This is a genomic window from Halopelagius fulvigenes (assembly GCF_042662625.1).
Classification (GTDB): domain Archaea; phylum Halobacteriota; class Halobacteria; order Halobacteriales; family Haloferacaceae; genus Halopelagius; species Halopelagius fulvigenes.
In genome coordinates this window covers 57,672-115,342 of record NZ_JBHSXH010000011.1, presented here as the reverse complement: position 1 = coordinate 115,342, position 57,671 = coordinate 57,672, and the positions used below count along the sequence as shown (strand labels likewise).

The 57,671-nt window shown below is 60.3% G+C and carries 48 protein-coding genes and 5 pseudogenes (2 of these 53 cut by a window edge); 26 read left to right on the top strand and 27 right to left on the bottom strand.

Annotated features, from left to right (window positions below; genetic code table 11):
• Together ACFQEV_RS08470 and ACFQEV_RS08465 are read left to right on the top strand one after the other, a co-directional pair.
• A protein-coding gene (locus tag ACFQEV_RS08470; protein ID WP_379694817.1) for a cytochrome P450 crosses the window boundary here: on the top strand, positions 1-943 show its 3' portion. 389 nt of this gene lie to the left of the window's left edge; only the last 943 of its 1,332 coding nucleotides appear in the window; the start codon falls outside the window, past its left edge; the stop codon is at positions 941-943.
• A gap of 366 nt (positions 944-1,309) precedes the next feature.
• Positions 1,310-2,572 carry a dicarboxylate/amino acid:cation symporter gene (locus ACFQEV_RS08465; RefSeq protein WP_379694814.1) on the top strand — a complete coding sequence of 421 codons (1,263 nt, stop codon included), beginning with the start codon at positions 1,310-1,312 and terminating at the stop codon, positions 2,570-2,572.
• Positions 2,573-2,677: 105 nt separating this feature from the next.
• Here ACFQEV_RS08465 and fer read toward each other — a convergent pair whose 3' ends face one another.
• Positions 2,678-3,367, bottom strand: a complete 690-nt coding sequence (fer, locus tag ACFQEV_RS08460) for a ferredoxin Fer (RefSeq protein WP_379694811.1) — start codon at positions 3,365-3,367, stop codon at positions 2,678-2,680.
• A gap of 391 nt (positions 3,368-3,758) precedes the next feature.
• On the opposite strand from fer, the gene ACFQEV_RS08455 reads away from it, so the two are divergent.
• On the top strand, positions 3,759-4,040 hold the full coding sequence (locus ACFQEV_RS08455; RefSeq protein WP_379694808.1) for a hypothetical protein: 282 nt from the start codon (positions 3,759-3,761) through the stop codon (positions 4,038-4,040).
• Positions 4,041-4,894: 854 nt separating this feature from the next.
• Here the strand turns inward: ACFQEV_RS08455 and ACFQEV_RS08450 are convergent.
• The 5 genes from ACFQEV_RS08450 to ACFQEV_RS08430 all read right to left on the bottom strand — a co-directional run bounded on the left by ACFQEV_RS08450 (position 4,895) and on the right by ACFQEV_RS08430 (position 10,118).
• Positions 4,895-5,296: a DUF7475 family protein gene (locus ACFQEV_RS08450; RefSeq protein ID WP_379694805.1), complete on the bottom strand. Its 402-nt coding sequence runs from the start codon at positions 5,294-5,296 to the stop codon at positions 4,895-4,897.
• 414 nt (positions 5,297-5,710) lie between these two features.
• The gene (locus ACFQEV_RS08445) at positions 5,711-6,004 is read right to left on the bottom strand and encodes an IclR family transcriptional regulator domain-containing protein (RefSeq protein ID WP_379695233.1); all 294 of its coding nucleotides are present in this window, start codon (positions 6,002-6,004) and stop codon (positions 5,711-5,713) included.
• Positions 5,997-6,503, bottom strand: coding sequence for an IclR family transcriptional regulator (locus ACFQEV_RS08440; RefSeq protein ID WP_379694802.1), 507 nt, complete (start codon positions 6,501-6,503; stop codon positions 5,997-5,999). Before ACFQEV_RS08440 ends, ACFQEV_RS08445 begins: the two co-directional genes overlap by 8 nt.
• 847 nt (positions 6,504-7,350) lie before the next feature.
• Positions 7,351-9,591 (bottom strand): LUD domain-containing protein, encoded by a 2,241-nt coding sequence (locus tag ACFQEV_RS08435; RefSeq protein WP_379694800.1) that lies wholly within the window; start codon positions 9,589-9,591, stop codon positions 7,351-7,353.
• 2 nt (positions 9,592-9,593) lie between these two features.
• A complete protein-coding gene (locus ACFQEV_RS08430; protein ID WP_379694798.1) occupies positions 9,594-10,118 on the bottom strand; it encodes an LUD domain-containing protein in 525 nt (174 codons plus the stop codon).
• A 187-nt stretch (positions 10,119-10,305) separates the two neighbouring features.
• Between ACFQEV_RS08430 and rhcE the strand changes: the two genes are divergently transcribed.
• The 8 genes and pseudogenes from rhcE (at position 10,306) to ACFQEV_RS08390 (ending at position 18,953) form a co-directional block, all read left to right on the top strand.
• Positions 10,306-11,340, top strand: a complete 1,035-nt coding sequence (rhcE, locus tag ACFQEV_RS08425; protein WP_379694795.1) for a 2-keto-3-deoxy-L-rhamnonate dehydrogenase — start codon at positions 10,306-10,308, stop codon at positions 11,338-11,340.
• 125 nt (positions 11,341-11,465) lie between these two features.
• A pseudogene (locus ACFQEV_RS08420) lies at positions 11,466-11,627 on the top strand (L-rhamnonate dehydratase); the annotation flags it as partial.
• Positions 11,628-11,834: 207 nt separating this feature from the next.
• Positions 11,835-15,104 carry an alpha-L-rhamnosidase gene (locus ACFQEV_RS08415; RefSeq protein WP_379694793.1) on the top strand — a complete coding sequence of 1,090 codons (3,270 nt, stop codon included), beginning with the start codon at positions 11,835-11,837 and terminating at the stop codon, positions 15,102-15,104.
• Positions 15,105-15,397: 293 nt separating this feature from the next.
• Positions 15,398-16,156, top strand: coding sequence for an IclR family transcriptional regulator (locus ACFQEV_RS08410; protein ID WP_379694791.1), 759 nt, complete (start codon positions 15,398-15,400; stop codon positions 16,154-16,156).
• Between the two features lie 49 nt (positions 16,157-16,205).
• The gene (gene rhcF, locus ACFQEV_RS08405; RefSeq protein WP_379694789.1) at positions 16,206-17,054 is read left to right on the top strand and encodes a 2,4-diketo-3-deoxy-L-rhamnonate hydrolase; all 849 of its coding nucleotides are present in this window, start codon (positions 16,206-16,208) and stop codon (positions 17,052-17,054) included.
• A gap of 63 nt (positions 17,055-17,117) precedes the next feature.
• On the top strand, positions 17,118-17,915 hold the full coding sequence (rhcB, locus tag ACFQEV_RS08400; RefSeq protein ID WP_379694787.1) for an L-rhamnose 1-dehydrogenase: 798 nt from the start codon (positions 17,118-17,120) through the stop codon (positions 17,913-17,915).
• Positions 17,916-18,063: 148 nt separating this feature from the next.
• Positions 18,064-18,486 carry a fumarylacetoacetate hydrolase family protein gene (locus tag ACFQEV_RS08395; protein WP_379694785.1) on the top strand — a complete coding sequence of 141 codons (423 nt, stop codon included), beginning with the start codon at positions 18,064-18,066 and terminating at the stop codon, positions 18,484-18,486.
• Positions 18,487-18,632: 146 nt separating this feature from the next.
• Positions 18,633-18,953 carry a transcriptional regulator FilR1 domain-containing protein gene (locus ACFQEV_RS08390; protein ID WP_465261206.1) on the top strand — a complete coding sequence of 107 codons (321 nt, stop codon included), beginning with the start codon at positions 18,633-18,635 and terminating at the stop codon, positions 18,951-18,953.
• Between the two features lie 242 nt (positions 18,954-19,195).
• Here ACFQEV_RS08390 and ACFQEV_RS08385 read toward each other — a convergent pair whose 3' ends face one another.
• Complete coding sequence (locus ACFQEV_RS08385; protein WP_379694781.1) at positions 19,196-20,368, bottom strand: inorganic phosphate transporter; 1,173 nt, start codon at positions 20,366-20,368, stop codon at positions 19,196-19,198.
• Positions 20,369-20,542: 174 nt separating this feature from the next.
• Here ACFQEV_RS08385 and ACFQEV_RS08380 point away from each other — a divergent pair, with 174 nt between their 5' ends.
• Positions 20,543-21,070 (top strand): GrpB family protein, encoded by a 528-nt coding sequence (locus ACFQEV_RS08380; RefSeq protein WP_379694779.1) that lies wholly within the window; start codon positions 20,543-20,545, stop codon positions 21,068-21,070.
• Positions 21,071-21,099: 29 nt separating this feature from the next.
• Positions 21,100-21,552 carry a DUF5518 domain-containing protein gene (locus tag ACFQEV_RS08375; RefSeq protein WP_379694777.1) on the top strand — a complete coding sequence of 151 codons (453 nt, stop codon included), beginning with the start codon at positions 21,100-21,102 and terminating at the stop codon, positions 21,550-21,552.
• 90 nt (positions 21,553-21,642) lie between these two features.
• Here ACFQEV_RS08375 and ACFQEV_RS08370 read toward each other — a convergent pair whose 3' ends face one another.
• Together ACFQEV_RS08370 and ACFQEV_RS08365 are read right to left on the bottom strand one after the other, a co-directional pair.
• On the bottom strand, positions 21,643-22,425 hold the full coding sequence (locus ACFQEV_RS08370; RefSeq protein ID WP_379694775.1) for a DUF7847 domain-containing protein: 783 nt from the start codon (positions 22,423-22,425) through the stop codon (positions 21,643-21,645).
• Between the two features lie 296 nt (positions 22,426-22,721).
• Complete coding sequence (locus tag ACFQEV_RS08365; RefSeq protein WP_379694772.1) at positions 22,722-23,114, bottom strand: hypothetical protein; 393 nt, start codon at positions 23,112-23,114, stop codon at positions 22,722-22,724.
• Between the two features lie 622 nt (positions 23,115-23,736).
• Between ACFQEV_RS08365 and ACFQEV_RS19915 the strand changes: the two are divergent.
• Positions 23,737-23,868, top strand: a pseudogene (locus ACFQEV_RS19915) (DUF8069 family protein); the annotation flags it as partial.
• Positions 23,869-23,955: 87 nt separating this feature from the next.
• Here the strand turns inward: ACFQEV_RS19915 and ACFQEV_RS08360 are convergent.
• From ACFQEV_RS08360 to ACFQEV_RS08340, 5 genes are all read right to left on the bottom strand, one after another.
• A complete protein-coding gene (locus tag ACFQEV_RS08360) occupies positions 23,956-24,657 on the bottom strand; it encodes a maleate cis-trans isomerase family protein (protein ID WP_379694769.1) in 702 nt (233 codons plus the stop codon).
• A complete protein-coding gene (locus ACFQEV_RS08355) occupies positions 24,654-26,282 on the bottom strand; it encodes a hydantoinase B/oxoprolinase family protein (protein WP_379694766.1) in 1,629 nt (542 codons plus the stop codon). The genes ACFQEV_RS08360 and ACFQEV_RS08355 overlap by 4 nt, the downstream gene beginning before the upstream one ends.
• Positions 26,275-28,281 carry a hydantoinase/oxoprolinase family protein gene (locus ACFQEV_RS08350; RefSeq protein ID WP_379694764.1) on the bottom strand — a complete coding sequence of 669 codons (2,007 nt, stop codon included), beginning with the start codon at positions 28,279-28,281 and terminating at the stop codon, positions 26,275-26,277. The genes ACFQEV_RS08355 and ACFQEV_RS08350 overlap by 8 nt, the downstream gene beginning before the upstream one ends.
• On the bottom strand, positions 28,282-29,490 hold the full coding sequence (locus ACFQEV_RS08345; protein ID WP_379694760.1) for an Nramp family divalent metal transporter: 1,209 nt from the start codon (positions 29,488-29,490) through the stop codon (positions 28,282-28,284).
• Between the two features lie 169 nt (positions 29,491-29,659).
• Complete coding sequence (locus tag ACFQEV_RS08340) at positions 29,660-30,220, bottom strand: ribbon-helix-helix protein, CopG family (RefSeq protein ID WP_379694757.1); 561 nt, start codon at positions 30,218-30,220, stop codon at positions 29,660-29,662.
• Between the two features lie 247 nt (positions 30,221-30,467).
• On the opposite strand from ACFQEV_RS08340, the gene ACFQEV_RS08335 reads away from it, so the two are divergent.
• Together ACFQEV_RS08335 and ACFQEV_RS08330 are read left to right on the top strand one after the other, a co-directional pair.
• Positions 30,468-30,755, top strand: coding sequence for a DUF211 domain-containing protein (locus ACFQEV_RS08335; protein ID WP_379694755.1), 288 nt, complete (start codon positions 30,468-30,470; stop codon positions 30,753-30,755).
• Positions 30,755-31,342: a VIT1/CCC1 transporter family protein gene (locus ACFQEV_RS08330; RefSeq protein ID WP_379694752.1), complete on the top strand. Its 588-nt coding sequence runs from the start codon at positions 30,755-30,757 to the stop codon at positions 31,340-31,342. The genes ACFQEV_RS08335 and ACFQEV_RS08330 overlap by 1 nt, the downstream gene beginning before the upstream one ends.
• 195 nt (positions 31,343-31,537) lie before the next feature.
• Here ACFQEV_RS08330 and ACFQEV_RS08325 read toward each other — a convergent pair whose 3' ends face one another.
• The 3 genes from ACFQEV_RS08325 to ACFQEV_RS08315 all read right to left on the bottom strand — a co-directional run bounded on the left by ACFQEV_RS08325 (position 31,538) and on the right by ACFQEV_RS08315 (position 35,123).
• On the bottom strand, positions 31,538-32,887 hold the full coding sequence (locus tag ACFQEV_RS08325) for a sodium:calcium antiporter (protein ID WP_379694750.1): 1,350 nt from the start codon (positions 32,885-32,887) through the stop codon (positions 31,538-31,540).
• Positions 32,888-33,291: 404 nt separating this feature from the next.
• Positions 33,292-33,909: a glycerophosphodiester phosphodiesterase gene (locus tag ACFQEV_RS08320; RefSeq protein WP_379694748.1), complete on the bottom strand. Its 618-nt coding sequence runs from the start codon at positions 33,907-33,909 to the stop codon at positions 33,292-33,294.
• 128 nt (positions 33,910-34,037) lie between these two features.
• Complete coding sequence (locus tag ACFQEV_RS08315; RefSeq protein WP_379694745.1) at positions 34,038-35,123, bottom strand: PAS domain-containing sensor histidine kinase; 1,086 nt, start codon at positions 35,121-35,123, stop codon at positions 34,038-34,040.
• Between the two features lie 151 nt (positions 35,124-35,274).
• On the opposite strand from ACFQEV_RS08315, the pseudogene ACFQEV_RS19910 reads away from it, so the two are divergent.
• A pseudogene (locus tag ACFQEV_RS19910) lies at positions 35,275-35,403 on the top strand (primase-associated protein); the annotation flags it as partial.
• Positions 35,404-35,407: 4 nt separating this feature from the next.
• On the opposite strand, the gene ACFQEV_RS08310 reads toward ACFQEV_RS19910, so the two are convergent.
• Complete coding sequence (locus ACFQEV_RS08310; protein WP_379695231.1) at positions 35,408-35,623, bottom strand: helix-turn-helix domain-containing protein; 216 nt, start codon at positions 35,621-35,623, stop codon at positions 35,408-35,410.
• Positions 35,624-35,977: 354 nt separating this feature from the next.
• Entirely contained in the window at positions 35,978-36,634 is a 657-nt protein-coding gene (locus ACFQEV_RS08305; RefSeq protein ID WP_379694743.1) for a helix-turn-helix domain-containing protein, read from the bottom strand.
• A gap of 84 nt (positions 36,635-36,718) precedes the next feature.
• On the opposite strand from ACFQEV_RS08305, the gene ACFQEV_RS08300 reads away from it, so the two are divergent.
• Both ACFQEV_RS08300 and ACFQEV_RS08295 read left to right on the top strand, forming a co-directional pair.
• Positions 36,719-37,510 (top strand): SDR family oxidoreductase, encoded by a 792-nt coding sequence (locus ACFQEV_RS08300; protein ID WP_379694741.1) that lies wholly within the window; start codon positions 36,719-36,721, stop codon positions 37,508-37,510.
• A 267-nt stretch (positions 37,511-37,777) separates the two neighbouring features.
• Positions 37,778-38,104 carry a DUF7344 domain-containing protein gene (locus ACFQEV_RS08295; protein ID WP_379694739.1) on the top strand — a complete coding sequence of 109 codons (327 nt, stop codon included), beginning with the start codon at positions 37,778-37,780 and terminating at the stop codon, positions 38,102-38,104.
• A gap of 381 nt (positions 38,105-38,485) precedes the next feature.
• On the opposite strand, the gene ACFQEV_RS08290 is transcribed toward ACFQEV_RS08295, so the two are convergent.
• Both ACFQEV_RS08290 and ACFQEV_RS08285 read right to left on the bottom strand, forming a co-directional pair.
• A complete protein-coding gene (locus ACFQEV_RS08290; RefSeq protein WP_379694736.1) occupies positions 38,486-39,730 on the bottom strand; it encodes an inorganic phosphate transporter in 1,245 nt (414 codons plus the stop codon).
• A gap of 553 nt (positions 39,731-40,283) precedes the next feature.
• The gene (locus ACFQEV_RS08285; protein ID WP_379694734.1) at positions 40,284-40,790 is read right to left on the bottom strand and encodes a Cdc6/Cdc18 family protein; all 507 of its coding nucleotides are present in this window, start codon (positions 40,788-40,790) and stop codon (positions 40,284-40,286) included.
• Positions 40,791-40,843: 53 nt separating this feature from the next.
• Between ACFQEV_RS08285 and ACFQEV_RS08280 the strand changes: the two are divergent.
• Positions 40,844-40,978: pseudogene (locus ACFQEV_RS08280) on the top strand (helix-turn-helix domain-containing protein); the annotation flags it as partial.
• A gap of 586 nt (positions 40,979-41,564) precedes the next feature.
• On the opposite strand, the gene gfo6 reads toward ACFQEV_RS08280, so the two are convergent.
• Together gfo6 and ACFQEV_RS19905 are read right to left on the bottom strand one after the other, a co-directional pair.
• Entirely contained in the window at positions 41,565-42,635 is a 1,071-nt protein-coding gene (gene gfo6 / locus ACFQEV_RS08275) for a D-xylose 1-dehydrogenase Gfo6 (RefSeq protein WP_379694732.1), read from the bottom strand.
• A gap of 36 nt (positions 42,636-42,671) precedes the next feature.
• Positions 42,672-42,776 (bottom strand): annotated as a pseudogene (locus ACFQEV_RS19905) (DUF7995 family protein); the annotation flags it as partial.
• A 16-nt stretch (positions 42,777-42,792) separates the two neighbouring features.
• Here ACFQEV_RS19905 and ACFQEV_RS08270 point away from each other — a divergent pair.
• Together ACFQEV_RS08270 and ACFQEV_RS08265 are read left to right on the top strand one after the other, a co-directional pair.
• Entirely contained in the window at positions 42,793-42,870 is a 78-nt protein-coding gene (locus ACFQEV_RS08270; protein ID WP_379695229.1) for a hypothetical protein, read from the top strand.
• Between the two features lie 676 nt (positions 42,871-43,546).
• Positions 43,547-44,908, top strand: coding sequence for an arylsulfotransferase family protein (locus ACFQEV_RS08265; protein ID WP_379694729.1), 1,362 nt, complete (start codon positions 43,547-43,549; stop codon positions 44,906-44,908).
• Between the two features lie 751 nt (positions 44,909-45,659).
• Here ACFQEV_RS08265 and ACFQEV_RS08260 read toward each other — a convergent pair.
• The 3 genes from ACFQEV_RS08260 to ACFQEV_RS08250 all read right to left on the bottom strand — a co-directional run bounded on the left by ACFQEV_RS08260 (position 45,660) and on the right by ACFQEV_RS08250 (position 47,329).
• Positions 45,660-46,469, bottom strand: coding sequence for an aldo/keto reductase (locus ACFQEV_RS08260; RefSeq protein ID WP_379694726.1), 810 nt, complete (start codon positions 46,467-46,469; stop codon positions 45,660-45,662).
• A gap of 219 nt (positions 46,470-46,688) precedes the next feature.
• Complete coding sequence (locus ACFQEV_RS08255; protein ID WP_379694724.1) at positions 46,689-47,051, bottom strand: PIN domain-containing protein; 363 nt, start codon at positions 47,049-47,051, stop codon at positions 46,689-46,691.
• A 29-nt stretch (positions 47,052-47,080) separates the two neighbouring features.
• Positions 47,081-47,329 (bottom strand): hypothetical protein, encoded by a 249-nt coding sequence (locus ACFQEV_RS08250; RefSeq protein ID WP_379694722.1) that lies wholly within the window; start codon positions 47,327-47,329, stop codon positions 47,081-47,083.
• Between the two features lie 640 nt (positions 47,330-47,969).
• On the opposite strand from ACFQEV_RS08250, the gene ACFQEV_RS08245 reads away from it, so the two are divergent.
• The 4 genes from ACFQEV_RS08245 (at position 47,970) to ACFQEV_RS08230 (ending at position 56,896) form a co-directional block, all read left to right on the top strand.
• Positions 47,970-48,641 carry a CPBP family intramembrane glutamic endopeptidase gene (locus ACFQEV_RS08245; protein WP_379694719.1) on the top strand — a complete coding sequence of 224 codons (672 nt, stop codon included), beginning with the start codon at positions 47,970-47,972 and terminating at the stop codon, positions 48,639-48,641.
• A 382-nt stretch (positions 48,642-49,023) separates the two neighbouring features.
• Entirely contained in the window at positions 49,024-52,362 is a 3,339-nt protein-coding gene (locus ACFQEV_RS08240; protein WP_379695227.1) for a nitric-oxide reductase large subunit, read from the top strand.
• A 1,091-nt stretch (positions 52,363-53,453) separates the two neighbouring features.
• Complete coding sequence (locus ACFQEV_RS08235) at positions 53,454-55,793, top strand: DUF7827 domain-containing protein (RefSeq protein ID WP_379694716.1); 2,340 nt, start codon at positions 53,454-53,456, stop codon at positions 55,791-55,793.
• 755 nt (positions 55,794-56,548) lie between these two features.
• A complete protein-coding gene (locus ACFQEV_RS08230; RefSeq protein WP_379694713.1) occupies positions 56,549-56,896 on the top strand; it encodes a DUF7344 domain-containing protein in 348 nt (115 codons plus the stop codon).
• 29 nt (positions 56,897-56,925) lie between these two features.
• Here the strand turns inward: ACFQEV_RS08230 and ACFQEV_RS08225 are convergent, their stop codons facing one another.
• Positions 56,926-57,671 carry the 3' portion of a hemolysin family protein gene (locus ACFQEV_RS08225; protein ID WP_379694710.1) on the bottom strand. Its footprint extends 340 nt past the window's final position, so the window shows 746 of its 1,086 coding nt (coding positions 341-1,086); its start codon lies beyond the right edge, outside the window; its stop codon occupies positions 56,926-56,928.

The window sequence follows — 57,671 nt, the reverse complement described above, 5'->3', positions numbered from 1 at the left end:
GGACGGCGAGAGGCGACTGATCCACGACGACATGATGGAGTTGACGCTCCGAATCGTCGCGAAGGCGCTGTTCGGCGTGGACGTGGAGGACCGCTTCGAGGAGATAAGCGAGGCCATCGACACGTTCCTCCCCGCCACGTCGAGTCTGCCGAACATCCTCCTCCCGGAGGAGGTACCCCTCCCCTCGCGCCGGAAGATGCGCGAGGCGCGACAGACCCTCGACGACGTCGTCGCGGAGATTATCAGCGAACGCCGTGAGAACCCCGGGAACGACGTCGTCTCGATGCTGCTCTCGGCGGCCGACGAGGAGGGAAACACCCTCAGCGACGACCAGATTCACGACGAGATAATCACGCTCCTCACCGCCGGTCACGAGACGACGGCGGTTTCGCTGACGTACACCACCTACCTCCTCTCGCAGCACCCGAACGTGGAGCGACGACTCGTGGCGGAACTCGACGAGGTGCTGGACGGCCGGCCGCCGACGATGGCCGACGTCCCCGAGTTGACGTACACCGAACAGGTGGTCAAAGAGTCGATGCGCCTCTACCCGCCGGTTCCGAGAATCGTCCGCGAGGCGGTCGAACCCGACACCCTCGGCGGGTACGAGATTCCCGCCGGCGCGACGATTCAGATGAGTCAGTGGGTCGTCCACCGCGACTCCCGGTGGTACGACGACGCCCTCTCGTTCGAACCCGAACGCTGGACCGACGAGTTAGAGCGGTCGCTCCCCCGGTTGGCGTACTTCCCGTTCGCCGCGGGGCCGCGCCGGTGCATCGGCGACCGGTTCGCCATGCTCGAAGCGCGCCTCCTGCTCGCGACCATCTACCAGAACTACCACCTCGAACTGGTCTCGGACCGCAACCTCGAAGTGATACCGACGGTCACCTCGCGGCCCAAAGAGGAAGTCGTGATGGTCGCCCACGAACGCGACGACGACTGAACCGGATCGACGGCGGTTCGGTCGGCGGGTGCCGCCGTTGCCGCGGCGAGGCGGCGTTAAGAGGCGGTCTCAGTCGGTTTCCCCGCCGTCTGTCGGTGAGAGAACGTCGTCGATGATTACCCTGTCCGACTCGCTTTCGCGCAGTTGGAGGCAGCACTAACCGGAAACTGCGACCGACGAAAGCGGCCGAGACGGGTCGGCGGCGGATTCAGCGCGTGGATTGTGTGACTATCGGCGGTGAAGTGTCCGTTTTCGCCGTCCGTTCTCGCTTCGGCGTTCGCTCTTCGGACCCGCGTCGCGTCGTAGTCGGCTACAAATATGGCGAGAATGCGAGAGAGTTTGGGTATCTAGACGCTCCTGTCTCGCATGAGTTCTACAGTCGGGTCGCTGTGGCGACGGTATCGCTCCGTACCGCTGATATACCGTATCTCCGTCGCGTTCGTCCTCGGTTCCGCGGCCGGAATCGCGTTCGGCGAACGGATGACCGTCGTTCAACCGCTCGGCGACCTCTTCCTCCGGTTGCTCAACATGCTGGTGGTCCCGATAATCGTCTTCACGCTGCTTACCGGGATTCGCCAACTGTCTCCGGCGCGACTCGGACAAATTGGCGGCGCTACGGTCGGTCTCTACGCCGCGACGACTACCGTCGCGGGAATCATCGGCCTCGCCGTCGCGAACGTCCTCCAACCGGGGCGCGGCGTCGAGTTCGCCGGCGGTGCGGCCGAATCTCAGGCACCGCCCTCGCTCACGGAAGTCGTGTTGGGCATCGTCCCGAGCAATCCGGTGGCGGCCATGGCGGAGGGTAACCTCCTCGCGACGGTCTTCTTCGTCATCGTCTTCGGCATCGCGCTCACTTACGTGCGCGCTCAGCAGGCCGCGTACGCGGACCGCGTCGACTCGGTCTTCGAGGCGTTCGAAGTCGGCGCGGAGGCGATGTTCGTCGTCGTCCGCGGCGTACTCGAGTACGGCGTCGTCGGCGTGTTCGCGTTGATGGCCGCGGGAATCGGTAGCGAAGGTATCGGCGTGTTCTCGTCGCTCGGCGTACTCGTGGTGGCCGTCGCTATCGCAGTCGTCATCCACATCGCCTTCACGTACCTCTTCGTCCTCATGGGCCTCGTCGTGGGCGCGTCGCCCCTCGCGTTCCTCGCCGGTGCGAAAGACGCGATGGTGACGGCCTTCGCCACGCGTTCCTCGAGCGGAACGCTTCCGGTGACGATGACCAACGCCGAAGAGGACCTCCGCATCGGAGAGCGGGTCTACTCGTTCGCACTTCCGGTCGGAGCCACCGCGAACATGGACGGCGCGGCTATCCGACAGGCGATCACTGTCGTGTTCGCCGCGAACGTCGTGGGACAACCGCTCGCACTCTCCGAGCAAGTCCTCGTTCTGGCCGTCGCCGTACTCATCAGCATCGGAACCGCCGGCGTCCCCGGTGCGGGGATAGTCATGCTCACGGTCGTCCTCAATCAGGTCGGCCTTCCTCTCACGGTCGTGGGGTTCGTCGCCGGCGTTGACCCGATTCTCGGCCGCATCGCGACGATGAATAACGTCACCGGCGACTTGGCGGTCGCTACCGTCGTGGGGAAGTGGAACGACGCCGTCGACTTCGACGGCGGCGTCTGGACGTGACTCTCCGCCGACTCCGGAGTCCGGCGCGACGGTGTGGCACGAGTCGGACGGCGCGTTCGTCGGAGCGTGGACGGAGTGGGAGCCGTACGGTTCGCCGTCCCGCGGTCAGTCGTTGAGGTGCGCCCGCTCGAACCGGTCCGGCGGTAGTTTGAGTTCGTCGAGGTTCGGGAGGTGCTTGACGTTGTAGACGACTTTCATCTCGTCGGTGATGGGGGCGTTGAGACAGGAGAGCCTGATTCCGTCCGCTATCATCTCGGAGGGGAGGATGTTGCTCGAATCCATCTCCATCTCCCCTTCGATGACCGCGACGGCGCAGTTCGCGCACGCCCCGCCCCGGCAGGCGTACGGCCACGCGAACCCCTGGTCCTCGGCCGCCTCCAGGAGCGACTGGTTCGGTTCGACCGGTATCTCGCCGTAGTCCGCCGGGTCGAGTCCCGCGGCGGACGCCTTCTCGAACAGGTCGTCGTCGTCCAGTGCCCACCCGTGGTCGTCGAGGACTTCGTAGTTGAGGAACTCCACGCGCGACTCCTCCGGTTCGTCCTCGTCGTCCTCGTCTCCGCGTCCGTTCGCGTCTCCCCGCCGCGAGGGACGGTCGGCGCCCTCGCCGTCGTCCGCGCCGCCCTCGCCGTCGTATCCGTTCAGAATCTCCCTGTACGCCGCGTACACCGCCTGAAACTCCTCCGCCGACCCGCCGTGGTCGGGGTGGGATTCCTTCACCCGTCGCCTGTACGCTCGCTCGATTTCCGCGTCGTCCGCATCCGAATCGACTCCTAAAATCTCGAACGGGGACTCCACGCCTAGGGATGGGGCGATGAGAATCATAAATCCTCTCCCTGCCGCCTCGTCGCGGAAGTTTTGCGGGCCGCCGAGGTCGTTTCGGACCCCCCGTTCAGAGTGAAAACGACGCGGGAGGCGTCGGCGCAGTCGGACGACGACGCGAGACGGACGATACGCGTGAGACGGCCTGCATACCGTCTCTACCGACCGAACGGTCCGGCGGTTCTCCGCGTATTCGCGCCTCGCCGGTCGCGTTTTCACCCTGAACGAGGGGTGTCCCCGGTTCGACGCGCGCTCTGTTCGGACGTCCGACTCCACGGCGCGAACGGAGCCTCGGACGAACCCGGCCGAGCAGTCCGCTCGGTAGTCGGGTGTGGATATATGTCAGAAGGAATTCAACTATCTGCTAATGCAGTTAGTCGGCACCGTCGCGACGGTAATCGTTCTCGGCGTATCCGGATACAACGTGATAACCGCGTTCGGCAGTCGCACGTGGGTGAAGCTGGTGGTCCATATCCTGGGATTTCTCGGCACGTGCCTGATAGCCCTCGAATTTTTCGGGCTCCGAGTACCTCTCGGAGCGGACCCGGACAGCGGAATTCAGCTAATCGCCTTCCTGATGGCTCTGATACTGCTGACTAACTACCTGTTACGGCGATTCGTGCCGGACGTACTCTCTCGTTCCGAGTAGTTCCGGACGTGGTCGTGCCCTCCTCATGAACAGGCTTCCCACGCAAAATATTCACCAGTACGTCCGTCACGTCTCTCTCTGCGGTACGACTCTCGCCCGACGAGACTGTCGGCTATCGTCGTCGGAAAGCGGATAGAGGCAATCGGCTTCGATGGCGGCGTCGGGACCTGACGGTCCGATTTCGAACTCGGTCGCCGCGGAGTTCGACGAGAACGCGATTGGTTCGTTTCTCTTCGCTCCCGGGCGACGAACACGAGTTTCTGATCGTCCCTCGATCGAACGAACAGATATTATTGTATGCACCGGTTCGCCGGTGTCCGGTTCCGATCACAGAACGTCCGTCCGGAAGTGGTCTCGTCGAGACATATCTTGGACATATTACCATAAAATGTCGTTATAGGTGGATAATCGGCACTATAAAGGCGAAAAACTAATATTTGGTAGAATAAGGGTGGAATGCACGTATCTCGAAGAAGTATCCAAAAGTATCGTCCGTGTGTGGATAAATACCCGGCGTGGACTATCGATAAATCGAAATCTATGTTTGCGACCACTTCTCCGGTTCAGGGATAGTCCAATTACTTCTATCGATAGTGCTCTTCAGGTTCGGTGAATGCGCTCACTGCACCATCGCGCTGCTCCCCGACTACAGTTTCTCCGTCCCGGAGATCGGTCGGGCCGAGCCGTCGCCGACAGTTCGTGCGGATCGGGCGTGACCGCGGTCTAGGCTGCGATCCTCGTCGACTTTTCCGTCCAAGCCGTCGTCAATGTCGCCCGGTTCCGAAGCGGGAAGTGGCGGCTCGTCACCCGTCGCTCTGATGCCGATGCCACCGGCGGCGACTAACTCGTACTGTTTAGATCGTACTTGCCGATGGCTCGGCGGTCGTATAGAGGTACGTGGCGGCGAGTGCGACGATCGCTTCGGCGGATTTGGAGACGATCGCCATCGTGTTCGCCGGGCCGCCCATGACGAAGTACGCGACTATCTGAGCGACGGCGAGTAGCCCCATAAGGAGGTAGAACTCGCGGCGCCAGTAGCGAGTTACGTAGATCACTACGCCCGCGACGAAGCCGAGGGCGGCGAGGACGAACAAGATCGCCTGCGTGATGTCGAATGCGATTACGACCGGAACGAGCCACAGGTGAATCGCCGCCGAAACGAGCGCTGCAGCGATCATCACGTACGGTACGACTCCGGACGGAACTCCCCTGGTGAGAGAGGAACCACGGGAGGTGTTGGCTGCTGTCTCGGACATCGTCTGTAACAGAGGTGCTTAGGAAGATATGTTTTTCCACTTTCAGGTTCCCCTAACCTGTCGACTTCGTAAGGTATCGAAAAATCGTCCCCTGTAGCGTGGTGCAGTCACCAGACCGCAGGAAACGCGCTGACGGAGAGCTCATCGGATACCGAACCGATGGAGTATCGGACAAGTATCAGTACGGTTCGGAGTGTCCCCGTCGAGTTCGTCTCGGGAGAGTGACGATTCCCGTGTATCGTCGGTCGGCCGGTGTCCTGTGAGGGAACAGATCGTAAGGGTATATCTAACGACCGTCGATATCTTCCGAGAACACCATTACAACTGTAGCGCTGTAAGATCCGCTTTATCTTGAGCGGTATGGAGTGGAACTATGGTGAACGTGAAAGCGACGTACGATACCGATCGAAGTCGTCAGATATTCTCGAACGTGTCTTCGGGGAGAGGTGATCTCTGATTCAGTAACTGGCGGTAGGTGACACAGATATCATCAGCTGCCGCCTCTAGCTTCCGAACGAGCGTCTCACAATACTCCTCACGCCGAAGTTTACTGGTGGGGCCTCCGACCGAGATACTCCCCAACACGTCGTCGACGGAAAGGGGGCACGCGACAAATCCGACTCCGATGGCTTGTTCGTCCCAATCGACGGCGTATCCGTCGTCAGCAATCTGGTCGAGTTCCCGCCGAAGCGTCGCGGGGTCAGTTATCGTCTGCTCGGTTACTGCGCGAAGCGAGTCTCCGTCCAGTAACTGTACGGCGTTCCTCCGAGAACCCCGCCAGTATCACCTTTCCGGCGGCGTGGGTGTGAAGCGGAGTCCGAAAACCGCTGTACGGACTGGGACCGACCCGTCCCCGGTCGGTTTCCGCATGAAGAAGCACCCACTCCCCCTGTTCTTCGACACCGATCTGGACGAGCTCTCCGGTTTCTCTATAGAGGTCCACCGCGGAGCGAATTGAAGCGTAAAACAACCGACTGCGGTACTTCTTCCGATTGCCCAACTGGAGGAACCGATAGCCGACTTCGTACAGTCCCTCGTCCCGAGAGACGTATCCGACCTCCGCCAAGGACACGAGGTAATCGTGCGCCGTTGCCCGCGTGACCCCGAGTTCGGAAGCCACCTCGGACGGACGCGCCCCCTCCCGTTCGTCGAGAATTCGCAGCACTTCGAACGCACGCGATACCGTTTTGAGAGGTGGTGATCCCATGTATCGGACTCTCCGCAGACTCGTATAAATCGTCGGAAAACGACAAGCCCGCCCCCTGACGGTCCCCTGAGCGTGATGACCTCGTTCTCATCGACGTGATACGCACGTATTCGCTGCTCTCTCGGCGGAACTGTTCGGCGAGGGCGGACTCTCACCGGGTCGATTACAGTACTATGCTCGTAACGAATTCGCCCTCTGCCGCCTCCTCTGACTGCTCTCACCCCGTGTCCTGACCGCTCTGTCGGTTAGGTACGGGCGCATCCGTCGGAAAGCGAGTCACCGAGACGTGACCGAAAACGGACGTAGATGGAATCGCGCCCCTCTCCGGAGAACGGACAGTCCGACACCGCCGGACCTCTATCCGTCATTGTCGGAAACGCTTCCCGGAACGATTTCTTCGGACGACTGTCAGTTGTAGTCCTCCGCTCCGTGCGTGAGAGTCCGATGCCGAGTACGTTCTCTGCAGTATAGGGCTCGATCCGAGGCAGTTTACGCTTTACGCGGGTCGCCAAAGCTCCTTTCGACACATCCGTGCTCGGTATCGTCGGCAACGGTGCGACGTACGGGATTTCGTCCATCTCTCGGATTCGAACCGGTTTGCGAGGAGAATTCTGGTGAGATGCGCACGTTCGATATTATCGGATAGTTTTCGATAGCCCTCTTTTAACGGAGCAGATATCTGTCGGTGACTGCGGCGTTCTCTCCCTCCTCGACCGAACGTACGAAAACCGAGGAGAGACGATTCGCCATATCCTTCCGGTATAGTCGGAAGGAGAGTCGTCCGTCGGACTCCCTTCCGGGTATGTAACTGTCTACTCGGTCTCCGCGCCGTCTCCGACCGCCCGGATTACGGGATCGACTCCGCGAGCAACTCGACCGGATGACGCGGTCGTCGCTCCAACAGAGCGTCTATCTGCTCCAGACAGGAGGTACCGCTGGCGACGACCCGTCGGTCGGCGGCGTCGCCGGTTTGCAGTTGGCCTCTGAGTCGGTCGCCGACGTCTATGCTGAGCTCGTAGTAGTCGGATTTGTAGCCGAAACTCCCCGCCATCCCGCAGCACTCCACGTCCGAGGTGACTACGTCGTAGCCGCACTCGTTCAAGACGGCGACGGTGTACGTCTCCAGCCCGAGGGTCCGCTGTTGACAGTGGCTGTGGTAGGCGACACCCGCGCCGTCGCCCGCGGCGAGTGCGTCGGCGTCGGCACCGTTCTGCAGGAGGCCGTACACGTACTCCAGTACCTCGTAGCTGTTCTCCGAGAGCATCTCGAAGGTGTCGTCGGCGACGAGTCGTTCGTACTCCCGCGTGAACATGGCGTGGTCGCTCGGCTCGACGACGACCACGTCGTAGCCGTCCTTGACGTACGGCGCGAGCGTCTCGGTGACGCGTTCCGCGTGGTCGGCCGCGGTAGCGACCATCCCCTGCGAGTAGGGGGCGCGGCCGCTGGAGGCCACTGGCGGGACGGCCACCTCCACGCCGAGTGCTTCGAGGGCGCGGACGGCGGCTTTGCCGCGTTCGACCTGCACGTGGTTCGTGTACAGGTCCGGGTAGATGACGGCGCGTCGCTCCGGATTCGTCACGCGGGAGTCGCGTTCTGTCCGCACCCTCATCGCTCGCTCTGCCGAGGCGGCGCGGCCGCCTCGCTTCTCGAACCACTTGACCAGCGTCTCCCGTTCGAACGTCGGGAGGTCGCGCCGGGGGTCGATACCGAGTCCCTTCTCCATCGCCCACCGGGATGCGTCGGTGTCGGCGAGCCAGTTCGAGAGCGGTGCCGTCGCGCTGCCGACCTTCGCCACCGTCTCGAAGTTGCCGAAGAACCGTTTTTGCATATCGACACCACCGGGTTCCTCGTCCGGCGTCAACCCCTCGACCAACCAGTCGAACTCCTGTTCGTCCCCGCGGTTGATCCGGTCGCGGACGACCGTGTTTATCCACGGGATGTCTATCTTCACCGGGCAGGCGTTGACACACCGCGTACAGCCGGTACAGAGGTCGTTGAACTCCGCGGCGGTGTCGAGTCCCTCGATGCCGGCTTCCCACCCTGTGGCGATGCCGCCGGAGTACGTCTCGCCGCCGAAGGCGTGGCCGCCGACGCTCTGGAAGTTCGCACACGAGTTCGAACAGGCCGAACACCGGATACAGTACAGCGTCTCCTTCAACTGTTCGTCTTCGCGCATCTCCGTGCGCCCGTTGTCCACGAGGACGAGGTGGAAGTCGCGGTCGGCGTCGAACTCTGACAGCGGTGTGGTGTCGTCCTCGAAGTCGACGACCGGGGTATCCACCGGCGGCGTCAGAAGCGAGACGTACGAGGTGATGTCCTGTCCGGTCCCCGAGCGACCGATGAGTTCGACGAACGGATGGAGGTCTTCGACGGACGGAATCACCTTCTCGACGCCCGCGACGGTTATCTGCGTGTCCGTCGCGGCGACGGTCTTGCGCGCGTTACCCTCGCTGGTCACGAGCGCCATCGTTCCGGTGTCTGCCGCGAGGAAGTTCGCACCGGTGATGCCCACCTCGGCGTCCAGTATCTGCTCGCCGAGTTTCTCGCGCGCGAAGTACGTGAGGTCTGCCGCGGTCTCCAGCGGTTCTTCGGGGTCGAACGCCTCGTTGAACAGGTCGGCGATGGCCTCTCGGGACTTGTGAATGGCGGGCGCGACGATGTGGGAAGGGGCCTCGTCGGCGACCTGAAGCACCCACTCGCCGAGGTCGGTCTCCACCACGTCCACGCCGTCGGCTTCGAGCGCGTCGTTGACCTCTATCTCTTCGGTGGTCATCGACTTCGACTTCACGACGCGGTCGGCGTCCCGGTCGGAGACGACGGAGCGGATGTACTCGTTCGCGTCCGCGGCGTCGTCGGCGACGTACACCGTCCCGCCGTTCGCCTCGACGCTCTCGCGCAACTGATCGACGAGTCGGGGGAGGCGTTCGATGGCGTCCTCCTTGACGGCGCGGGCCTCGTCCTTCAGCGCTTCGTAGTCTTCGAGGTCGGCGACCGACCGGTACCGGCCCTCGTTGAACGCCCGCGTGTTCTCTGCCACCGCCGCGCCTTCGGTCCGCATGAGTCTGCGGATGTCGTCGGCCTTGGACATCGTCACTCGCCCTCCGTGAGAACGACGACGTGGACTTCCCGCGGCCCGTGCGCGCCCTTCACCAACGCGCCCATGTCTGCCGTCGCGCTCGGTCCGGTCGCGATAACGGCGCTTCCCTTCGTCCGACGGAACTCTGAACCGAGCGACCGAACCGCGGACTCCATGTCTCTCTCGACGTCGTTCTCCCTGACGACGGCCACGTGACGGTCCACGAACAGACTCACCAGTTCGCTCGCGCGGTCGGTGACCGAGAGGACGAGCGACCCGTAGTCGGCGATTCCGAGTGACGCGCCGGTCACGCCGGTCGTCGCCGCCCGGAGCGTCGCGGGCGTCGGGTCGACTTCGACGGACGTTCCGGACAGCGCGAGTTCGGGGTCGCCGAACGTCTCGTCGAGGGCGACGCCGACGGCGGGCGATTCGACGACTTCGTCGATGCGGCTCTGGAACTCCGCTTCGGTGACGCGAGTTACGGACACGTCCAACTCGTCCAGTACGGACTCGAACCGCGAGAGTGTGGATGACGACATCGGTGTGCGAACGCAAGCGCCACACCCCTATTTAGTTTCGGTTGGGGGCACTGTCCGGTGTTCTGGTCTCCGTCAGCGGCACGCTCGATTTCCCGTTCCTCGGACGCACCCCCGCGTACCCAAAATTATTAGCCTGCGTACCCGTATGGCTTTACTGAGTCGACCGATTCGACCATTCCCAGCAACTATGAAAGCAATCGTTCAGACGGGACCCCGCTCCGTAGAGACACAGGAGCGTCAAGCCCCCTCTCCAGACGCAGACGAAGTGCTCGTGAAAGTCCACACGGCCGGACTGTGCGGGAGCGACGCTCACGCGTACAAGTACGACGGTGGATACGAGTGGATTCCCATCCCCCGCATCATGGGCCACGAGTACTCCGGCGAAGTCGTCGAAGTCGGTTCCGACGCGGAAGGCTTCGAAGTCGGAGACAAAGTCGTCGAGGAACCGATTCACGACTGCGGCCACTGCTTCCAGTGTAAGAACGGACAGCCGAACGTCTGTCAGAACTTCTCTATCACCGGAATGCACCGGGACGGTGCCTACACCGAGTACGTCGCCGTCGCGCCCGAACACGTCCACGCCGTCCCCGAGAGCGTTCCGCTCAGACACGCGGCCATCACGGAACCGACGAGCATCGCGGCGCGTGCGGTCCTCACTCGGTCGAACACGACGCCGGGGGACAACGTTCTCGTCGAAGGCCCGGGCCCCATCGGCGTCCTCGTCGCCGCCGTTGCGGACTCGCTCGGCGCGAATATCGTCGTCTCCGGCCTCGAACAGGACACGAAGTACCGGCTCCCGCTCCTCGAAGATATGGGTATCGAGACGGTCAACGTCCGGTCCGACGCCGGCATCGACGACTACGTCGATTCGCTCACCGACGGCGTCGGGTTCGACGTAGTGTTCGACGCAACGGGGCACCACACCGGCGTCGGGACGGCGACAGAGTACACGCGGAAGGGAGGTCAGGTGGTCGTCGTGGGCATCCCCAACGACACCAGCGAGGTCAACCTCACTCCGGTCGTCCGCGGCGAAATCGAGGTGAACTCCTCGTACGGGTCGACGTGGACGAACTTCGAACAGGCGCTCAGGCTGATGGAACGCGGCGACATCGCCGTCGATAAGATTCTCGACACGTCGTACGGTATCGACGACCCCGCGTCGGCGTTCGAGGCGTTTCTCAGCTCCGAGACCTGTAAGCCGGTATTCCAGTTCGACCGCTGACCGACCGTCTCAGTCGGGCGTGTCGCCGGCCGCCTCGGTGGAGAGCGGATGCACTGCCCAACCCGCGTAGTCTCCGATGGAAAATTCTTTCGGTTACCGAGTGGTCGTGAAGATACGACACCGCCATGGAGATTACAGGTATTTCGGCGACGAAAGTGAGCACCGAGTCGTGGGGCGAGTTCGTCGAGCTCCCGCTCGTCACCGTGATGAGCAAGTTCGAGGAGTAGAACAACGCCGACGGCGACAACCCGCAAGCCCGCCGTAAGTGGATGGGCTCCGTCGGCGACGATGCGCTCTCTGAACTCCTTCGTCAGGTGCTCTAGTTTAAGCTCGCCCATGCGATAGGTAACCATCCCCCCTACAGGCATTAAGATTTTTCCATTAGGCCACCGCCCGTCGGACGAATCGACCGCTTTACATCGTTGTCCCACCGGAGAATCGGTGTTCCGGGCCTGAGTCCAAAGATTTACCTTATCATATACACAGTTCCACCTATGTCACCCACCTCCGCCGAGGAGAGGCTCCACCGACCGACAGGCCTCGAGGTCGGGTTCGAGGACGCCCCCGAGAACGTCGACCCCACCACGTCGCCGCGGTTCTCGTGGCGAGTCGCGACCGACGAACGGGGTGCCGGTCAGCGGACGTACCGACTCGTCGTCGGCCGGGACCGCGACGCCGTCGCCGCCGGTCGCGGAACGCTCTGGGACTCCGGCCGCGTCGAGTCGAGTCGCGCGAGCAACGTCGAGTACGACGGCCCGACCCTCGGTGCCGACGAGACCTACTACTGGTCGGTGAAGGTCTGGACCGGCGACCGCGAAACGGAGTGGGCCGAACCGGCGCGGTTCGCGACGGCGTTGGACCCGGAGAGCTGGCGGGGCGACTGGATCGCCTACCAACCCGGCGAGGGCGACACGAACGGCTGGCGCAGTCAGTGGCAGCGTCCGGACGAGGACGGCGAAGAGTGGGTCGAGGTGGACTTAGACGAGTCCCGCGATATCTCCGCTATCTCGCTCCACGGGGCGGAACCCGTCGATATCGTACGGACGCCGGACGACACCGCCGTCACCATCTCTTGGTCGGAGAACCCCATCGAGGGCTTCGGATTCCCCGACGCCTACCGCGTCGAGGTAGCCGACGACCCCGGCTTCGGCGACGCGACGGTCGTCGCCGATGTCGAGTTCGAAGACGACGACTCGGAGGAGGAACCGGAGGGCGTCCCCGACGAGGGCGTTCCCGTCGAAACCCACGACGGCCTCGACGTCAGCGGTCGGTACGTGCGGGTCACGGCGACCGACCTCTTCGAGGTCACCCCTTCGACGTGGGATACGTCTCACATCCGCAGCCGAGACCGACGCGTCGTGCAGACCGGCGCGTGGCAGTGCTTCGCGCTGGCCGCCCTCTCCGTGGAGGGTCCCGACAGGACCGAACTCGCGACCGACGGCTTCGTCGAGGCGTCCTCGTCGTACGAGACCGACACGTGGGGGCGTGACCACCTGGTGAACGGGCGCACGGAGTCGCAAGCGGGTTCTACGTCGCCGCTCCTCCGGACGGAGTTCGACCTCGATAAGCCCGTCCGATCGGCGCGAATGCACGTCGCCGCCGTCGGCTACGGCGAGTTGCACGTGAACGGGACTCGGATAAGCGACCGACGACTCGACCCGGCGTGGACGGACTACGAACAGCGGGTTCTCTACGCGACCCACGACCTCACCGACCGACTCGGCGAGGGTTCGAACGCCGTCGGCATCTGGCTCGGTCGCGGGTGGTTCGCGAAGAGCAGTTCGTACTGGGTCAACGACGGGTCTCCGCGCGCCCGTGCGGTACTCACCGTGGAGTTCGAAGACGGGACGACGCGGCGGATTACGACGCACGCCGACTGGAGCGCCACCGAGAGCCCGATTCTTGCGAACGACATCTACGACGGCGAGACGTACGACGCCCGACGGGAGGAGGACGGCTGGTGCACTCCCAAGTACGACGCCTCGTCGTGGGACGACGCGGCCGTCGTCGATGCTCCCGGCGGGACGCTTCGCCCCGAACGTATCGAACCGATGCGAGTCGTCGAAACCTTCGACGTCGAGGAGGTCCGCGACCACCGAGAGGGCCCGATACTCGATTTCGGACAGAACCTCACCGGGTGGGTCGAACTGGAACTCGACGACCCCGACGCGGGCGACGAAATCACGGTCCGCCACGCGGAGGCACTCACCGAGGAGGGCGACCTGTCTACGACCGACCTCCGCACGGCCGACGCGACGGACACGTACGTCGCCCGCGGCGAGGCGACGGAGACCTACGAACCGCGGTTCACCTACCACGGCTTCCGGTACGCGCAGGTGACGGGCTACCCCGGCGAGTTCGACCCGGAGAAGGTAACCGCGAAGGTCGTCCACACGGCGATGGACCGGCGGGGCGAGTTCGCCTGCTCGAACGAGGAACTCAACCAACTCCAGCACAACGCCGTCTGGGGACTCCGTAGCAACACGCACTCGATCCCGGAGGACTGCCCCCAACGCGACGAGCGATTCGGGTGGACCGGCGACGCCCACATCTCCACCCGGTCGCTGCTCTTCAACTTCGACGCCGTTCGCTTCGACGAGAAGTGGGCCCGCGACCACGACGACGTCGCCACGGAGATGGGCTACGTCCCCGACGTCATCCCCAACAAGGCCGTTGAGGACCCCGCCGACCCCACGTGGTCGATCACGCGCGTGGTGGTCCCCTGGTACCTCTACCTGCACGACGGCGACGAGGGGATCCTCCGCGAGCAGTACGAGGGGATGCGCGAGTACGTCGATTACTGGTACGAGAACACCGAGGACGGCATCCTCCCCGACGACTACGGGAAGTTCGGCGACTGGCTGGCCTTCGAGAACGCCGACGGGCGTCGCGGGCTGCCTCACGACCTGTACAACACCGCCTTCCTCTATCAGGTCGTGGACACCTTCGCCGAGGTCGCCGACGCGGTGGGCAACGAGGCGGACGCCGAGGACTACCGCGAACGCGCCGAGTACGTCGCCGATGCCTTCAACGACCGCTACTTCGACCCCGAATCGGGAACCTACGGTCCGGGGACCCAATCGTCGTACGCCGTCCCGTTGTTCCTCGGGATGGTGCCCGACGACCACGTCGCCCGGGTCGCCGAGAACCTCGCCGAGAAGGTCCGGTCCGACGGCGGGAAGCTCAAAACCGGCTTCCTCGGGACGCGACCGCTGATCCACACGCTGGCCGACCATGGCTACGCCGACGTGGCGTATCAGGTCGTCAGCCAACCCGAACAGCCCGGCTGGGTGTACATGGTCCGCAACGGCGCGACGACGATGTGGGAGCGCTGGAACTCCGACGAGAGCGTCGGCTCGGGTATGAACTCGCTGAACCACTCGCCGTTCGCGCACGTCTCCGAGTTCTTCTACGAGGTGCTCGCCGGAATTCGACTCGGCAACCGACCGGTCACCGACCACGTGACTATCGCGCCGTCGCTGGTCGCAGACCTCGATTGGGTGTCGGCCAGCGTCGAGACTCGAACCGGCGAACTGTTGGTCGAGTGGGAGCGCGATGGCGAGGGAGGGTACGAACTGTCCGCGACCGTCCCGTGGAACGGCCGAGCGACGGTCCGACTCCCCGACGCGGCCGAGAGGACGGTGACCGAGTCTGACGTTCGACTGTCCGAGGGCGCGCCCGACGGCATCCTCTCTGTCGAACGCGACGGCGACGATGTCCTCGTCGAAATCGGCGCGGGGGAGTACGGCTTCTCCGTCGAGTAACTCGGGACATCGCGGCGTTCGAAGCGATAGATTCGGGGGACGCGATGGAACGCGGCTTTCTCGCCGGCGCGTAGCCCACTCGCGTTCTCCCCCTGGGCACTGTCCTGCGGTTTCCGGTAATATCGAAGGACCTGTCCTACTCCGACGTTCCTCCCGTTATCGCTGCTTCTCAACCGCTCGCTCCCCTGCGACGGAGAACGTTCTCGTCCGGTTCAGTTCCCTCGTCTCACTTACCGTCGAAAGGGTCCGACGATGCCGGAAGACTTTTTGAATATAACGATTGTAAAGTAGGTATGAGCGACACGGCGCCGATTAAGGCAGTGAAAATCGCCTTCGAGATCATCGACCTCCTTCGGGAACTCGACGGTGCGGGCGTCTCGGAGGTGGCACAGCAGTTAGAGAAACCGACGAGCACCGTCCACGACCACCTCCGCACGCTCGAACGCGAAGGGTACCTCGTCAAGGAGGGCAGTACGTACCACGTGAGCGCTCGATTTCTCCAGTTGGGCGACCAAGCCCGTTCCAGAAAGAAGGTGTTCAAGATAGCCCGCCCCGAGATAGACGATCTCGCGCAGGCGACCGGCGAGCACGCGAACCTCATGATCGAAGAACACGGGCTCGGCGTCTTTCTGTACCGCTCTCGGGGGCAAGACGCCGTCCAGTTGGACACCCACGACGGGATGCGCGTCCCCCTCCAGACGACTGCGCTCGGAAAGACCATCATGGCCCATCGGCCGCACGAGGAGGTCGAAGCTATCTTGGACCGACACGGCCTCCCGCAGGTGACGTCCAGTACCATCTCGGACCGAGCGGAACTGTTCGATACGCTCGATCAAGTGCGGGAGCGCGGGTACGCGTACGACGACGAGGAGCGCGTCAAGGGGATGCGCTGCGTCGCAGCGCCGATACTGGACGAGAACGACTACGCCATCGCGGCCGTGAGCGTCTCCGGTCCGAAGAGTCGGATGCGAAAGGAGCGGTTCACGACGGAGGTTCCCGAACAGATTCTCCGGAGCGCCAACGTCATCGAGGTGAACCTCACGTACTCCTGATCCCGCCGAAGCACAACAATTAGGTACCGTCCCCCGTCACAGACAGTCGATGCAGTTCGTTCGATACACGACCGGTGGAGCTCCCCAGTGGGGAGTTCGCCGCGCCGACGAGGTGGTACCGCTGTCCGGTCTCCGCGAGGACGTCTCCTACCAGCAGTTGACCAGCCCCGGCTTCCTCCGAGTCGTCGAAGACGCGGTGGACGCCGCCGAGGACAGGGCGATTCCGGAAGCGGACGCAAAACTGCTCGCGCCCGTCCCTCGTCCGGGGAAGATAGTCTGCGTCGGGCTCAATTACCACGACCACGCCGAGGAACAGGACAAGGACGTCCCGGAGCGACCGCTCCTGTTCGGGAAAGCGGGCACGGCGGTCACCAACCCCGGTGACCCCATCGTCCACCCCGACGACGTCGAACAGGTGGACTACGAGGTGGAACTCGGCGTCGTCATCGGAAAGACGGCGAAGAAGGTGTCCGCCGACGAGGCACTCGACTACGTCGCCGGCTACACGGCGGTCAACGACGTCAGCGCGCGGGACGCGCAGTTCGAGGACGAGCAGTTCTTCCGCGGGAAGAGCTACGACACGTTCGCTCCGATGGGGCCGACGCTCGTTCCCGAACGCGACCTGAACCCGAACGAGTTGGACGTCGCCTGCCGCGTCAACGGCGAAACGAAGCAGGAGTCGTCCACCGAGGAGTTCATCTTCGGCGTCGAGGAACTCGTCGAGTACATCAGCGGGATCACCACCCTCCGACCGGGCGACGTCATCTCCACGGGGACGCCCGGCGGCGTCGGTATCTTCCGCGACCCGCCGGAACTCCTCGAACCCGGCGACACCGTCGACGTCGAAATCGAAGGCATCGGAACGCTGACGAACTCCGTCGTCGCAGAGCGGCGGTAGTCAGCGGTCCGGGGTCGGTCGGTTCATGTACCTATTTGTAGGAGAGGTCGGTACTCCTCGTGCATGGCGACGCAGACAGACGACCGTTTAGCGGGACAGCACATTGTCGTTACCGGCGGAGCGCGCGGAATCGGACGAGGCGTCGCCGTCAGATGCGCGCGGGCGGGTGCGAACGTCTCCCTCTTCGACACGCGACCGGACGTAGCCGCCGAGACCTCGGCGCAAATCCGTCGGGAGGGGCGCGACGCGGCGGTGTACGAAGTCGACGTGACGGACCGGTCGTCCGTCGAAACCGCCGTCGAAGCGGCGTCGAGCGAACTCGGACCGATATCGGGACTGGTGAACAACGCGGGCATCCAGCGAGCGGTTCCTCTCTTGGAAACGACGCAGGAGACGTGGGACGCGCATTTCGACGTGAACGCGAAGGGGACGTTTCTCGTCTCGAAGGCCGTCGCGCGGGCGATGATCGACGCGGACACCGCCGGGAGCATCGTGAACATCTCCTCGGTCGGGGCGGAGCGACCGTTCCGAGGCCAAGGCGCGTACGGGGCCTCGAAAGCCGCCGTCCTGGCGTTTACGACCGTCCTCGCCAAGGAGCTGAGCGACCACGGAATCACGGTCAACGCCATCAAACCCGGAACCGTCGAGACGCCGATGGTGGAGGAGTGGCTCGCGGAACACTCCGACCAGTCGGCGAAATCGCCCGAAGAGGTCCTCTCCGAGGCGCTCGACGACCACATCCTCGATCGAATCGGACAACCGGAAGAAGTCGGTCACGTGGCCGTCCTCCTTCTCTCCGAAGAGGGCGACTGGATCACGGGAGAATCTATCGCCGTCGACGGGGGCTACCTCAAAAGGTAACCGACCCTGCTCGACCGACGACCGCCCTAACCAATGAATCCGGCATTACCGGAAAGGATGTCTCCCCGGCTACGATATGCGTGGACGGGGCCGCCTCGAATAGCGACGTGCGTTACAGACTTATAGTTGTAACACTTCCGTCGTCAACGTGAGTTCGCGCGATTGGATCGACAGGGAAGAGCAGTGGGCGCGCGGTAACTGGATGGACACATTCTCGCTACTCGGACAGTATCTCCAGACCAAACTCGACCGTCCGATCGGTATCGAGACGAGAGTCAACGGAGAGGTGCGTCAGGACTCTGACACCCCCGACCTCTTTTTCGACGTTCCGGAGTTGATATCGACGGCTTCGGATTTCTTCACCCTCCACCCCGGTGACGTCATCGCAACCGGGACGCCTCCCGGTACGGCGAGCGAGACGGTCGAGTTCGAAAAGTGGGGGGAGGAGGTAAGCGACCTCGCACTCGACCCCGGCGACACGGGGGAGATAGGCTACCGGCATCTCCACCGGTTACCTTCACTCGAAGCAAGGGATGAAACACCATTTGGCACCACTGCAAGGGAACGTTGAATTGCATCGATAATACAATAGTGGGCGGCCGAGAATCCTCATGAAAACTCATAATACCCTGTATCCAGGGTCCTAGCAGAGTACATACCACAAATTACAAATATTCAAAGTAAGGGGTACCAGAGCAAAACCGTTCAAAGTGTTAAGTGCGACCGAGGGTAATCCAACCACTCAGACGGCACTTAGCGAACAGATGGATATTTCCCGACGAGACGAACAACGAGGAAGTAGTAATGACTGTACTGGACAATATTATGAACTCCCTCTTCGAGACGTACGAGGAACCGGTGCGAGACTCGCTTCAGACGGATTACTTCGAGTTGTATCGAACCTCGGAACTCGTTCCATTTTCGGTCACCGTCGCCGAGACATCCGATTCAACGTGGGCAGTTCTGCTTAGCCACTCCGAAGGAAGCATCTTCGGTGCTCTACGGAACTCCTCCCCGGAGGCTGTGGAGTGGGCATAAAACCGATTTCGGCGATATCTCGATAAGAGTGAACGGGTACACCTTCTGCAATAGCGCCGGCCGATCCACGAACGACTCAAACGTGCTCGTGAAAGACCGCTCTTCGGCACTAGAAGGTCTCTCCCGGCTACCGCCTCGGCTTTCGACGTAGACACAGCTTCGACTTAGTGTGAAGAATCTCGTTCCTCGAATACCACGGAGAAACCGTTTATCGAAGATGGGACACAGCCTCCGGTCTAGCCTCAGCCGCTCAAAACCGGGACGAACGCGAATGTGAGGTACGATAGCACCGTCGCGGCGGACGGGCCGACTATCCATAGTACCACGAACCGTATCACGGCCGACGGGTCGAACAGTTCGCCCGCATCTCGGCCCTCGTCGAGTGCTTCCCCCTCGATCGGACGTACTTCGTCGCTCGGTTCGCTCGTGGCAGCGTTAATAGATATCTCTCCGTCGGTGTCCCCCGTCGCGATATCGACTGCTGTCGCCGTTCGGGAGGCGCGCCCCCATCCAAGACCGACGATGGTCATCACCGTCGAGAGCGCCAGACTGATCGGATTCCCCAACCACGACGCGACGGCGGTGATGCTGGCAGCGATGAGCATCACGACAGTGGCCGCAAAGAGCGGAAGGTCAGTCAGCCCGTTCCCCACGGATTCCATCGTTCGGCGTGCGATGGTGAACGCACCCACTCCGATGGCCACTGTCCCGAGGAGTATCGCTCGATCCGAACCGATCACGCCACCGCCGACGAGGGGAGCGACCGCGTTCGCGACGTTGCTGGCGCCCGCGCTGAACGACATGTAACAGGCGATGGCGAACGCGATTCCCGTGCTCGCGAGTTCGCGACGCGAGGTACCCGGTCCGAGCCTCGGAGTCGGGAGGGATCCGTCAGTCTCCATCGTAAGCAGCGGCCCGTCCGACCGGCGAACCTCGAAGGAACGACTCAGACGCGGGTACAGATACCGACCGACGACACCGCCGCACCAAAACCCGACGACCGGCGCGAGCAGCCACCACGTGAGTATCTCGCTCATGATCGACCAGTTGAGCGAGTTCGTGGCGATTCCGAGGCCTGCGATCGCCCCGACCGCAGTCATCGACGTCGAGATAGGTACCCCGGAGAGATTTGCGACCAACATCCCGAGGCCGATGAACGATAACACGACGATGCTCGCCTCGATCGAAAACGCGGACTGTGGAACGATATCCTTCCCGAGCGTTGCCGTCACGTTCCGACCGAGCGTCCACCCTCCGACGAGGACGAAGACCACCATGAAAACCGCGGCAGTACTCTTCTCGACGATGTTCGCACCGATAGACGGCCCCCAGGCGACGCCGGTGGAAGAGCCGCCTATGTTGAACCCGACAAACGCCGCGGCCGTGATGCCGAGAACCAATAATGTCGAGATCATGCCAAAAACGTCTGTCGCAGTATTGAAAATAATTCGGGTGTACTACCGACGCAGACGCGTAGCGTCTCCTCCGGGAGTTTCGTTCGGAACGACGTGAGCGAATCTGCCGCTAGGTGTGTCGAGGTTCTCGGTCGGTTCCCAAAGCATATGCACTTACTCCAAGTCTTGGGACTAATGGTCGGGCTAGAACGAGGAACCGTAGAACTCGAACCGTACGACGAAGGATGGGCGAGACTCTACGAAGAAGAAAGAGAGCGGCTGAAACACGTCGCGGGTGATCGCTTCCTCGATTTCGAGCATATCGGTAGCACCGCGATCAAGGGAATGCCCGCGAAGCCGATAATCGACATCCTCGCCGTCGTCGAAGACCTAGATGAGTCGAGATATCTCACTCCCGTACTCGAAGAGTGCGGGTTCGAATATCGCCCCGAGGAAGTAGAAGGACGCCTGTTCTTCGCGAAGGGGCCGCGCACGAACCGTACGTACTACCTCTCGGTCACGGAACGAGGGAGCGACTTCTACGAAGAGAAAATCGCCTTCAGGGATTATCTCTCTCAACACCCGAAAGCCGCCGAACGGTACGCCTCACTGAAGACGAGACTAGCGGAGAAATACCCCGAGAATAGGGGCCAGTACACCCGTAAGAAAGGACAGTTCGTTCAAGACGTTCTCGACTTGGCGATAGACGATAGCGAGAGTTGAGCGATAACTCTATATCACCTTGAATACAAATGCCTGACATGATTCGTTTTCGGACCCTCCAGAACGAGTTGACGGACGATGCGTGGAGATACCCGCTCCTCGCAGGTCTCGTCTCGGCTTCGTACACCGGTTTTCACTACTGGCAATCGTCGTCGAACGTCCTCCACATGGAGGCCGTGTTCGTTGCGGGGTTACTCGGTGGTGTCCTCTATCACGGACGGGAGGCGGAGAGCCGTCGCGTCGGCCTCCGAACCGGAGTTGTGAGTGCGCTCCCGGTGCTGTGGAAGTCGCTCGACGCATTCACAGCCATCTTCAGTTTTACTCAACCGGCGTGGTTTAGCGTCGTTCAGGTCGTACTGGTGCTCGCTCTCACCGGGTTCGGGGTCGCACTCTCCGCTCTCTTAGGAATGGGTGGCGCGCTACTCGGAGAGTGGCTGGCTGGGAAGATCGACGGCTTTCGACCGTCGGCCGTCGGTAACTGACACGTCGTACTGACGAGGTACCGTCTGTAACGCTCACATCGGTTCTGATTCACTACCGCCAACGAATAGGCTTCGACCGCACTGGGGCCATCACCGAGTGACGAGTCGGTAGAAGGCCACCGAATAGACGAGGAGGAATGCGGAGACGACAGATCCGACGAGAGTCATCACGAGTCCGACGCCGACGAGTCCACCCGTCGAGAGGACGGGAAGCCCGAATTCCGCGGCGGCCTCGGGCGTGGTGAGTAGCGACAGGCCGCCGTAGCTGAGGCCGAGTACCACGCTGATGACGAACGCCAGTACCATGTAGCCGAAAGTTGCACCGAGGTTCGACCGCACGACGCTGTAACTCCGCTTCAGACCGTCTACCGCGGAGTATCCTTCGAGGACGATTGCCTGGGCGTAAAACTGGATGAAGAAGGCGAGCAGGAGGTAGATGATCACGAGGACGGCGGCAACGATACCGAGCGTGACGAGAGCGAGCGTTCCGAGGTGGAATGCTCCGGAGAGCAGTGCGCCGAAGCCGACGGCGACCAGGACGGCTCCGAGGACGAAGTTCACCACCACGACCAGCAGGTACGCGACGAGAATCTGGACGTAGTTCGCCTTCCCGTGGGCGAGGAACGCGCTCAGAGAGCTCCGTCCGTCGAGTGCCTCGTCAGCCATACCGACCATCCCTCCCTGGAAGAACGGGATGGCGAGGAGGAGGAGGAGTGAAGCGCCGAGCGAGACCACGGAGGCCAACAACGGGCTCGTCGATTGAAGCACTAACTGAGGGACCTGAAACAGGAACAGGACGAACGCGGGAACGAGGAGGGCGGGTGAGCGGACGAGCGCGCCCGGGGACCGACGGAAGGCTTGGAGGACTGCCATACGAAGAACGTCTCGGGTTCAATAATGAACCTTTCTAAACGGGATTATCGAACTAGGTTTTACTCCGCAGTGGACCTGAACCGATCGTTCGGTACGGGCTCTATGCGAGGTACTAGGTCTAACTCCACCGATTTTGGAGTTCCTCGCGAAGTTCCCCTCGGGAGAAATCTAGCCGACTCGGGGATTCAGGAGGTGTGCACGTTCTCTGTGAGCGGATCTCATCGACGCTGTGGCCATCGCTCACTTCTGATTCCTCTCGAACGGGGATAGATCATCCACGGGATGGCATTCGTCGATCAGGCATTCCGGCGGACGCGGGCGAATAGCGCGGCGATGGCGTACTGCACCGCGGCGGTGACGACGAAGGCCGCTCCAGCGGCGTACTCCGCCGAGAACGCGCCGAGCGAGGCCCGATAGAAGCCGACGTACAGTCCTCCCGTGACGAGTGCGGCGGAGATGGTCCAGACGATTGCGGCGCCAGTAGCGTAGTCAACGGGCCAGTATCGCTCGTAGGCGTACGGTACGAACACTGCGATGTTTAGCGCCAAGAACAGTCCTCCGGTCACCGATTCGACCACCTGTAAGGCGAAGAACGCGAAGGTTCCGAGAACGACGGACACGATGTTCACCGAGAGGTTACTCGTCAGATCGCGTTTGAGATGTGAACCGAGCGACAGGTCGTTAGACATACCTCTCCGTTGGATGTCCGATGATAAGGCCTTTGTCCGGCTTCTCTGGGTCAACGAATGCGGTGGGCATCATCGCGCTACGTACCAGAACGGCCGTCCGATCAGCGATTCCAGTTGGACAACCGTAATTCCAGTCGAAGCATAATATCCCGGGCGAAGGAAAAACCCCGAGCATTACGAGAATAGTCTTGTAACGCTGGAGGACACACTGGACCCAGAGAGCGTTACCCTCTCGAATTCTCTCAGAACTGGTATCTTTTCGGCTCCTGTCGGTCTGTCCTCGAATCGGACTGGGGTGCGGGGACCCTCTGAAGAACACACGTTTCTACTTGTAAGGGTTGTCGCTCGTCACCCAGATTATCTATTTTCCACTATGTAATCAGACGCATAATACGGATGTTCTGACTTTATCTAGGAGAACACGCGTGGAAAATGCGATTAAAGTAATCATCCGCCGCCACACTTCATTTAGATTTGGCAGGGGATCCAAACTATTTTATCTGGTTCAGCGTCATTCGATCCGGCAGTCGAAATTAATAATCTCAATGCACACCGATATCGACCGCACCGCGGGACCCCACGGCGATGCCGACGACGACCGACTGGACGCGGTTTCTGGCCGGTGCAGGGGAGACAAAATCCCGTCGTCGATTCCGACTCCTTCGACGACACGAGTGCCGACTACGAACAGTTCGAGGCCGAACTCCTCGCCCAAGGTCAAGAAACCGCTGCCGTTGCGGCGGCGGACATCGACGACGTAACAACGGACTCGAGTCCGACGACCCTACGGAATCACGGTCGGGCTTCGGACCACGTCCGATCGATCGAATACACCGTTAGATCATTCGGCGTCTGCGAGTTCGATGTTCAGATCCGCTTGAACACCGACCCGGGAGCAGAGATCCCAAATCGTCGCCGCGTTGCTCGAAATGACCGGGATATCGAACGCTGCCTCCAGCGACGCCAGTGCTGGAAGGGATCGGTAGTTCGTACATGAGACGAACAGCGCATCCGCCTCTGGGGCGTCAGAGAGGACTGACCTACCCTGCTGCTCGGCGTCGACGGCGTCCAGTTCTCCGATTGCAGTGTTCTCAACGAGCCCGCGGCCGTCGAGCGAGACTACCTCGAAGCCGTTCTCGGTCAAGTACTCGCGCTCCAGTCGGTCCAGCTCCGTCGCGTACGGCGTCGCGACAGCAACTCGATCCGCGTCAAGCGCGTTCAGCGCCCTGACGACCGAGCGCGCGGTCGCGACCGCCGGGGCGTCGGCGGCGTCGGACAGCCGGGACTCCAGCCGCGCATCGAACCCGGAGCCGTGGATGAGACTCCCAGTGGTGCAGGCGTAGGCGACGCCGTCGACCGACGCGTGCGAGAGCAGCGAGGCGGCGCGTTCGGCGTCGTCAGCCATCGCGTCGAGTTCGTCGGCAGTCACGTCTTCGAGCGGCATCCGAGCGGTGTGGACCGTACAGTCGTCGGGGAGCGCCGCCCGGAACTCTGGTTCGGCAGTCGTGTTCGAGGAGGGGACGACGACGCCGAGACGGATCATCGGTCGTCCACCTTTCCGTCGCGTCGGTCGCGCTCTCTTGCCGCCGCGTCGCGCTCATTAGGATCGCCGTGTCCGCCGCCTCCGGGCGTACGGATCGAGACGGTCGTTCCGGCCTCGACGTCGATGGAGGCCTTCGCGGGGACGTCCTCGCCGTCGACGACGTTCTGTCCGGTCGCGCCATCCTCGCCGCCGTCGATCCCCGAGGGGGCCGTCCGCCGACGCTCCGTCAGCAGTGACACGGTGGCGTCGGTCTCGACGGTAATAGTCCGTTCGAGGCCCAGTCCACCGCGGTATCGGCCGTCACCGCCGCTCGACGGGCGCAACGCGTACCGCTCGACCCGAAGCGGATACTCGGTCTCCATCGCTTCGACGGGTGTGTTGAGGGTGTTGGTCATCCCGACCTGCACGCCGTCCATGCCGTCTTTTTCGGGACGAGCCCCGAACCCGCCGCCGATCGTCTCGTAATAGGTGAACTCCCCGGTTCGGTCGCCGATGATGAGATTGTTCATTGTCCCCTGACCGCCGGCAGGAACCGCGTCCGGAACCGCCTCGGCGAGCGCAGCCAGCGTGACGTCCGTGACGCGCTGGCTTGTCTCGACGTTACCGCCGACGACTGCCGCTGGCGGCCGGGGGTTGAGCACCGATCCGTCGGGTGCGGACACGGATACAGGCTCGTAACAGCCGTGGTTTGGCGGAATCTCCGGGTCGGTGATCGCGCGGACGACGAAATAGACCGCGCTCTTCGCAACCGACAGCGGCGCGTTCAGGTTGCCCGCCACTTGATCAGCGGTCCCGGCGAAGTCGACGTCGATCGAGGCTCCGTCGATGGTGACGGCCACTTCGATCGGAATGTCGTCATCGGTCACGCCATCGCCTTCGAGGATGTCCCGTGCTCGGTACGTGCCGTCCGGGAGGTCTGTGAGCTCAGCTTCGACGCGCTCGCGGGAATACTCGACGACGGCGTCGAACGCGTCGAGCAGCGTCGACCCGTGTTCGACGAGCAACTCGCCGATCCGTTCCTCGGCACGAGCGTTCGCGGCGCGTTGAGCCCGGAGGTCCGCCTCGCGCTCGTCCGGCGTCCGGACGTTGGCCCGGATCAGCTCGTGGACCGCTTCGTTCGGATCGCCGCCGTCAACGAGCCGAACCGCCGGCAGTCGGAGCCCCTCCTCGTAGACCTCCTGCGCTCCCGGCGGCATGCTTCCCGGCGCACTGCCGCCCACGTCGGCATGGTGCGCCCGCGACACCGCGAACCCGATCACCTCGTCGTTGGGCGCGATCGTCGACACTAACGTGATGTCGGGCAGGTGCGTTCCTCCCGCGAACGGGTCGTTAACGATGAAGACGTCCCCCGGCTTCGGATCCTTCTGGAGGACGACGTCGACCGCGTCGGGCATTGCGCCGAGGTGGACCGGGATATGTTCGGCCTGCGCGATCATTCGGCCCGACGCGTCAAAGATCGCCGTCGAGCAGTCCTGTCGCTCCTTGATGTTCGGGGAGTACGCCCCGCGGATGAGCACGTGACCCATCTCGGTGGCGACGCTCTCCAGTTGGTTCCGGAGGATCTCCAAGGTTACTGGATCGATTTCCGGTTCTTTCCCGTTTGTCGCTTCGCGTTTGTCAGTCATGTGTCCTCACCTCGGCGATCAGCGCGCCGTCGTCGCGCACTTTCACGTTCCACGCTGGCGGGACGACGATCGTGCTCTCGTCGCCCTCGATGATAGCGGGCCCCTCGATCGAACCTTCCGGTGTCAATCGCTGGCGCACGTAGACAGGCGTCTCATGAACACCGTTAGCGAACGCTGCCTCGCGCGATCCCTTCTGTGGGCTCCCACCGCCGGCGTACTCGATCGACGGTGCGCTCCGGGGAACGGTGGTCATCACGCGGCAGTTCACCAGTTCGATCGGTTCGTCCGCCCGATACCCGTACGCTGACTCGTGTGCCGCCGCGAACCGCTCGCCGGCCTCCGCAGCGTCGAACGGTCGCTCGATGTCTACCGTGAGTTCGAAGCTCTGCCCGGCGTATCTGAGATCCGCGGAGTGCTGCACAGTCGCTTCGTCGCGGTCGCTGACCTCAGCCAGCAGATTTTCGGATAGCTCTTCGTAGACAGCGTCAACGTCGTCGGGGTCAACCTCGCCAAGCGAGCGCTGGTACGTCCGCACCGCGTCGCGTTTCTCGTCAGCCGCGAGTAGGCCGTACGCCGACAGGACACCGGAGGCGCGCGGGACCACTACCCGATCGATGTCGAGGCCGTCAGCGATCGAAATCGCGTGCATCGGCCCCGCGCCGCCGAACGCGACGAGACCGAATTTCCTCGGATCGTACCCCCGCTCGACGGTCACGGAGCGAATCGCCCGGGTCATGTTCGCGTTCGCGACACGGTAGACGCCACGAGCCGCCTCCAGCGCTCCGTCCATTCCCGCCTCATCGGCGAGATCTGCGAGGACGTCGTAGGCGGCATCCTCATCGAGCGATAGCTCGCCGCCGAGGCTGGTGCTCGCGCCGATGTATCCTAAGACGAGGTTCGCGTCTGTGACGGTCGGCTCCGTGCCACCCTTACCGTAGCAGGCGGGACCGGGGTCAGCCCCAGCCGAGCGCGGTCCGATCCGGAGCGCACCGCCGGCGTCGACCCAAGCGATCGATCCGCCCCCGGCACCGACGGTCTCGATGTCGACCATCGGCGTCTTGATCGGTCGCTCGTTAATCACGCCCTCGGTTGTCCGCTCGGCTTCACCATCGCGAACGAGGCTCACGTCGCTGGAGGTTCCACCCATATCGAAGGTGACCAGCCCGTCTCTCTCGTCGGTGTCGTCGGTTGCCATCGCACTCGCACCCACCACGCCTGCGGCGGGTCCTGAGAGGACGGTCGTCACGGCGTTCTGCCTGACGGTGTCGGCGTCGGTGATCCCGCCGTTGGCCTGCATGATTCTCGGCTGCGGAACACCGAGATCTCGTGCGCGCTCGGTGAGGTGGCTGACGTAGCGATCGATCGCCGGCCGTACGTACGAGTCAACGGCCGTCGTCGATGTCCGCTCGTACTCGCGGAACTCGGCGAGAACCTCGTGTGAGGCTGACACCGGCACGTCGAGTTCATCTCTCAGTATCTCTGCGGCGCGTCTTTCGTTCTCGGGGTGAGCGTAGGCGTGCAGGAGGGAGACGGCGATGGACTCAACGTCTGCTTCGCGTATCTCCTCGGCGATCGACCGCACCTCATCGTCGTCGACAGGCCGTTCGATCCCGTCAGTCGTCGCCCGCTCGGACACCTCGAAGCGGCGGCGTCTGGGAACCAGCGGCGCCGGCTTCTCGGCGTTGAGATCGTACAGCGACGGCCGGTCTTGGCGGCCGATCTCCAAGACGTCCCGGAATCCCTCGGTCGTAACGAGCGCGGTCTTTGCGCCGTCTTCCTCGAGCAACGCGTTGACCGAGACGGTCATCGCGTGGGAGAACTCGCTGACGGTCTCAGGGTTAATCCCGGCCTCCTCGCAGGCTTTCTCGATGCCGGTTATTACGCCTTCACTCTGGTCTTCGGTGCTTGGGACCTTCGCGGTCACGAGCTTGCCGTCGAGTGACAGCGTCACGTCGGTGAACGTGCCGCCGACGTCGACGCCGATTCTCCTCGCGTCCATCTATAACACCCCGGCCACGTTGAGGATGGTCCGAACGCCGAGCCAGACGACGATGATCGTTACGATCGCGCCGAGCGCGTTCGCCACCGACCCGTTCGTGTACTCACCGAGGAGGCTCTTCTGGTTCATCGCGTAGATCAGGAAGATCGCGACGATCGGCAGTAGGATTCCGTTGACCACCTGCGCGAACACGATGATCTCGACTGGGCTACCGCCCAGCAGTACCGCGAGGATTCCGACGCCGAGGATTGTTCCCCAGACGGCGCGGAACTGCGTGCTCTGCATATCAGAGTCCCAGCCCAGCGCTCCCGTGGTCGCCCACGCGCCGGCGAGCGGTGCCGTGGTCGCGCTCGTAAACCCGGCGGCGAACAGCCCGATGCTGAAGAACAGCTTCGCGTACGGACCCGCCAACGGCCGGAGCTGTTCGGCCATCCGACCGACGTCGCTGATCTGCGTCCCCGGCTCGAACGCCGCGGCCGCGGTCACCATGATCGTCATCGTGATCACACCGCCGACGACGATCGACAGTACCGTGTCGATGCGCGAGTGACCGATATGTTCGGGGCCATTCCACCGCTCCTGAACGTTACTCGCATGCAGGAACAGGTTGTACCCGACAACGGTCGTTCCGATGAGGCCGGTGATGAGATACAGCGACCCGGCGGGGATGCTGGGGACAAATCCCATCGCGATCGCACCGGGATCGGGACCGATGAGGATCGCCGATGCCGCAAATGAGAGGGCCATCACGACGACGAGGCCGACGAGTGCCCGCTCGATCAGCTTGTACCGTCCGGTGTACAGAAGGACGCCGGCAACGAGCCCTATCCCGACGCCCCACCACGTGGAGCTGATGCCTGTAATCGTCGCGAGTCCCGCAGCCCCGCCGAGGATGTTCCCGGCCTCGTAGGCGGCGGTCCCGATTCCGATCGCCCCCACGACGAGGAAGATACTCACGTACTCGACGAATTTGTTGTCGAAGCGCTCACGGAGGGCTTCACCGAGCCCTTCACCCGATACGAGGCCGAGTCGTGCGCTCATCTCTTGGAGGACGATCGTCGCGACGATCGAGAAGGCGATTGTCCACAGGAGCGCGTAGCCGAACTCCGCTCCAGTTACGCTTGCGGTCGTAACCGTGCCCGGACCGATGAACGCGGCTGCGACCATCGCTCCCGGGCCGACGGCTTTGAGTCGTCGTATAATGTTCATAATCGTTCAATCTGGTATTTGGTGTCATGGTGTCAGTAGTCGACTAAAAACCTTATTAAGAGCCTTGTGTACGCAGCTTATCAGTCGTGTGAGTACCGCACGTGGATTCCACTACAGGTATGAACTAGTAAGAATAGTCCGTATTCCGACAGTCGAGGATTCCCACACTTTAACCCGAGGAAGTTTCATCGTCTCGTTCGGTTAAAAGCGCCTTGGAGACGCTCTCTTCGATCTCTATCTCGAAAGGGAGGTCCGCGACACTACCGCGAATGAACCGAACCATAAACCACCGCAGCGATTCGGAGGGAAAGACGACGTGGAAACTCCCTTTTTCGGCCCGTCGGACGGTGAGGAACCCGCACAGCGACAGCCAATCGAGGACATCTTCGAGCGAGTCGAACCGCTCGGCGTACTCTTTGGCGTGGTACTGCGCCACTTGATCGATCGTGTCAAGAAACTCGTCATCCCGGTCCTCGGGATCATCGACTTGGCTCAAGAGCGCGTGAAGGAGGTCGATGTCCAAGAGAACGTGTTCGCCCGTCGAGAGCATCTCGTAATACGTCTGGAGATGGTCGCTGTCGCTCGCGTTGGCCGAGTCGAAGTTCGCCGCGTAGAACGCGATCGCCTTCCGGATCAGTTCGCTTCGGCTCTCGTCGGTTCGGTCGGTCAGTCCCTCCAACGTGCTCTTGGCGTCCTCGTCGAGGGACACCGTGACTCGGTCGCTTGGCATAGTGTCTCTCGTCTCCGAACAGACTTAATATCGTGTCGTTCGAAAATTCCTAACTCTCCAGGGTAGACCCGCCGACAGGGCCGAGTATGAGAAGGCGGACTGACCATGTGCGAGACCGTGGCTCAGCTGCCGTCTCCACAGGCACAGCGTCGCCTCACCACATTGCTTGAAGCTCCAGTAAGTACGGACTGGATCCATGTGATTGGGTGTCAGAACTACTTTGCAACAAGGCTCTGTAGACGTGCCTATGGTCGCGACACGACGCCTGGTGATTGACGTATTGAAACCGTACGAACCGCCGACGCTTGCCTTTACCCAGCAGGTTGCGGAGGCTGACAGCGTCGCTGGGGTCAATTCGACACTCATCGAACTCGACAAGAAGGTCCAGAATCTGAAACTCACCATCGAGGGCGAAGCGATCGACTACGACGCTGTCGAGGCCATCGTCGAGGACCTCGGTGGGACGATTCATTCGGTCGACCAGGTCGCATGTGGAGAGTACATCGTCGAAGATGCTCCCACTCCACAGGACTGATGGGGGCGAAACCCGACTCGGAGTCGCTTTCCGAACGAATCGGGCTCGACAAAATCGGGCCGATCGCGCGACGGTACTTCGTCTCGAACGGATTCGACGGTGCACTTACTGGCGTCGGGGTCACCGTCGGCGCGTATCTTTCAGGGGTACCGGACGGGCTCACCGTCATCAAAATCGGTCTTGGCGGTGCCGTCGGTCTCACCACCTCCGGCGTCTGGAGCGTCTGGGAGATCGAACGTGCAGAGATGCGAGCTGAAATCCACGACATTGAAGATGCGATGCTCACCGACCTGAGTGGGACGCAGATCGAACGTGACAAAACGAGCACGCAGGTCGTAAACGCGCTTATGAGCGGGCTCGGACCGTTATGTGGGCTCGTATCACCGCTTACTCCGTTTCTGTTCGAAGGTGCGCTCCTTTCGCTGTTCGAGGCCACCGTCCTCTCGGTCGCCGTCGCAGTCGGTGTGCTGTTCGCCTTCGGGGCCTACATGGCGTCGATCTCCCGCCAGCGGTGGTACATCGCCGGAATCCGGATGGGACTCGCCGGTCTTGTTGTCGCAATCATTAGCATCTTCCTCCCCGGATAGATTACGTTCTTTTCCCTTCTTCGGATGTGAAGAACTCCGGTAGCGGCGGGTTGCGGAGTCTGGCAGACGCGGCGTTCACAGAACCGGTTCTCGTTATCGTCCCGACACTGACATTCCCGCTGCCACTCGCCTATCGAGTCGATTTGGAATAATGTACGCCGTCATCGGGGCTGTTACTCCGTTGATGCGGCAGCGTTAGTCTACGTGTTCCGTCTGGCTCGACCCGCTTCCTATCGCAGTCCGGACGTTCGAGGCGCTTCGTTCGAGGAGTTCGCGAACACTGTCGCGACGTTTGACGAACAATCCGACACCAAGAACGGCGTAGACAGCGGTATAGGCGTAGAGGATAGAGATGCTGATCGTCGTCGCACTTGGTTCAGTATAGGTCTGAATCACGTAGAATTCCGTAAGAACCTGTGTCGCAAACAGGATGAGCAACACAATAGCCTCACGAACGCTGAGCTCGAAGTTCGTCAGGAGAGCGATCGCAAAGAGGCTCTGGGCGGCGGTGATCCAGATTTCTGCCGCCTGTTTCGGATCGAACGAGAGCGTCCCGACAGCACCGGCTGAGATAGAGTAGACGATAGCGAGTGTGCCGATGAGCAACGTCCACTGGTTGAGTTTCGAGGAGATGAGGGCGTTGAAGCCGGCAGTCGAGCGGGCTTTGTTGACGAGGTAGGCGACGACGATAAGCTCGGGGCTCTCTGAGGCGAGCGGTGCAAGCCACTGAATCATGAAGAACTCGGGGATGCCGTACTGAAGCCCCAACTGTTCTAGCCCCTCGGCGAACGGGTGGACTGCAGTGAAGATTATCACACCCGAAAATACGAACCCGAAGAGGATGACCGCAATGCGCGGTCCTTTCGGATACTGGTGGAAGTAGGCGGGGACGCCGATATGTTCCTCGGACGCACCGGCGTCACCACGAATCACGACGACGATATACAGCAGAAACAGTCCGACGAGAAAGAGCGTATCGAGTGGCCCGATACCGCCACTAAGCGGGATGACAAAGGCATAGGCGGTCGCTACGAGTAAGAACGCGATCTCGGTTGCGATGTCCCGGTCGAGACTGACGACATCCGTGAGGAATCCCGACCGGTACTCAACCGCCGGGTCGCCAGTGCGCTTTGCGCGGTAGATCGTGAACAGCGCGATGCCCGACCACCCGAGGCCGATGAGAATTCGGTTCGCACCGGTCATGTTAGCCACTGCGAGGTTAGCAGCCTCACTCGATCCAGCACCGGCCTGCCACGCATAGAGGGCGTCGACGGCGTACTCGGGAGCCACGGCAAGCACCGCCAGCACCGCGATGGCGAATGCCTGTGGGACGTCTTTTTCCGCGGTCTCGGCCGCCCACGCGAGTAGGAACGCTGCACCCACGATTGCGAGGCCAGCGACGAGGACGGCCATACCGGGCGTAATGTTCTCGCCCGGATGCACAGTTCCGTATCCACCAGACGAGACGAACGTCCCGATCCACGGGACCGTCAATGCCAGCGCGACGGCAACCGCGACGAGTGGATGGCGAAACCGATCAAGCACTAGTTCGATAACGGTCGGACAGACACCTACCTCTTGTGCCCAAATAGTCGTCTCTCTGGGCCCGGACCCCCTCTGTAGATACCATCGCCAACGCGTGTACAGTTGTTTCCTTTATTCGGAAGTGTCCTAACCTTCGTGATAGATTCACATTCGAAATCGGTCGTACGTTCCCCAGACCGAGCGTACCGTCGGCAACACGTGTTTGAGTTCTTCGGCGTCCGGGGCACGGTCACGTAACGTCCGTCGATATCGGAGTCGGATAGTGGCCCTGCGAGAGGACGGAGCATCAGATTCGACACCGTCTCTACGAGTTCGATCACCGCCTCGGCTTCCTATTCTTCTCTTGCCCGGCACTGACCTAGTCGGCACCCGGAACATCGTGTTCCCGTGCTCGCGTCGGTGATTCAGCAGTCGACGAGGAGACCGGTATGAACGTTTCTGTCCGCTGCCTCCCGGAGCAACGTATCCGTGATCGACTCGGTGGTTAGCAAGAGAGCGTCGGCATCCAGAGTATCGATGACGACGAAGGGGTCGGCGGGCCCGTACCGCCCAGCTAGCGCGGGTCCGATAGTAATTCCAGCTCGAATGCCCGCGTCGTGCGCACGCTCCGGGATGTCGTCGACGAACCCCTGGCCGGCGAAGATAACGCTTTGTTCCGCTAGTCCGTGACGTGCGACCGCGCTTACAACGTCGTCAACGAGACCGGGGTCCTTCAGGTCGATCCAGGCTTCGAGAGTCGTCTCGTTGATCACCGAGAGTGCCTGTTCGAGGGTGGGTACGGTCCCACCGTCGCCAGTGGTGAAAGATTGTATTTCTGCGAGCGAGAGTCGGTCAACGCGGCCGTTGCCAGTCGTCGTTCTGTCGACCGTTGCGTCGTGGATGACGACCAACTCGTCGTCACCCGTCCGTCGAACGTCGAATTCGACCCCATCCACTCCCCACTTTGCTGCCGCCTCGAAGGACCGTACCGTGTTCTCGGCCGCCACCCGCAGTCGGCCTCGATGCCCGATGATTGGAAGCACAGTCTACGGAGACGGAGCAGAGAGAAACTGATTTCGAAGGTTCTGTTGACCATGTAAATCGGTGACAGGTGTCAGCAGTCACGTTGGATAGAACGCGCGAATACAGCCGGAGTGATCCTCAAAAAAGTTCACGTATCGGGTGCCGGAAGCGTAAACGAAAACGTCGACCCTTCTTCGGGTTCGGAGTCTACCCAAATCTCGCCCCCATGGCGTTTGACGATTCGTCGGCAGAGTGCGAGGCCGATCCCCGTCCCTTCGTACTCCTCGTGGCTGTGGAGTCGCTGGAACACCTCGAAAACCCGGTCTACGTCCTCTTGATCGATACCGATCCCCGTGTCACTGACCGAAATTATCCACTCGTCCTCGTTACGCATCGCAGAGATCGACACCCGGGGTTTCTGCTCGCCGCTATACTGGAGAGCGTTTTCCAGCAGGTTCTGGAAGAGTTGGCGGAGTTGGTTGGCGTCACCTCTGACAGTCGGTAGCGATTCAGCGGTGATTTCGGCACCGGTTTCGTCGATTCGGATACCGAGATCCGTCAGCACGTCGTCCAGCACTGCCTCGAGATCGACCGAATCGAAGGACTGTCCCTGTGTTTCGACCCTGGAGTACGTAAGCAGTCCTTCGATCATCGCCTTCATCCGCTCGGCACCGTCGACTGCGAACTCGATGAACTCTTGGGCGTCTTCGTCGAGGTCATCGCTATACCGACGCTCGAGCAGCTGTAGGTAGCTCGTGACCATCCGTAACGGTTCTTGGAGGTCGTGGGAGGCAGCGTAGGCGAACTGCTGGAGGCGCTCGTTAGACTCTTCCAACTGACGTTGATACGTGTACCGATCAGTGATGTCAAAATGGGCGACAGCGACGTATCTCTGGTCACCGGTAGTGAACGACGCTGCCCGCATGAGAAACCAACGTTGTTTGTCGGGAGAGTGGCACGGATATTCGAACTCGAAGAGTTCCCGGTCGCCCGTTAGAATCTCGGATAACCCGGCGGCAGCCGTTTGTGCCGTCTCCGTCTCCCCTTGTCTGGTGATTGTAAGGTAGTTGGTTCCGATCGTATCTGGTCGAAGTTCGATGTCATTCGCCTCGCCGAACTCCTGCCATGCGCGATTGGTATATAGGATCGTCCCTTCATCATCGAGGATTGCAAAGTTTATCGGGAGCGTGTCCACGGCCGCTGGAATAAGAGCCTCTGGCTCACGGCCATTCATATCCGTTTTTAGCCGACTGACAGAGATAAGGCTGTTCCCATTCTGGTTGCAGGGACGAAGCGTTCTCTGCGATCGACACGTGTTTTATGACACGCTCTCGGAAGTTCGCCCGACTGCTACTGAATAGATGGTGCGTTTGCTGCATCTATAGTTGCCACAGTATCAGGACAGTGACCTTGAGACGATTGTTACAGACCTCAAGGACGTCTTCTCGCGGTGGCCGTGGTGCGATGAACAGGTCACCGGCTACCAAATCCGCTACAGGTTCTCGAATACGATCGAATCTATTGAACGTACGTCGAGAAGACCTGCTTCTCGATACTTCGGAGGTGTTTGCCGACAGTGCTTGCAGTAATTCCGATGTCGTCAGCGATTTTCTGTAATGATGTTTGTCTGGGATTTTGATAATAGCCTGACCGAATCGCTACCTTGAGAACTTCGTGCTGCCGTTCAGTTAATTCTGAGAAAATGCGTTTTGGGTGGGACCGGTACGGACTCATCGAGACAAGTTCCATTTCGATACCATCTGGTGGCGCGGATGGAGCGTTTGCAAAGGCTTCTGCACGACCAACCATCGTGATCTGATATCCCCCATCGTCGGTTATCGGGATCGCAATCGCTATCTTGCAACAACCAACTGGGTCAGTCGAGGTGAGGAATGTACTGGATGAAAGCCCTCGGCCGCCCGGTATCCCGCGACTACCCGAGATGGAGTGGTACGTTGGTAGATTCAGTGGCCAGTCTCACGCGATTCACCGACGTAGATTGGCGTGATATCGGTAACATCATCGATGCACGAGGTGTGTCTCGCACACCATCATAAGAGGAAACACGGATTTGGAAAGTAACCAGTCTCAGGCGAACTGTGCTCGGAGTATGCGGGATTCGGCTTTCCGTAGGTGTTCAGCGATAGTACTTGGCGCACAGGCCAGTTTCGCGGCAATGTCCTTCTGACTGGCGGTTCGAGGGATGTCGTAATAGCCTAGTTCCACTGCTATTTCGACAACTCTGCGCTGACGGTTGGTGAGGTGTGCTTCGATAGCAGTCGTTGTACCAGCAAGACCGCCCACCGCTTCGATTGTCACGTCAACTGGGACGGAGACGCCTTCGATTGCATCCTGTACTTCGTCGTCAGGGCCGAACATCGAGAACACTACTGTCCCATCGGATTCGTATTCGATGGGAGGGACGACGATAATGCCGCCGGAGGAGATGGGGCTGAACATCTTCTGGAGCGAATCGGTCGTCGCGTCCCGGACGTACACATAGCAAGACCGCTCGTCAATGCGCTCCATGTCGTAGCCGACGACCTCTGGGATCTCTTGCATCGCTCTTTCAAGTGCGTCGGCATCGCCTACGACGTAATGGAGGATGCCCAACGCGTCACCGGTATAATTCCACTGTATGGCCGTCGCTCGTTCAACGAACGATGCCTCGGTCATCACGCCGTACATCGGGTGGATATCACCCGCCCCTCCACGGGCTGTGATGCGCACCCGGACGTGTTTCATGGGCGATGATCTGTAATAGAGTACTTAAACCCACCGAGCAAGCTCGGCAATAATCACTCAGGCTGACGCACCGAATCATCCCCTATGATTCAAACGCTGGTAACCGGCGCAACAGGTACACTCGGGACGGCACTCCGACCGCGGCTCACAGCTGCGGGCCACGCTGTCCGAGCGACGAGCCGCTCGTCTCCTGAAGAAACCAAGGGGAATCTCGACTGGGTGGAACTTGACTTAATCAAGGGTACGGGGATCAGGTCGGCGCTCGAAAACATTGATGTCGTCATCCACACGGCGACGGCTCCGCAGGGCGACACAGCGGCGGTTGACGTGCAGGGCACGAAACGACTCATCAAAGCGGCCGAATCAGCTGGTATGGAGCATTTCGTCTATCCCTCCATCGTCGGTATCGGCGATATTCCCTTCTCCTACTACGAACACAAGGCTGTCGCCGAGACGGCAGTCGAGGAAAGCGATATCCCCGCGACTATTGTCCGTTCGACGCAGTTCTACTCGTTCATCGCGGAACTGCTGGATTCTGTGGCGAAACTTCCGGTGTGGCCCCTTCCGACGAATGTGCTAATCCAGCCTGTCGATGTCGGCGAGGTTGCCGACATCATCGTGGATCATGCGACGCTGACAGCGAGCGGTCGGATCGACTCCGTTGGTGGTCCAGAAATCCGCTCAGTAGGCGAACTCGCACAGGCGTACCGCGCCGCGCGTGATCTGCGGCGTCCTATCATCAGATTTCCCATCCCCGGTAAAACTATGACAGCGTTTCGGAGTGGCCATGCGACCTGTCCCGATCACAGGGTCGGGAGAGTTACTTGGGAGGAATGGCTCGCGGAACGATACCCGGCACCCACCACCGGGATGTGATATGCGAACGAGAACTGTCTCAGGCAAACTCCGCGTCGCTCACGCAGACCCCTCGCACGACGACACCGGATTTTTGAAGGATGGTAGGGTGCCTCTGACAGCGTTTTCCTTACAGACATACCTTATTAAGGAATTACGTATGATAGTGGGAATATCCGGTTTTCGCTCATAAAACATGGATAAACGTCCTCGTGGCAGACAATCACTACGGGACCAACTACTTTAGGCATATACTTTTCATGGATAGAGAATAGTCGTAGAGATAGAATGGTAGTCAACCAAGACGGCACTCCCTCCAGGTATTCATCTGATGATTACTTCGCCGTCCTCAGTGGAAAGCACCAACAGGCCGTGGTGAGCATCCTCGCCGAGAAAGATCGTTCGGTCAACCTCTCACCCCTCGCAGAGGAGGTCGCCGCAGTCCTCGCAGACGATGAGCGAGATCTCAAACAAGTGGAGATGAAACTTCACCACTACCACCTCCCGAAGTTAGACGCGGCGGGCCTTCTCGAATACTGTTCTGAGGACAACCGCGTCATTCCGACTAATAGCCTGCAAACCGTCATGCCATCCAAAACGTCATCTCTGAACTAAGGCTCTCTCGGGCGGTGACGAGTCTAGGTCACGACCGATACGAAGATTCGCTGGTAGGTTATATACGAACGGAATTAGCTTACAGAGAAGGACCGACCGTGCAGCGGCACCGTGTCTGAACGACGACTGTGAAGAGAAAGAGCGTGGTATTTGCGTTAGATAGGGCTGGAACCGGATATTCTCTGCCGGACATGGGCTCCATTCAGTTCTGCTTGCCAACGACAGTCGTCGTTTTCTGAAAGCCCTCGGTCGCTCGGCATCCCGCGACCACGCGGGACGAAGTCTCGCTTGTCCTCGTTCGCTTCGCTCACGAGACCTCCGCGTCGCTTGCGACCGACCATTCCGGGTACGTATTACGTTATTACCTCGTCCGAACGAAACTCACAGCAGGATCGCGAACACGGGATAGGAGGCCGCGACCGCCAGCGAGGGCGTCACCACCCACATCGTAACGATCCGCTTGGCCGCCTTCGGATCGAAGAGGCTCCGCTCGTCGAGATCCGCGGGCCCCTCCACACCGATGTCCGGAACGTCTGGGATCTCCTCCGGTTCCTCCGCGGGTTCCTCGTGGCGGGCGATATCACCGATGGTCGGGCCTGCAGGCGCCTCCTCGACGCGCGAGGTGACCAACGCTCCCGTCGCGACGTCCAGCTCCGGTCCCTCGGGCGCCGGCGTCGCTAACTCCGCAAGCGTCGCGGCCCGACTTGCCCGACCCCACCCGAGTCCGATGATCGTCGACGTCGTACTGACCGCGAGACTCGCGGGGATCCCCAAGTAGGAGAGGATCGTGATGACCGTGCCACCGACGATGGAGACGATCAACGACGCGAGAATCGGGAGTTCTGTGATATCGTCCCCGACCGTCTCCAGCGTGCGACGGGCGATAGTGAAACTCCCTAAACCGAAGGCTCCCACCGCGAGCAGAACGCCCTGATCGACGGTGAGCGCCCCGCCCTCGCCGACGAGGGGGGCCACAGCGTTCGCCGCGTTCGACGCCCCCGCCGAGAACGCCATGTAGCAGGCGATGGCGACCACCGAGAGTGAGCCGACGATATCTTGCGGTGATGCGTTCGGGTTGAGATACGGCCGTGGAATCACCCCCGAGCGGTCGAGTTGGATGAAGTGGAGATCGAACGTCGTGAACGCGACGTAGCGGTCGAGGTGCGGATAGAGGTAGCGCCCGACCACGATCCCGATGGTGAAGCACACCAGCGGCGCGACAATCCACGCCGAGACGATGACGAACATCAGCGCCCGATTGAGGGTGTCCGACGCGAGACCCAACCCGACGATGGCGCCGACGGCAGTCATCGATGTCGAGGCCGGAACGCCGTAGAGATTCGAAATCAACAGCGACACACCCGTGAAAAACAGGACCGCGACACTTGCGGTGGGCGTGAACTGGGCCGCCGGCACGATACTGCTGCTCATCGTCGCGATGACGTTCCGACCGACGGTCCACGCGCCGAGAAAGCCGAAGCCCACGAACAGTGCCCCCGCGGTCGCTTTCCGAACGAGGCGCGAGCCGACTGCGGGGCCGAACGCCACGCCCGTCGACGAGCCTCCGATGTTGAATCCGACGAACACGGCGACGACGATTCCTGCGACGGTTAGCAGTGATACCATCGTGTCGTATCTGTGCCATCGTTATTCGGCCTCCACATATAATCCTCCGGAGTCCGTTTCGGGTTGCTGCTGACGTGATCGCACTACCGGCACGGGTGAAGGATTCTGTATTCCAATCCATGACCGGCGTGGGATATCCGGCTCTGCTATCGACCGGCAAAAGTCGCGTACCATGTCGGTTCCGGTGAGCAAAGCTCACCGATGTCTCGTTCGCTTCGCTCACGAGACCTCTGCGTCGCTCGCGACCGACTATTCCGGGCTGCGCCTCGCTCCTCTCGTCGCTCGCCGTTCCGGGCTAAAGTGAATCTGGTCTTGACGCCAGCATTAAGCGCGTTTTCGGTTGCGCCCCTGGCGGACTTTTGCGTCCCAGCGCTTTGGGCCGTCTGCGCTGTCGCGCGCCATACCACGGCGCGCATTCTCGACGACCGTCGCGCTGGACACAGACCCGCATCAGGCCGGCCACGAGAAACGGCTTAAAGCTGGCCGCTAAGGCAGAAAGATGCATGACGTGGAGGAGGTGATTTCCGGAATCCGGTATCGTTCCGGAAAGCGCTCAAAACGGTGAGTCCGTGGCCGGGAGGTCTTCGCTGACGTCGGGTGCAAGACGGTACGTTCGGTCGCGAGTCTGTCCGTCTGCTTCGATAAGATCGTACTGTGCGAGTTTTCGAAGGTAGGACCGAACGGTCCGGCGCTTGTTTGGATTGTCGGCTCGAGCCTCGTAGCGGTCGTAGAGTCGCTTGGGGGTGATAGGCCCGCGGTCGCGGATGATCTCGAACACCGTTTTTTGATGTGCATTGAGTGCCTCGATGTCTCGGTGCCGAATCTCGAGTTCGGCATCCGGGAGCGCTTCTTCCAAGACACCGGGCGTGATCGCGTCTTCGTCGTCGCGAGCAGCAATGGTGGCGGCTCGTTTGAGCATCCCGATTGCGACGCGGGCGTCGCCGGCGGCGGCATCAGCAATCCGTTCGAGGGTGGACCGAGCGGCAGCGTCTTGTGTGAGACCAACGCGAGCGCGGTCAGAGAGAATAGAGACGAGTTCGTCGGGGTTGTATTTCGTCATTGGGACGTGCTCACTGCTTTTGAGGTGGCTCTGGAGAGGTTGAACGTGGGTACTACGAGGCGACCCAACGCTGCACGCTCACCGAGCTAGCTGAAGGATACGACATCAACAAGGCATCGATGAGTAAGCTGCTTCGGCGGGCTGAAAACAGGATCGTTACCGAGTTCGTCGCCAGGTCCTCTGCGTAGTGTGCGACGTTGAACTTGAAACTGCCTTCTTAGCCTTCTTAGTAGTCACGCGGATGTAGCCCTGAGGCGACCTCTGCTTCATCCGGATATGAGGCTCAAGAACTCCTAACCTTGGCGAGTGTTCAGAAGAAAAGTCACGTCTGTTTAGCTATCTGCCGGGAGTTGACTATTTCCGGCAAACTGAACGCTCGGCCCGTTCCAGTTACCGTCCTCGTCGTAGTGGAGGTCGATGCCCTATCCAAACTCTTGCTAGATTTAATTCATTTTGTCCTCCATCGACTGAGGCTATTTATTAATCACGATGGGCAGAGCGTCAGCGCGCTCTGATTAGAATTTTGATCGACAAGCCCGTACACCTACTTTATGGCTATTCCACTACAGATAGTGTCTATCTAACAGGATTTCAACAGAGCCTTAATTTCCCAACCTGTGCTTGTACTGGGTAAACTCGTTGAGGGAGAGTGCGTTTCGTCTGTTCTTATTCTTTAAGTACTACACACAGGTCGTTTTGTTTGTTTGGAGGTCGAGAGACCAAGTACTGTGTTGGTCGGTGGAAACTTGCTCGCGGCATCATCTTCTCCCCCGTTCACAGATCGAGTTCGACGCGTCGTCCCTGCTCGGCGGAGTCGTAGAGGGCACGGATAGCGCGCATGTCGACCATCCCGTGTTCGCCGTCGGGTTCGAGGTTGAGACCACGCTGGAGGCGGTTGGCGAAGTAATCGAACTCCTCGCGCATCTGGTCGACCGGTTCCGGCCGATACTCGCCCTCAATGTCTGGTCCGGACACCCTGAGCACCTTCCGGGTGTTTGGGAAGAACAGCCCCTCCATGCTCAGTTCGCCTTCGGTACCGACGAATCGGAGGCTCGAGGTTACTGTTGCACTGTGCGTAACCGTACACGAGGCGAGTTTGCCGTCGGGGAACTCTAACTGGAACGCCGCGTGCTCGTCGGTTCCCTCGTAGGCCGGCTGTTCGGACTCCGTCCGGGCGTACACCGCCTGGGGGTCCTCCTCCAGAATGAACCGGATCGTATTCAGCGGGTAGATCCCGATATCGTTGAGCGTCGTCCCGCCGGCAAGATCGGGGTCGAACCGCCAGCTCGTTTCGTCAACGGCGTCGAGGATCGTGTCCGACATGTGTCCGAGTATCGAAACAACATCTCCGATGGCGCCGTCTTGGATCAGTTCTCGTGCGCGGCGGACCACCGGTTCGGTCTGGAGTCGGTAGGCGACCATCAGCGGGACATCTGCCTCCTGGCAGGCGTCGACAGTCGCCCGGGCGTCCTCGACGGTCGCTTCCAAGGGCTTCTCGCAGAGAACCGCCTTGTTGTGCGTCGCTGCGGCTTCAACGTGGTCGCGGTGGAGTCCGTTCGGCGTACAGACATACACCGCGTCGTAGGCGTCGGTCGCCGCGCCGTCGGCGTACTCTTCGTAGGTGAGAGTCTCCTCGATCCCCTCGAGGTCAGCCGCGACCTCCTCGGCCTTTTCCGTATTGGAACTGACCAAGACCGTCGTCGTGCAGTAATCTGCGTTTTCGACGGCAGGGATCGCTTGTTCGCGCGTCCACCACCCGAGTCCGACCATGGCGAATCGAACCGGATCGGTGTCCGTGGGGCCTTCCCAGTCGCGGGCACTGAAGCTGTCGAGATCGAACTCCATGAGCAAGGATTCGGTCCTCATAGCAGATAATTTTCACGAACGAGGAACCACCCCAACCAGCCGATCGAATACTGCGTTACCAGTGGCCACTGCGTCGTCTCGCATCGATGCCTCTACCAGACTGTAAATAACCCTGTGCATCGTGTCTAATGATGGGATGGTAAGTATCGGCGGACCGACGCCGTTTCTTGAGGACTATAAAGGCAAACGCATCACTCTACGACGTAACGACTGATTCCTCTTTGTAGAGAAGGGTTGCGGTTGGATTCTATTATTTCCAAGACTACACGTACTGACACATCCAGTCTATTCTTGATGACTTCTGAAGAGCCGTCACGCCGACCAGTTGTCAACGGTTACGCAGAATGGATGGTCCCCTCCAATCCCATGATCGTGCGACTGTTCCAACACCACCAACGTCGCCTTTTTTCGAGCGAGCCGGTCGCGACGCGCCGCCGGGATATAGGGAACGCGGCCGACGTGAGCGTCCAGTTTGGGACCTTGACACCGGCGGTGATCTTAACGGTGTACGACGGTGCGGGGACGGTCACACATAGGGGTGGAGTATATCGAAGAGCGAGTACTACAATGAAGAATCTACTTACCGAGCGCAACTGAAGTGAGGGTATGTCCTCGAAACGAATCGCGACCACCCGCATCGGAACTCCCGAACGGGACCAAATAACGACGGGGCGGAATGACCGATATAGGCAATGTGGTTTGCAATATCTCCGGATTGACAGCATTGATGCCCAACTGGTACATGCTGGCGAGATAGCGCGCCACATCGCCTATCTCTTCGCCGAACCGATAGACACCGAGTCGAGAGAAAACGGCGGTACGGTACACTGATGGTCCGATTTTCCCAACGACACCTGCGACTTTTCTTCACCGTGCTCCTTTCGCTCTCAGTGCTAAGCGTCGGATACGGATTCGCAAGCGCATCGACGGAAACGACGTTCGAGTCGCACCTCTCGCAGAGCGGCGACATCGACCGAAACGCCACCGTCGCACCTAACGCAAGCGGAATCACGGTCGTCGCTACAGACTCGAACTCGTGGCGCGGACAGGCCAGCGACGGTCCCAGAGCGCGGGCCGAACTCGTCGCGTTCAACTCCAACGGGACGGTCCGCTACTACAACGACACTCATACCCGGTACTGGGACGTGGACCCCGTCCCAGGAACTGAGGCAACCGTCGAGTACTCATACGCGGACCACCGGGAGGGCAATCGGTGCCCCCCGGCCGAGGAGTGGAATGCGAGCGAGTACGGCGTCGACGAGGAGACGTGGAACACCTACTACGAGGCGCACGGGGACGTGAACGCCTGCACCTACAACGGTGTCGAGCGTGTGAATCTCACGACCGGTGATGTCGAGCAGGTCTGGGGACAGTTGACCCCTGGGAAGGAGGCGACGCGGTACCACGACGTCGACCGCATCAACGAGACGCATCTCGTCGTCGCCGATATCTACCTAGACGGGGTGTTCGTCGTGAACACCGAAACCGACGAGATCGAGTGGCGCTGGAACGCCTCCGACGCATTCCCCATTGAGGGGACCGGCGGTCCCTACCCGGATGACTGGTCGCACATCAACGACGTTGAGGTGGTGGACGACGGGCGGATCATGGTGAGCATCCGCAACTTCGACCGCGTCGTGTTCCTGTCCTCCGATGGGCACGCTGTCGAGGAAGCGTGGACACTCGGTGAGGAGGACAACTACAGCATTTTGAACGAGCAGCACAATCCCGACTTCGTCAACCGCTCGAACGGCGGTCCGGCTGCTATCGTCGCAGACTCCGAGAACAACCGTATCATCGAATATCAGCGTGCGAACGGTACGTGGGAGCAGACGTGGCTCTGGCGGGACTCCCGGATGCAGTGGCCGCGCGACGCCGACCGCCTGCCGAATGGGCATACGCTCATCTCCGACTCCAACGGGAACCGTGTCTTCGAGGTGGACGAGAACGGCGACATCGTCTGGGAGGTCAACATCGCCTTCCCGTACGAGGCCGAACGCCTCGGCACCGGCGACGAATCGACCGGTGGCTCCAGTGCTCAGTCAAGTGATATCGCGTCTCAGTCTCTGACAGTCGGCGACCGGTTCTGGAGCGCGCTTAAGGGCCTCGTTCCCGGGAAGTACCTTAACGGATTGATGTACATCACTCCCGTTTGGATGGGGTTCCCGGAAGTGTTCGCGCTCGCCGCGGGAGTCGTCGTCGTACTCCTCTGGGCGGGAACGGAGACGCTGTGGTGGGTCCGACGACGGTAAGCGGGGTGGCCGAGTCGGTCACGCTCACGGGCAGGTGTCCGGTTCCGAAAACACCGCCCTAGGTGGCGAATAACCACCGAACACGACCGAACGCCGCGCGTGGGAGCGACAGGAAAACAGCGAGGGTCAGAGCGAGTCTCGGCGATGCCGTCGGCCGACGTCTCCATACGTCCCCTGGGTGCGGGGCAACCCATACACGACACCGAGACGCCGCGGTTGACTACTCCGCCTTGCGCCGCCGCTTCTCCATCCGCGCCGTTGCGTGCTCCTCTCCCGAAATGAGCCCCGCCGTGAGGAGTTGCGTCAGTTAGCTGCGGGAGAGCGATGCCAGGTCGTCGCGGTCGGCGAGTGTCTCCCACTCCTCCGACCGCTGTACCTCAATATCGACGTCGACGGTTTCGTATGAAACGCCCAATGGGTGAGTGCGTTCTGGAGGATAGGGAGTACGCGATCCCCAGCCTCCACATCACCGAACTCGGATTCGAGAGCGGCCAGCGTGTCGTCATCAAGGCGCCGGTGTGTTCAATCATCGCCACCACCCACGGCGTCACAGTGTATCAGCACGTAACTGTCCGTCGAGACGGCGTCCTCTCTCTACGATATTTCTGTATCGTAACGTGGTTTAGTCGATGGTTTCAGCGGGGCTGCTGCCTCGAAGGCACGGGGACCGATTTGGGAATTGGATCAAACAAGTAGGGGCCTGAATTACTACGTCGCCCCGTCGGTGACCCAGCGCCACACCGTTGCTGAGTCAGAGACCAAGTGCGGTTTGGAGCCTGGTGAGAAGCCCGCCTTGGAGATCGAAGATCTGCGTCATCTCCTCGTCTGTGAGTTCGAAGTCGAAGACGTCGAAGTTCGCTTGGATGTGTGCGGGGCTCGATGCCTTTGGGATCGCCGAGACCTGTTCTTGCTGGAGGAGCCACCGCAACGCGACCTGGGCTTCGGTCTTCCCGTATCGAGCGCCTATCCCCTTAAGGCGGTCGTTGCCGATGACGCGGCCTTCCGCGAGAGGACTGTAGGCGGTCAGCATAACCCCGTTTTCGATGCAGAACTCAAGCAGGTTGGCCTGCTCCTTGAACGGGTGATACTCCACCTGGTTGGTGAGAATCGGGGTGTCGGAGGCCGCGATTGCGTCCTGCAGTTGGCCGACAGAAAAGTTGCTGACTCCGATGTGCCGGACTATTCCCCGCTTCTGGAGGTCGTTCATCGCCGCAATCGACTCCTCGACCGGGATGGTACGACTCGGGGAGTGAATCAACAGCAGATCGATGTCGGTTGCCAACCGCCCGTGGCTTTCCTCGACGGATTCAAGGACGTCATCGTGCGCAAGGTTCTGGCGGAGGATCTTCGTCACGAGGAAGATATCGTCGCGCGGCACGTCGGCAGCCGCGATTGCCTGGCCCACTGCCCGCTCGTTATTGTACATCTGGGCTGTGTCGACGTGCCGGTACCCTGTTTCCAACGCTTGGTGGACTGCGGTTTGACATGTCTCGCCTCTCATCGGATACGTCCCAAAGCCCAGTGCTGGGATGTCCACACCCTGGGTAGTTACGTATTCCATAGGCTGTTGCTTCGGCGGCCAGTTGCAAGAAGATACGCCACGGTTCTGGGTCATGGTCGGCTCTGTACCTCCTCGATGTCGACGCGGCGTTCGTCTCACTGACTTCGGAACCTGCAATAACGCTCGCTGAGGAGAATCTCCTTGACGACCCGCCGGAGTAGAGATTACCCAACAGGCGAGGAGTACCGTGGCTGGCGTTGGTTAAGATAGGGGCATCTCTCAGTACGTTTCGACCGAGACACCAAGAGCTTCAAAGTCGTCGACGTTGGCTGTGAGGACGGCATCGTCGAGTATCTCCGCCATCGCGGCGATGTAGGCGTCGTTTATCCCAACACCGGCGTCTCCGCCCGTTCCATCATCGGCGCATGCAAGCAGTTCACCCGCGGTCCTGGCGACCTCCTCGTCGACGTCGACTCGAGGGTAGCCTAACAGACGGTTCCGCATCTCCTGTTTGGTGGTATCGCTCTGAACCGTCGCGACGCCGTAGTATGCCTCGGCGACGACCGGGGTGGGTAACCACTGCATCTCCCCTTGGTCGACAAGCTCCGCACCCTTCGCGAACGCGTCCGGGTCGTCTGCCATCAGGTCGAACAAAAACGACGAGTCGATTATCACTCGTCTGCGTTCTCGCTCTTGAACGCGGCGCGCGCGGCGTCGAGACGGTCGCGGTCGCGGCCGCGAAGACGCTCAACTGCGGCTTTCGCTTCCTCGGCTTCTTCTTTCGACAGGAGGCCGGCAACGTCGTCGGGGTGGGGGCCGCGCGTAATCCGGCGCAGAGTGTCCTCCATCGTCTCATCGTCCCGTTTGTGGGCGTCCAGCCACTTGTGATACTCCTCCGAGACGCGGATGGTTTTCACCATACAATATATTCAGATATATGCCTCTAAGAGTGTTACGCCGACGGTTAAGAGCGGACGACCCCATGCGTCCAAAAGGAACGCATCAACCCTTCCTGGCGCGCCGGAAGACGGCGCCCCCAGACGAGACTTAACCCACATTCACCCAGACACCACTCGTCGTCGAAAATAACCCCCATGCGTGAATTCGTTAACCAACCTGAGGGTGTCCCATTCTGACTGTTGGTTAAGACAACGGGTCCTCTCCCCCTTGATGTCGTCGGGCTTCATCCCCATGCACTCCCGCTCTACGATATAAGGCGAAGCGGTCACGCATGGCCTCCAGTGCGTGAGACGGGCACGTATTTGCTAACACCTACACCGTCGAATTGAAGGGCGTAGCTTGTCCCAACCGTCTCTACTAGGTTGGACTTGAAATTCCTATCTACCGCCGCGAGGCTGTGTGCGTCACCGTTTCCGGTCCATTCCCAGACGACGGTGGTTCCAGGGTCGACACGTACCGCTGCCGGCTCAAACGTGAAGTCGCACCGCTAAAGCCTCTCTGCTACGAGGATATCAGAACAATCACTTGTCTTGCCTTTGAGTCAATAATATGAACAATTTACAACAATCGACCCAATCGGGTCTTCGAACAGTACTCGAGATGGTCGGGTTAGCAGTACTTACATTCATTGTCGCTCTCGTCGCTGGCGTCGTGTTCATCGTTCCGCTGATTATACTCGGGTACGACATCCAGAATACCGCTGTCCTCGTAGGGCTAACTGCTGCCGGGCAGCTTGGGATGTTTGCACTAGGATACGTGTACCTCCGCTATCGAGATCTTTCGGTCCCAATCGCAACGCCTTCTCTCTCAACACTGGGTTACGCCATCGGAGGGATGGTGCTCGCACTTATCGTCGCGACGAGTCTCTCTGTCGTTTTATCGGCACTCGACCTCCTCCCGAGCTCTGTTATCGGGGACATCGGGGCGACCGATCCTACGTATCTACTCGGTCTCGCCGTCCTCTCCGTCGTCATTGTCGCTCCTGTCGAGGAGTTCTTGTTTCGTGGCATTATCCAACGTCGGCTCCGAGACCAGTTCGGGCCCGTCTCTGCGGTCGTGGGGGCGAGTCTGCTGTTCGGTGCGATGCATCTTGCGAACTACTCAGGAGACCTCGTACCTATTGTTGCGGGCGCGTTTATGATCTCCGCCGTCGGAGCAGTGTTCGGAGTAGTCTACGAACGAACCAACAACCTTCTAGCGCCGATTCTCGCTCATGCCAGTTACAACGTGGTTCTGCTCGTGGTGAGTTACTTCCAACTCCTGTACGCTTAAACAGAGACGATGTCGAATCTGATACTCCGTTCTCTCGTACGTACGAGCACGGTCTCGCTGCGATCGTGAGCCTCGATACCATCAATTTCTTTCCGTCTCTGACACTCGCACTAGTTGGTGCAGTGTACGTTGCCACAGAGATCACGTTCAGTCAACGATTGCGAACCGCGACTAGCGTTCTCGCTGGACTCGCCGTAGTCGTGGTTAGTGGCGTGCACGGGGCACCTCTCGAGTAGACGCCAAAGGTGATCCCATCCTCCTGGGAGTCAGTTGCTATTGAACGTTAGAGGACTTGGCGATACGACATACTACTTGCATATCTCGGGCATACCATTATCTGTCAGTTCCGGGACTAGTGATGCCGGGTGTGCACAAACTGGTCATGGACCTTACAAGTGTTCTGTCAACAGGTGATTCGTCCAGCGGAACCGAGACACACCATCCGACCGATTACGTAACAGATCGTCTCAAAGCAGGGAAAGAGACCATCAACGGTTTTTCGATACGAGTCCGTCGTACGACTAGTGAGCAAGTCTCCGGTGTTATCGACCGGGGTGTAGACGAACTACGAACGCAGTCTGAAGCCAAAACTGAGACTGGCATCCGCGAACGACTCGTCGAGCGAGCCGCCAACGAACTGTGTGAACGAGTTCTTGACCAAACTGTCGACGAACTCCGTGAACAGTCCGACCTATATCTAAACATCGACGATTCATTCGAGTCGTTCCTGCGGCGGTACAACATGAATGCAACTCGTCTCGACGACGAGACACTGACAGCGATCCGGAACCAGTTGGCCTCAGAAACTGCCGTGAGTACGGACGAACTACTTGAGCAGTTCGTTGCCGACGATTCGAGACGGCCATCGGCGGAGTCGGATGCGAGCTCGCAGTCAGACACGTCGGAGACAGTCGACCGCGCGCTTACGGAAGCGTACTCACATTTCTGTGCAGAACTAGATATCGAGACGGATCAGTCCCTCGACCGCGTTCTCGAGGATGCCCTCCAGCGGGACGCCGTGGTCGTCGGCCACGCACTCGAACGAACGTTGACCGAGGAGGTACCGCAGATAGTCAGTGACCAGTCACGTGACGTGGTCGGAACTGAGGGCTCACAGAGCGCGGGTACTCAATCGAGCGACGCAACCAAGGTTCTGTCTGATCGAAAGGCTGGTCGACCAGCGGCCGCGATGGCGCTTGCGGCAACGGCACTCCTCTCAGACGACGTGGTCGGTGATCGAGCCCTCGCCCGTACGCTTCCGGCCCTGGCGTCGAATCTGACTAACGGAGGTAGTGGAACCGCCACACCAGAGCGTGTCTTATTCAAGCTCCTCTCGAATTTGGTACTCGAGACTGGAGACGGGAGCGTCGATCTCGCAGCGCTCCGGTCACAGTCGACCGGGTCACTGGTGCTCGTCGCGCTCTTCGTCGCTAATTTCATCGCGATGGGCCTTGGAGCGTGGGTATCCTACAAGCGTGCACCACCGATTCCCGATGAGATTCGCGGACCGGATGGGGAGCTGATCGTCACGGACGAGCAAGTACAACTTGGCAAGAAAGCGTTTCAGGCAAACGGGCTCATGAACTTGGGCTCGATCCTGGGTAACGGCTCGTACTTCGGGGTCGATCTTACCGCCGATGCGCTGGCGCTAAAAGCCGAGTTCATGCGTGAGTATTACGCTCGCCAACAAGGTGCTGATTCATTCGACGCACTTGACGATGACGAGCAGGCAGTCATTGCAAAACGCGTCGAACGGGAACTCGACGCAGATGCTCCGGAGGGGTCTGTTGCCCAGTACTCAGCGGCCGAAGTCTATGCCCATCATCGGATTCGGGACCAGTACGTCGACCGGTACTACGGCGGCTCACCCGAACGAGGGATTCCCTCGAAGTTCGTTAAATCGGTCGACCACGCCAAACGAATCGCTGATTTTGCGTGCTGGACGGCATGGATGTCCCACACCAACCGGCCTGGCTCGGATCACTCCTATACGAACGACTGGCCGTACGTGCCCGCGACCGGAAACCGACCCACTGGACAGGTACTGGTTTGGAGCACGATCAGTGTCATTCTCCTCATTGCTGGCGGCGGCGCTGGCGTCTGGGCGTACCACTCGTTCGATTTGGCCGAACCGACGACCGAGCTTATCGACGTACCTTCCCCCGATGAAGTATCGATCACGCCGACCCAGTACGCTGCAGCGTGGTATGTCCCCATCGCAGGGGCGCTGTTCGTCGCACAAGCGCTCGTTGGTGCGCTGCTCGCCCACTACTATGTCGAACGAACCGGGTTCTACGGTATAGGGGACGCACTTGGGATCGACATCGTCTCGCTGTTGCCGTTTTCTGTCAGTCGTACCTGGCACGTTAACCTCGGTATCCTCTGGATCACGACGCTGTGGCTCGCAGGCGGGCTCTTTCTGCCAGGACTGTTCAGCGATCACGACCCACCTTGGCAGGCCGAGGGCACAGCTGCACTACTCGGCGTGCTCGTATTCGTGACAGTCGGCGCGTTCACGGGCGTCTGGCTCGGCACACATGGCAAACTCGGGGCGCCCGAGGACGGTGATCTCTGGTGGTGGCTCGGCTCTGAGGGTCTCGAGTATCTCGAAGTCGGCCGACTCTGGAAGGTTGGGTTGCTCGGCGGCTTCGTCGGCTGGACAGGGTTGGTGCTCCGTAGCGTCCGCCAGTTGGATGAACCGCTGACCGGCTTGGGTCACTTCATGACCTACGCGGGTGGCTCGATCGCGCTCATGTTTGCCGCGAGCATGCTCTATACGCCCGAGACGAACATGGCGGTTACGGAATTCTGGCGCTGGTGGGTCGTTCACATGTGGGTTGAGGGCGTCTTCGAGTTCTTCGTCACCGCCGTGATTTCCGTTGCATTGGTGTCGATGGACCTCCTCGAGAGGGGTGACGCGGAAAAAGCGATTCTCTTTGAAGTGTTCGCGATCATGGCGGCAGGAATCGTCGGCGTCTCCCACCACTACTGGTGGGTCGGTCTCCCCGACTTCTGGGTCCCGCTCGGGACGACGTTCTCGACTCTCGAGTTCGTCCCGCTCGTGTTTGTCCTCTATCGAAGTTTCGGTGAATATCGGTCCTTGAAAGCTCAAGACGAGGCGTTCCCCTACACGATACCGCTCTTGTTCATCGTCGGTAGTAGTGTTTGGAACTTCGTCGGTGGTGGGGTACTCGGTTTCTTCATCAACCTCCCAGTAATCAACTACTATGAACACGGAACCTACCTGACCGTTGCACACGCTCATACCTCGCTGTTCGGCGCATTCGGCCTACTGGCACTTGGTCTCGGCACATATATTCTGCGTGTCGTCACACCCGAAGCTGCGTGGGACCCGACATGGTTCCGGGGAGCGTTCTGGCTGACGAACGTTGGACTCGTGATCATGTCCGTTGCATCGTTACTTCCTGTTGGATTCGTACAGCTACAGACCGCTTATCAGGACGGGTATGCTGTCGCGCGGAGCCTCGAGTTCTACGAACAAGATCACGTCCAGACACTACTATGGGCGCGAACACTTGGAGACACGCCCATGATCCTCGGTGCACTCGCCTTTACTATCGGCGCGATTCGACACCTCTACGCAGCACGGCAGAGTTCTCTCGTGCCGACTGGGACAAATTCGTCGACCTCAAAGAGGGCGAATCGGGGACGGGACAGTGAAACTGGCCGCGAGAGCCAAGGGGATAATCATCCACTGTAGTCAGTGATCGGCACGGACTTTCGCCGGTCAGTCGCCGTCCTTCGCTCGGCCGGATTCGACGTGCCTCTGCTTGAGCAAAAGGGAAAGCCGACACTCGAAGAGGCAGGGTTGAGGAAGAGACCACGACCGCGGAAGAGGCGGCGCGAAAGTTCCTTGTCATGCAGGAACTCCACGGGGAGTAGTCTTGTCTGCCTGCACGGCCGCGCTCAGAAAACAAACACAACCCTATGGGACCGGTGGAAGTCCGGCAACCGTACCTCTCTCTAGAGCGGCGACTCCCGGAATCGATGACCCTCCGGGCGAGGTTCTGGATACTGTCGCTGAACGGCTCCATGCCCCTCTCAGAAAAACACCCTATGCAACAGCTGACACTGTGTTCAACCAGAGGGTGTGCTCTCGCAAAGCCAACCCCATGCGCTGCAGTGGACATCTGACCGTGTTCATCTCGCCGATGCGACGCTCTCGGAAACGACCCCATACCTTCTTAGTAGACGATCTGACGGTGACCTCCCAACACAGAGAACCGCAAGGTTCGAGGAAATACTCACGAAAAAGGGAATATAGACCAATAAAACAACTCATCTAATCAATACAAATTTTGATGACAGCTCACATTACCAGTGACTCAACCGGCCCGCCTCATGGAGGAGGAATGTCGTATAACAAGGTCGTCCGACATAGAGAAAATACCGCGCTGAAAACCTCTCTTTCTCGGGAACACAAATATATTGATTGACACCCTCTCTCACTATCCAGTATCTCCTAAGACGACAGTTTTCGCACACGTGAGTGCAGGAATATCAGAACTCTTACTAGATCATCAGTTCCGTCTAAAATATAAACCTCAGAGTGACTGTCTTTCGTCTTCTCAAGCAGTCACAGGGGCAGATACGGCCCAAAAACATGTGTGTAACGAAATGACATTTTGTAGTGAAATACACAAAATATATTGAGTAGTGCTTCTGTTATTTGACTACCCCTACCCAAAGGCGACAGAATGAGTACCGTCGTCCAAGTCCGCTTCGGTGGGCGTTTGGACCACGAGGACGACTTAAAGTTGCTGTTGCCGACCTATAGCCTATCTGATAAATATGACACAGAAATCAAAGCAGATCCGCGCCGTCGCGCTCGCCGCGCTGATGGTCCTGTCGGTCTTCGCCGGCACCATCGCGTTCGCAGGTTCCGCGACTGCTGCGGGTTCCGGTGCCCCCCGATATGTGGGCGACGCTGTCCACTACAACAGTGATAGTGATGGCAGCGTTATCGAAGTACCGTTTGACGAAGAAATTAACTCCACGAGCCTGACGACGGAGAACTTCACTCTCCTGAACGACGGCAAGGATGTCACCTCGAAGTACGTTGCTGGTAATGACAGCATCACGCAGCCCGTACCGGGTCGCGTTGTCATCCAGACGAATGAGACGATCAAGTCTCAGGACCTCGAGATCCAGCTCTCTGGTGACATCAAGGACAACAGTTCGACTGTCAAATCGCTCGCTAACGCGGGCAAGAAGAAGGTCGTCTTCGCTGCTGTGACGGTTGACGCAGACTCGGACCGTAATTCGTACAAAGGCTCCCTTGTCGCTGTTGAGACCACCAACGTCAGCGAGGACGTTGAGGTGACGGCCACCTCTGACGAGAACTCGGACGCGTTCAGTCGTAACACCGGTACCAACAGCACGGTCATCGTGTTCAACACGAAGGACCGCGCGCTTGGTGAGTACCAGTTCGAGTTTGAGGGCGCGTCCGCAACCACCACCGTTCGCGACCTCGGTCTAAACGTTACACTCGACAGTCAGAACATCACGACGGACGGCACCGTCGACGGTACGGTCTCGGCTAACGCTGGCAACCGTGACGTCAAGCTGCAGCTGCTCGACAGCGACGGTGAGGAAGTTGCCAACATCACTGGTGAGAGCCTCAACGGCCAGGGTCAGTACGACTTCTCGTTCTCCAGCGTCGGCGCTGGTAGCTACACGGTGAAGGCAACGGACCTCGACAGCGGTGTGACGGCCAAGTCCTCGACGGTCAACGTCAAGAAGGCCGGCAAGAGCAAGGCTAACTTCAACGCATCTGTCATCTCGCAGCAGCGCGGTGACATCGTCGAGATTCCTGTCATGCTCTCGAACACCGAACAAGCCGTCATCGACATCGGTAGCGAGGACGCCGGTTTCCACGCTAACGTGACGGTCGAAGACGGTAACAACGACGGTAAGGTCACGCTCCTCTTCAACACCTGGACGGCGACCGATGGCGTCAGCGGTGACGTCTTCACCGTCGAGAACTCTGACGATTCCGTCGTCGACTTGAGCATTAACACCGACGTCGGCTCGCTCCTCGACGCGGGCGACTACGACCTCGAAATCCGCACGAAGGGCGCATCCAACCCCCAGAACGTCGCGACGCTCACCCTCGAAGAGCGCAGCACGAACGCTGTCACCACGTGGACGGCGTCCGACGGTACGAACCTCAGCGACATTGACGCGCTCAACGAGGCGCTCGCGAACGGCAACGTCACGCAGGACAGCGAAATCGCTAACGGCGACCGCGTCATCACGCAGGTCAACGCCTCCGGTCTCGGTGGTGTCTACGAGGCCAACGGTAACTTCCTCGGCAACGAGCAGTTCAAGTTCTCGGTGAATCAGACCACGGCTCCCGCGAACGGCGACGCGTTCTGGCTCGACCTGACCTCCGAGAACACGAACGTCATTGCTGATGCCGAGAACGACACGTACTTTATCGTGTTCGACACCGGCTCCAACAGCAGTGTTGAGGCTATCCGCGAGGTCAACGGTTCCTCTGTCGACTACGGCGCTGGTGACGGCCTCACGGCCAACTTCACCGTCAAGGACGAGAGCAACCTCGCCGACTCCCAGCAGTCCGTTGAGACCGACTTCGAGCTCGTTGAAGCCAAGCACTCGCTTGACGAACCCGTCAACGTCTCGAACGCTGCGAGCCAGACCATCGAAGGCGAATCCAACGTCGCACCGGGCACGGAACTCCAGATCCGCGTCCGCAGCTCGGAGGACACGAGTCCGAGCTTCCTAAAGACGGCGACGGTCTACGTCTCTGAGAACAACACGTTCTCTGCTGACTTCGACTTCAGCAACCAGAACGTCGGCGACAAGTTCACCGTCCGCGTCACCGGTGGCGCCGCTGGCGACGTCACGGAGGTCAAGGGCAACGTCGTCGAAGGTGCGAACAACACGACCGAAACCGTGACGGACAACGGTACGGTCACGACGCAGGGCCCGAACGAAACGGCGACGACCGACACGTCGGCCACGACGACGGCCCCGGCGACGACGTCGACCGGCGAGACCACGACCGCAGAGCAGACGGGAACTGACACGAGCACGCCCGGATTCGGCGTGGTCGTTGCAGTCATCGCGCTCCTCGCTGCGGCGCTCTTCGCCGTCCGCCGCGACTAACTAACCGAGCCCCCGGAGGGTTTCCCTTCGACTCGGTCCTTATCCCTTTCTTTTCGGACTCGTCGGTGGAACCGGGAGTGCAAAAGTCGTCGATATTACGCTTGAACAGTTGTATTCAGACCTCCCCCCGTGAGAGTACACTCTTTAACCTCCCTGACGAATGGACAGGCGATATCGCTTGGATCTTTGCGTACTTTGACGAAGCAGCTGACTTCGACTGTAGCGTGACGGCCATGGAGTCCGCCATCACGCTCGAGAAGAATCAAGCGACGTTCAAAGTGTGATATCCCGCTCTTCTACCAGTGCAGAAGACATTGGATGAGCCGATACACCACGCACGCCTTATACGCTCAAGAACAGGTGGTCTATATCCCTCTATTTCCACATGAGAGGAGAAAGTCGAGAAACACCGGCACTTCTTCGAGGAGGTCGTTCGCGCTGGGCTTGAACATCCTGACCGAGACGAGTTCGTCAAGGATGAATCTTAACGGACGACGTCGACGGGCACCCTCATGCACTCCCGGGGAGTGTCTCAACCTTCTGTACAACGGAAGGACGTCGCGTGGATCCTTCCTCGTCAACATCATCCTCGCTATGGTCGATCACCCTCACGACCACGTGACGACGGAGGAAGGAGGATGCCTCTCTGTCCGCTCATCGTCCCCATTCAGTTAGATAGGATGATAACAGTTCTTGATCCACAAAGTCGTGATAACAAAGCACTTAACAGTGGAAGAGATTCCAAAAATCAGCAAATGGCAGTTACACAAAACGGTACTTTGTCCGGGCAGTCAATCGACGACTACTTCGCGGTCTTGAGCACCGGACATCGACAGGCCGTCGTCAGGGTCCTCGCAGCAACAGACCGCTCGGTTACCCTCTCGTCTCTTGCACGGTGGGTCGCCGCAGAGAGACAGAGCGTCGAGCGAGAGACGATAGCCGAGCAAGAGATCAAACGCACGAAGGTGAAACTCCACCACAACTCCCTGCCGATGTTAGACGACGTGGGCGTTCTCAAGTATTGTCCTGAGGACCAGCGCGTGGTTCCGACTGAGGCTCTGGAAACAGTAGAGAGATTCCGAGAGATGGGTTCGCCGAAGTGAGGCACTTACTACACCCTTGCAGCTGCAGCCTATCGGTCAGAGACGACCGAGGTATCTGACTCCCTGTCTACTGGGTCTTCAATGTCGCCTATCACGAACTCGACGAGATCAGTTACGGTTACCATTCCGATGACATCACCATTCTCAATGACGAGTGCGAGCTCCTGATTCTCCGCTTGAAACTGGTCAATAGCATCACTCACGTCAACATCAGGTGACATTGTCATAGGAGGTGCAGATAATTCTGTGAAGTTAACCTCCCCTTGGACTAGTTGATCATAATGCTTAGCTAGTATCGGAGAGTAGATGATGCCGTAGAAGTCTGTCATGTCCTTCCCAACCAAGGGATAGCGGGTATGTGGGTTCTCTTCCATCCGACGTATGTTCTCCTCGGAATCGGCCTCCGTGGACAAAGTGACGATCTCGTCACGCGGAACCATCTCTTCTCGAACCGATCGTTCTCCAATATAGAATGCACTCATCACCTCATCGCGGCGTTCCTTGGATAGATCTCCCTCGTCAAGAACGGATCCAAGTCGGTTTCGGAGATCTGCTCGAGATTCGATGACGTCTTCTTCTGTTTCGAGCCATGCACCGGTCATCTCGATACCGAAGAGTTTGAGTGTCCCTTTGGCAATCCAGTCGCCAAGCGTGATCAGCGGCGAGATAAGCCAGTTGAACCAGTACAACGGCCCTGCACCGTACCTGCAAACCATCCGCGAGCGTTCGACGCCAAGGTAGGTCGGCGTCTGCTCACCGTGAGTCAGGTGGACGA

Bases quoted from the DNA above. Each gene is read 5' to 3' on its own strand.
- ACFQEV_RS08440 (WP_379694802.1), bottom strand. From the start codon at position 6,503: ATGGGATCACCACCTCTCAAAACGGTATCGCGTGCGTTCGAAGTGCTG.
- ACFQEV_RS08230 (WP_379694713.1), top strand. From the start codon at position 56,549: ATGGCAGTTACACAAAACGGTACTTTGTCCGGGCAGTCAATCGACGAC.
- ACFQEV_RS08260 (WP_379694726.1), bottom strand. From the start codon at position 46,469: ATGGAATACGTAACTACCCAGGGTGTGGACATCCCAGCACTGGGCTTT.
- ACFQEV_RS08465 (WP_379694814.1), top strand. From the start codon at position 1,310: ATGAGTTCTACAGTCGGGTCGCTGTGGCGACGGTATCGCTCCGTACCG.
- ACFQEV_RS08415 (WP_379694793.1), top strand. From the start codon at position 11,835: ATGTCACCCACCTCCGCCGAGGAGAGGCTCCACCGACCGACAGGCCTC.
- ACFQEV_RS08435 (WP_379694800.1), bottom strand. From the start codon at position 9,591: ATGTCCAAGGCCGACGACATCCGCAGACTCATGCGGACCGAAGGCGCG.
- ACFQEV_RS08300 (WP_379694741.1), top strand. From the start codon at position 36,719: ATGATTCAAACGCTGGTAACCGGCGCAACAGGTACACTCGGGACGGCA.
- rhcF (WP_379694789.1), top strand. From the start codon at position 16,206: ATGCAGTTCGTTCGATACACGACCGGTGGAGCTCCCCAGTGGGGAGTT.
- ACFQEV_RS08335 (WP_379694755.1), top strand. From the start codon at position 30,468: ATGGTCGCGACACGACGCCTGGTGATTGACGTATTGAAACCGTACGAA.
- ACFQEV_RS08310 (WP_379695231.1), bottom strand. From the start codon at position 35,623: ATGAGTCCGTACCGGTCCCACCCAAAACGCATTTTCTCAGAATTAACT.
- gfo6 (WP_379694732.1), bottom strand. From the start codon at position 42,635: ATGGAGTTCGATCTCGACAGCTTCAGTGCCCGCGACTGGGAAGGCCCC.
- ACFQEV_RS08385 (WP_379694781.1), bottom strand. From the start codon at position 20,368: ATGATCTCGACATTATTGGTTCTCGGCATCACGGCCGCGGCGTTTGTC.
- ACFQEV_RS08245 (WP_379694719.1), top strand. From the start codon at position 47,970: ATGGTCGGGTTAGCAGTACTTACATTCATTGTCGCTCTCGTCGCTGGC.
- ACFQEV_RS08255 (WP_379694724.1), bottom strand. From the start codon at position 47,051: ATGGCAGACGACCCGGACGCGTTCGCGAAGGGTGCGGAGCTTGTCGAC.
- ACFQEV_RS08360 (WP_379694769.1), bottom strand. From the start codon at position 24,657: ATGATCCGTCTCGGCGTCGTCGTCCCCTCCTCGAACACGACTGCCGAA.
- ACFQEV_RS08450 (WP_379694805.1), bottom strand. From the start codon at position 5,296: ATGTCCGAGACAGCAGCCAACACCTCCCGTGGTTCCTCTCTCACCAGG.
- ACFQEV_RS08235 (WP_379694716.1), top strand. From the start codon at position 53,454: ATGACACAGAAATCAAAGCAGATCCGCGCCGTCGCGCTCGCCGCGCTG.
- ACFQEV_RS08315 (WP_379694745.1), bottom strand. From the start codon at position 35,123: ATGAATGGCCGTGAGCCAGAGGCTCTTATTCCAGCGGCCGTGGACACG.
- ACFQEV_RS08375 (WP_379694777.1), top strand. From the start codon at position 21,100: ATGCCTGACATGATTCGTTTTCGGACCCTCCAGAACGAGTTGACGGAC.
- ACFQEV_RS08340 (WP_379694757.1), bottom strand. From the start codon at position 30,220: ATGCCAAGCGACCGAGTCACGGTGTCCCTCGACGAGGACGCCAAGAGC.
- ACFQEV_RS08295 (WP_379694739.1), top strand. From the start codon at position 37,778: ATGGTAGTCAACCAAGACGGCACTCCCTCCAGGTATTCATCTGATGAT.
- rhcB (WP_379694787.1), top strand. From the start codon at position 17,118: ATGGCGACGCAGACAGACGACCGTTTAGCGGGACAGCACATTGTCGTT.
- ACFQEV_RS08285 (WP_379694734.1), bottom strand. From the start codon at position 40,790: ATGACGAAATACAACCCCGACGAACTCGTCTCTATTCTCTCTGACCGC.
- ACFQEV_RS08370 (WP_379694775.1), bottom strand. From the start codon at position 22,425: ATGGCAGTCCTCCAAGCCTTCCGTCGGTCCCCGGGCGCGCTCGTCCGC.
- ACFQEV_RS08455 (WP_379694808.1), top strand. From the start codon at position 3,759: ATGCAGTTAGTCGGCACCGTCGCGACGGTAATCGTTCTCGGCGTATCC.
- rhcE (WP_379694795.1), top strand. From the start codon at position 10,306: ATGAAAGCAATCGTTCAGACGGGACCCCGCTCCGTAGAGACACAGGAG.
- ACFQEV_RS08345 (WP_379694760.1), bottom strand. From the start codon at position 29,490: ATGAACATTATACGACGACTCAAAGCCGTCGGCCCGGGAGCGATGGTC.
- ACFQEV_RS08330 (WP_379694752.1), top strand. From the start codon at position 30,755: ATGGGGGCGAAACCCGACTCGGAGTCGCTTTCCGAACGAATCGGGCTC.
- ACFQEV_RS08240 (WP_379695227.1), top strand. From the start codon at position 49,024: ATGGACCTTACAAGTGTTCTGTCAACAGGTGATTCGTCCAGCGGAACC.
- ACFQEV_RS08350 (WP_379694764.1), bottom strand. From the start codon at position 28,281: ATGGACGCGAGGAGAATCGGCGTCGACGTCGGCGGCACGTTCACCGAC.
- ACFQEV_RS08355 (WP_379694766.1), bottom strand. From the start codon at position 26,282: ATGACTGACAAACGCGAAGCGACAAACGGGAAAGAACCGGAAATCGAT.
- ACFQEV_RS08250 (WP_379694722.1), bottom strand. From the start codon at position 47,329: ATGGTGAAAACCATCCGCGTCTCGGAGGAGTATCACAAGTGGCTGGAC.
- ACFQEV_RS08305 (WP_379694743.1), bottom strand. From the start codon at position 36,634: ATGAAACACGTCCGGGTGCGCATCACAGCCCGTGGAGGGGCGGGTGAT.
- ACFQEV_RS08430 (WP_379694798.1), bottom strand. From the start codon at position 10,118: ATGTCGTCATCCACACTCTCGCGGTTCGAGTCCGTACTGGACGAGTTG.
- ACFQEV_RS08365 (WP_379694772.1), bottom strand. From the start codon at position 23,114: ATGTCTAACGACCTGTCGCTCGGTTCACATCTCAAACGCGATCTGACG.
- ACFQEV_RS08410 (WP_379694791.1), top strand. From the start codon at position 15,398: ATGAGCGACACGGCGCCGATTAAGGCAGTGAAAATCGCCTTCGAGATC.
- ACFQEV_RS08380 (WP_379694779.1), top strand. From the start codon at position 20,543: ATGGTCGGGCTAGAACGAGGAACCGTAGAACTCGAACCGTACGACGAA.
- ACFQEV_RS08270 (WP_379695229.1), top strand. From the start codon at position 42,793: ATGGTAAGTATCGGCGGACCGACGCCGTTTCTTGAGGACTATAAAGGC.
- ACFQEV_RS08290 (WP_379694736.1), bottom strand. From the start codon at position 39,730: ATGGTATCACTGCTAACCGTCGCAGGAATCGTCGTCGCCGTGTTCGTC.